This window comes from Magnetospirillum sp. SS-4, assembly GCF_902729425.1.
Taxonomy (GTDB): Bacteria; Pseudomonadota; Alphaproteobacteria; order Rhodospirillales; family Magnetospirillaceae; genus Phaeospirillum.
In genome coordinates, this window is sequence record NZ_CACVCH010000002.1 from 111551 (window position 1) to 169221 (window position 57671).

Annotated in this window: 49 protein-coding genes (1 of these 49 cut by a window edge); 22 read left to right on the forward strand and 27 right to left on the reverse strand. The window is 66.2% G+C overall.

The genetic code is table 11. The features are described from left to right. Positions 1–164 carry the final stretch of an SDR family NAD(P)-dependent oxidoreductase gene (locus MTBSS4_RS02660; protein WP_173981842.1) on the forward strand. It extends 589 nt beyond the left edge of the window, so only the last 164 of its 753 coding nucleotides appear in the window; its start codon lies beyond the left edge, outside the window; the stop codon is at positions 162–164. Positions 165–220: 56 nt separating this feature from the next. Here the strand turns inward: MTBSS4_RS02660 and MTBSS4_RS02665 are convergent, their stop codons facing one another. From MTBSS4_RS02665 to uvrA, 6 genes are all read right to left on the reverse strand, one after another. Then, the gene (locus MTBSS4_RS02665) at positions 221–988 is read right to left on the reverse strand and encodes an SDR family NAD(P)-dependent oxidoreductase (RefSeq protein ID WP_173981843.1); all 768 of its coding nucleotides are present in this window, start codon (positions 986–988) and stop codon (positions 221–223) included. Between the two features lies 1 nt (position 989). Beyond that, on the reverse strand, positions 990–1640 hold the full coding sequence (locus MTBSS4_RS02670; RefSeq protein WP_173981844.1) for a hypothetical protein: 651 nt from the start codon (positions 1638–1640) through the stop codon (positions 990–992). Beyond that, positions 1627–2448 (reverse strand): nucleoside triphosphate pyrophosphohydrolase, encoded by an 822-nt coding sequence (gene mazG / locus MTBSS4_RS02675; protein ID WP_173981845.1) that lies wholly within the window; start codon positions 2446–2448, stop codon positions 1627–1629. Before mazG ends, MTBSS4_RS02670 begins: the two co-directional genes overlap by 14 nt. Further along, on the reverse strand, positions 2445–3119 hold the full coding sequence (locus tag MTBSS4_RS02680) for a transglutaminase family protein (RefSeq protein WP_305792021.1): 675 nt from the start codon (positions 3117–3119) through the stop codon (positions 2445–2447). The genes mazG and MTBSS4_RS02680 overlap by 4 nt, the downstream gene beginning before the upstream one ends. Before the next feature lie 117 nt (positions 3120–3236). Next, on the reverse strand, positions 3237–4112 hold the full coding sequence (locus MTBSS4_RS02685) for an OmpA family protein (protein WP_173981846.1): 876 nt from the start codon (positions 4110–4112) through the stop codon (positions 3237–3239). A 181-nt stretch (positions 4113–4293) separates the two neighbouring features. Then, the gene (uvrA, locus tag MTBSS4_RS02690) at positions 4294–7137 is read right to left on the reverse strand and encodes an excinuclease ABC subunit UvrA (protein WP_173981847.1); all 2844 of its coding nucleotides are present in this window, start codon (positions 7135–7137) and stop codon (positions 4294–4296) included. 122 nt (positions 7138–7259) lie between these two features. Between uvrA and MTBSS4_RS02695 the strand changes: the two genes are divergently transcribed. Further along, positions 7260–7838 carry a TMEM165/GDT1 family protein gene (locus MTBSS4_RS02695; protein WP_173981848.1) on the forward strand — a complete coding sequence of 193 codons (579 nt, stop codon included), beginning with the start codon at positions 7260–7262 and terminating at the stop codon, positions 7836–7838. Between the two features lie 6 nt (positions 7839–7844). On the opposite strand, the gene MTBSS4_RS02700 is transcribed toward MTBSS4_RS02695, so the two are convergent. Then, complete coding sequence (locus MTBSS4_RS02700) at positions 7845–10169, reverse strand: tetratricopeptide repeat protein (protein WP_173981849.1); 2325 nt, start codon at positions 10167–10169, stop codon at positions 7845–7847. Between the two features lie 38 nt (positions 10170–10207). Beyond that, positions 10208–11320 (reverse strand): hypothetical protein, encoded by a 1113-nt coding sequence (locus MTBSS4_RS02705; RefSeq protein WP_173981850.1) that lies wholly within the window; start codon positions 11318–11320, stop codon positions 10208–10210. A gap of 233 nt (positions 11321–11553) precedes the next feature. Here MTBSS4_RS02705 and MTBSS4_RS02710 point away from each other — a divergent pair, with 233 nt between their 5' ends. Together MTBSS4_RS02710 and MTBSS4_RS02715 are read left to right on the forward strand one after the other, a co-directional pair. Continuing rightward, positions 11554–12576 (forward strand): M23 family metallopeptidase, encoded by a 1023-nt coding sequence (locus MTBSS4_RS02710; protein WP_173981851.1) that lies wholly within the window; start codon positions 11554–11556, stop codon positions 12574–12576. Positions 12577–12673: 97 nt separating this feature from the next. Beyond that, positions 12674–14818, forward strand: a complete 2145-nt coding sequence (locus tag MTBSS4_RS02715; RefSeq protein ID WP_173981852.1) for a globin-coupled sensor protein — start codon at positions 12674–12676, stop codon at positions 14816–14818. Here MTBSS4_RS02715 and MTBSS4_RS02720 read toward each other — a convergent pair whose 3' ends face one another. Next, the gene (locus MTBSS4_RS02720; RefSeq protein WP_173981853.1) at positions 14819–15673 is read right to left on the reverse strand and encodes an ATP-binding protein; all 855 of its coding nucleotides are present in this window, start codon (positions 15671–15673) and stop codon (positions 14819–14821) included. 168 nt (positions 15674–15841) lie between these two features. Here MTBSS4_RS02720 and yajC point away from each other — a divergent pair, with 168 nt between their 5' ends. The 5 genes from yajC (at position 15842) to MTBSS4_RS02745 (ending at position 19461) form a co-directional block, all read left to right on the forward strand. Beyond that, a complete protein-coding gene (gene yajC, locus MTBSS4_RS02725) occupies positions 15842–16252 on the forward strand; it encodes a preprotein translocase subunit YajC (protein WP_173981854.1) in 411 nt (136 codons plus the stop codon). Between the two features lie 40 nt (positions 16253–16292). Then, entirely contained in the window at positions 16293–17861 is a 1569-nt protein-coding gene (gene secD / locus MTBSS4_RS02730; RefSeq protein ID WP_173981855.1) for a protein translocase subunit SecD, read from the forward strand. A gap of 10 nt (positions 17862–17871) precedes the next feature. Further along, positions 17872–18828, forward strand: a complete 957-nt coding sequence (secF, locus tag MTBSS4_RS02735) for a protein translocase subunit SecF (RefSeq protein WP_173981856.1) — start codon at positions 17872–17874, stop codon at positions 18826–18828. Positions 18829–18833: 5 nt separating this feature from the next. Beyond that, positions 18834–19202 (forward strand): Mth938-like domain-containing protein, encoded by a 369-nt coding sequence (locus MTBSS4_RS02740; protein WP_173981857.1) that lies wholly within the window; start codon positions 18834–18836, stop codon positions 19200–19202. A gap of 85 nt (positions 19203–19287) precedes the next feature. After that, on the forward strand, positions 19288–19461 hold the full coding sequence (locus MTBSS4_RS02745; RefSeq protein ID WP_173981858.1) for a hypothetical protein: 174 nt from the start codon (positions 19288–19290) through the stop codon (positions 19459–19461). Positions 19462–19521: 60 nt separating this feature from the next. On the opposite strand, the gene MTBSS4_RS02750 is transcribed toward MTBSS4_RS02745, so the two are convergent. The 8 genes from MTBSS4_RS02750 to MTBSS4_RS02785 all read right to left on the reverse strand — a co-directional run bounded on the left by MTBSS4_RS02750 (position 19522) and on the right by MTBSS4_RS02785 (position 28801). Further along, positions 19522–19752: a TraR/DksA C4-type zinc finger protein gene (locus MTBSS4_RS02750; RefSeq protein ID WP_173981859.1), complete on the reverse strand. Its 231-nt coding sequence runs from the start codon at positions 19750–19752 to the stop codon at positions 19522–19524. 103 nt (positions 19753–19855) lie between these two features. Next, positions 19856–20344, reverse strand: coding sequence for a hypothetical protein (locus tag MTBSS4_RS02755; RefSeq protein WP_254432349.1), 489 nt, complete (start codon positions 20342–20344; stop codon positions 19856–19858). Between the two features lie 64 nt (positions 20345–20408). Beyond that, positions 20409–21185 carry an ABC transporter ATP-binding protein gene (locus MTBSS4_RS02760; RefSeq protein WP_173981860.1) on the reverse strand — a complete coding sequence of 259 codons (777 nt, stop codon included), beginning with the start codon at positions 21183–21185 and terminating at the stop codon, positions 20409–20411. A 2-nt stretch (positions 21186–21187) separates the two neighbouring features. After that, complete coding sequence (locus tag MTBSS4_RS02765) at positions 21188–21964, reverse strand: ABC transporter permease (protein WP_173981861.1); 777 nt, start codon at positions 21962–21964, stop codon at positions 21188–21190. Beyond that, positions 21961–23082 (reverse strand): alanine racemase, encoded by a 1122-nt coding sequence (gene alr, locus MTBSS4_RS02770; RefSeq protein ID WP_173981862.1) that lies wholly within the window; start codon positions 23080–23082, stop codon positions 21961–21963. Before alr ends, MTBSS4_RS02765 begins: the two co-directional genes overlap by 4 nt. A gap of 63 nt (positions 23083–23145) precedes the next feature. Beyond that, positions 23146–23814 carry a response regulator transcription factor gene (locus MTBSS4_RS02775; protein ID WP_173981863.1) on the reverse strand — a complete coding sequence of 223 codons (669 nt, stop codon included), beginning with the start codon at positions 23812–23814 and terminating at the stop codon, positions 23146–23148. Positions 23815–23922: 108 nt separating this feature from the next. Beyond that, on the reverse strand, positions 23923–26001 hold the full coding sequence (locus MTBSS4_RS02780) for an ATP-binding protein (RefSeq protein WP_173981864.1): 2079 nt from the start codon (positions 25999–26001) through the stop codon (positions 23923–23925). 85 nt (positions 26002–26086) lie between these two features. Further along, positions 26087–28801 carry a bifunctional acetate--CoA ligase family protein/GNAT family N-acetyltransferase gene (locus MTBSS4_RS02785; protein WP_173981865.1) on the reverse strand — a complete coding sequence of 905 codons (2715 nt, stop codon included), beginning with the start codon at positions 28799–28801 and terminating at the stop codon, positions 26087–26089. 192 nt (positions 28802–28993) lie between these two features. On the opposite strand from MTBSS4_RS02785, the gene MTBSS4_RS02790 reads away from it, so the two are divergent. Next, the gene (locus MTBSS4_RS02790) at positions 28994–30388 is read left to right on the forward strand and encodes a bifunctional enoyl-CoA hydratase/phosphate acetyltransferase (protein WP_173981866.1); all 1395 of its coding nucleotides are present in this window, start codon (positions 28994–28996) and stop codon (positions 30386–30388) included. Positions 30389–30404: 16 nt separating this feature from the next. Continuing rightward, positions 30405–31598, forward strand: a complete 1194-nt coding sequence (locus tag MTBSS4_RS02795) for an acetate/propionate family kinase (RefSeq protein ID WP_173981867.1) — start codon at positions 30405–30407, stop codon at positions 31596–31598. Here the strand turns inward: MTBSS4_RS02795 and MTBSS4_RS02800 are convergent, their stop codons facing one another. After that, positions 31599–33092, reverse strand: coding sequence for a carboxypeptidase M32 (locus MTBSS4_RS02800; protein WP_173981868.1), 1494 nt, complete (start codon positions 33090–33092; stop codon positions 31599–31601). Positions 33093–33200: 108 nt separating this feature from the next. Between MTBSS4_RS02800 and elbB the strand changes: the two genes are divergently transcribed. After that, a complete protein-coding gene (elbB, locus tag MTBSS4_RS02805) occupies positions 33201–33860 on the forward strand; it encodes an isoprenoid biosynthesis glyoxalase ElbB (RefSeq protein WP_173981907.1) in 660 nt (219 codons plus the stop codon). A 7-nt stretch (positions 33861–33867) separates the two neighbouring features. Here the strand turns inward: elbB and recG are convergent, their stop codons facing one another. Then, positions 33868–35949 carry an ATP-dependent DNA helicase RecG gene (gene recG, locus MTBSS4_RS02810; protein ID WP_173981869.1) on the reverse strand — a complete coding sequence of 694 codons (2082 nt, stop codon included), beginning with the start codon at positions 35947–35949 and terminating at the stop codon, positions 33868–33870. Positions 35950–36020: 71 nt separating this feature from the next. Between recG and MTBSS4_RS02815 the strand changes: the two genes are divergently transcribed. From MTBSS4_RS02815 to MTBSS4_RS02840, 6 genes are all read left to right on the forward strand, one after another. Further along, entirely contained in the window at positions 36021–36287 is a 267-nt protein-coding gene (locus MTBSS4_RS02815; protein WP_173981870.1) for a succinate dehydrogenase assembly factor 2, read from the forward strand. Beyond that, a complete protein-coding gene (mfd, locus tag MTBSS4_RS02820; RefSeq protein WP_173981871.1) occupies positions 36284–39763 on the forward strand; it encodes a transcription-repair coupling factor in 3480 nt (1159 codons plus the stop codon). The genes MTBSS4_RS02815 and mfd overlap by 4 nt, the downstream gene beginning before the upstream one ends. Positions 39764–39805: 42 nt before the next feature. Continuing rightward, positions 39806–41002 carry an alanine--glyoxylate aminotransferase family protein gene (locus MTBSS4_RS02825; protein ID WP_173981872.1) on the forward strand — a complete coding sequence of 399 codons (1197 nt, stop codon included), beginning with the start codon at positions 39806–39808 and terminating at the stop codon, positions 41000–41002. Positions 41003–41092: 90 nt separating this feature from the next. Beyond that, positions 41093–41503 (forward strand): pentapeptide repeat-containing protein, encoded by a 411-nt coding sequence (locus MTBSS4_RS02830; protein WP_173981873.1) that lies wholly within the window; start codon positions 41093–41095, stop codon positions 41501–41503. Between the two features lie 13 nt (positions 41504–41516). Then, positions 41517–43202, forward strand: a complete 1686-nt coding sequence (locus MTBSS4_RS02835) for an exo-beta-1,3-glucanase (RefSeq protein ID WP_173981874.1) — start codon at positions 41517–41519, stop codon at positions 43200–43202. A 1-nt stretch (position 43203) separates the two neighbouring features. Further along, the gene (locus MTBSS4_RS02840; RefSeq protein WP_173981875.1) at positions 43204–44013 is read left to right on the forward strand and encodes an FkbM family methyltransferase; all 810 of its coding nucleotides are present in this window, start codon (positions 43204–43206) and stop codon (positions 44011–44013) included. A gap of 63 nt (positions 44014–44076) precedes the next feature. On the opposite strand, the gene MTBSS4_RS02845 is transcribed toward MTBSS4_RS02840, so the two are convergent. From MTBSS4_RS02845 to hpnC, 3 genes are all read right to left on the reverse strand, one after another. Continuing rightward, positions 44077–44673 (reverse strand): superoxide dismutase, encoded by a 597-nt coding sequence (locus MTBSS4_RS02845; RefSeq protein WP_173981876.1) that lies wholly within the window; start codon positions 44671–44673, stop codon positions 44077–44079. Between the two features lie 97 nt (positions 44674–44770). Then, a complete protein-coding gene (locus MTBSS4_RS02850) occupies positions 44771–45985 on the reverse strand; it encodes an FAD-dependent oxidoreductase (protein WP_173981877.1) in 1215 nt (404 codons plus the stop codon). A gap of 8 nt (positions 45986–45993) precedes the next feature. After that, positions 45994–46839, reverse strand: coding sequence for a squalene synthase HpnC (gene hpnC, locus MTBSS4_RS02855; RefSeq protein ID WP_254432350.1), 846 nt, complete (start codon positions 46837–46839; stop codon positions 45994–45996). 78 nt (positions 46840–46917) lie between these two features. On the opposite strand from hpnC, the gene MTBSS4_RS02860 reads away from it, so the two are divergent. Then, the gene (locus tag MTBSS4_RS02860; RefSeq protein ID WP_173981908.1) at positions 46918–47760 is read left to right on the forward strand and encodes a phytoene/squalene synthase family protein; all 843 of its coding nucleotides are present in this window, start codon (positions 46918–46920) and stop codon (positions 47758–47760) included. Between the two features lie 236 nt (positions 47761–47996). Next, positions 47997–49793: a methyl-accepting chemotaxis protein gene (locus MTBSS4_RS02865; protein ID WP_173981879.1), complete on the forward strand. Its 1797-nt coding sequence runs from the start codon at positions 47997–47999 to the stop codon at positions 49791–49793. Here the strand turns inward: MTBSS4_RS02865 and MTBSS4_RS02870 are convergent. Genes MTBSS4_RS02870 through MTBSS4_RS02880 form a run of 3 tightly spaced genes read right to left on the reverse strand, consistent with a single transcriptional unit; the run spans position 49781 to position 53506 of the window. Continuing rightward, entirely contained in the window at positions 49781–52780 is a 3000-nt protein-coding gene (locus tag MTBSS4_RS02870) for an L-glutamate gamma-semialdehyde dehydrogenase (protein WP_173981880.1), read from the reverse strand. The genes MTBSS4_RS02865 and MTBSS4_RS02870 overlap by 13 nt on opposite strands. 19 nt (positions 52781–52799) lie before the next feature. After that, complete coding sequence (locus MTBSS4_RS02875) at positions 52800–52985, reverse strand: DUF2892 domain-containing protein (protein ID WP_173981881.1); 186 nt, start codon at positions 52983–52985, stop codon at positions 52800–52802. Between the two features lie 8 nt (positions 52986–52993). Then, on the reverse strand, positions 52994–53506 hold the full coding sequence (locus tag MTBSS4_RS02880) for a glycine cleavage system protein R (RefSeq protein ID WP_173981882.1): 513 nt from the start codon (positions 53504–53506) through the stop codon (positions 52994–52996). 108 nt (positions 53507–53614) lie between these two features. On the opposite strand from MTBSS4_RS02880, the gene MTBSS4_RS02885 reads away from it, so the two are divergent. Both MTBSS4_RS02885 and MTBSS4_RS02890 read left to right on the forward strand, forming a co-directional pair. Further along, positions 53615–54052: a cytochrome c gene (locus MTBSS4_RS02885; RefSeq protein WP_254432351.1), complete on the forward strand. Its 438-nt coding sequence runs from the start codon at positions 53615–53617 to the stop codon at positions 54050–54052. Positions 54053–54069: 17 nt separating this feature from the next. Continuing rightward, a complete protein-coding gene (locus tag MTBSS4_RS02890) occupies positions 54070–54891 on the forward strand; it encodes a class I SAM-dependent methyltransferase (RefSeq protein ID WP_173981884.1) in 822 nt (273 codons plus the stop codon). On the opposite strand, the gene MTBSS4_RS02895 is transcribed toward MTBSS4_RS02890, so the two are convergent. Both MTBSS4_RS02895 and MTBSS4_RS02900 read right to left on the reverse strand, forming a co-directional pair. Further along, positions 54888–56882 (reverse strand): tetratricopeptide repeat protein, encoded by a 1995-nt coding sequence (locus tag MTBSS4_RS02895; RefSeq protein ID WP_254432352.1) that lies wholly within the window; start codon positions 56880–56882, stop codon positions 54888–54890. The two genes, MTBSS4_RS02890 and MTBSS4_RS02895, sit on opposite strands and share 4 nt — an antisense overlap. 84 nt (positions 56883–56966) lie before the next feature. Next, positions 56967–57425: an Hsp20 family protein gene (locus tag MTBSS4_RS02900; protein WP_173981885.1), complete on the reverse strand. Its 459-nt coding sequence runs from the start codon at positions 57423–57425 to the stop codon at positions 56967–56969. Positions 57426–57671 lie beyond the last annotated feature (246 nt).

Sequence of the window (57671 nt, forward strand, 5' to 3'; positions counted from 1 at the left end):
ACGTCTTGCAGGCGGTGGCCACCCAGGTTACCGCTCGCCTGATGCCGGGCGCCTTCGGCGAGCCGGGCGACATCGCCGCCACCGCCGCTTTCCTGTGCTCGGATGCCGCCAAGAATATCTGGGGTCAGGAAATCGTGGTTGACGGCGGCTACACCATCGGCTGATTGCGTTCCGTGTCCCGGCGAGGCTTTCCCGTCGGGACACGTTCGCCGGCCTGTGGTTATTCCAGGCCTTCCCGATGGATGGCGAAGCCCGCCGGGGCCTGGCAGACCGGCATCATCTCGATGCGGTTGATGTTGACATGGGCCGGCAACGAGGCCGCCCAGAACACCGACTCGGCGATATCCTCGGACGTCAGTGGGGTCGTGCCTTCGTAGACCTTGGCGGCCTTGGCGGCATCGCCGTGAAAGCGGACCACCGAGAATTCGCTGCCGCCGCACAGGCCGGGTTCTATATTGGTGACGCGAACGCGGGTCTTGCCCAGATCGGCGATCAGGTTCAGCGAGAATTGCGCCACCGCCGCCTTGGTGGCGCCGTACATGTTGCCGCCGCCATAGGGATAGGTCCCGGCCACCGAGCCGATATTGACCACATGCCCGGCATTGCGCAGCACCATGCCGGGCAGCACGGCGCGAGTCATGTACATCAATCCCTTCAGATTGGTGTCGATCATGGCTTCCCAGTCGTCGAGGTCGGCGGCCTGGGCCGGTTCCAGCCCCAGGGCGAGGCCGGCGTTGTTGACCAGCACGTCGATGTCGCGGAAACCGTCCGGCAGGTCACGGACGAAGGCGGCGACGGCGTCGCGGTCGCGCACGTCGAGGGGGGCGGCATGGACCGGTCCGGCCAGTTCGGCCTTCAGCGCGTGGAGACGTTCGGCGCGGCGGCCGCAGACGACCAGCCGCGCTCCGGCGGCGGCGAAGCGCCGCGCGATGGCGGCTCCAAAGCCGGCGGTGGCGCCGGTCACCAGGACGGTTCGATCGGTCCACATGCTACGGGGCCTCCGAGGCGCGGGGAGGAAGGGGGCGGTTGGGGTCGTTGTCGCGGATCATCACCAGATGGGGCGTGGGCGACAGCGCGTTCTCGATCTTCCAGATATAGACCCTGGCGGTACCGAACGGACGGACCTCGGTGGCGTTGTGCTCGACCACGTTGCCGTCGGTGGTGATGCGGAATTCGCCCTCCATGCCCAGGCCCATTTCGGCCAGGGTCTGGGCGTCCGACGGCTTCAGGGAATTGGCGTGGATGACGATGGCGTTGTTTTCGGACGAGCGCATGGCCAGCAGGCGCGCGTCGCGTCGCAGCAGCGAGACCAGCTGGACTTGACCCAGGCGGCCGGTTCGCTCGTATTCGACGGCGAAACGACCCTTGCCCTTGGACACCGCCGTCCTGACGGCGATGTCGCGCACCAGGTCCCTATGGATGTTCTCGATCTTCTCGGCCTCGTTCTCGGGCGTCACCCGGCCCTTGCGGTAGGCGTCCAGGATCGGCGCCCACATCAGGTCCCCCTTGAAGGTCAGGGAGTAGTCGCCATAGCGCGACAACCGCAGCTCGCTCTTGAACTTGTCGGGGATATAGCACGACGACAGCACCAGCAGGGCCGCCAGGACGCCGAATCGCTTGAGCCATTCACCGATCACCATCGCCTCCCGACTTCTCCAGCGTCTTGGCAGCCTGCCACAGCGCCTCCATTTCGTCGAGGGACGCGGAATCTGGCGAGCGTCCCCTGGCCCGCAATTCGGTCTCGATGTGGCGAAACCGGCGCTCGAACTTGGCATTGGCGCGCTTCAAGGCTCGTTCCGGGTCCACATCGAGCTTGCGGGCCAGATTGACGCAGACGAACAGCAGGTCGCCCATCTCGTCCTCCAGCCTGTCGGCCGGAGCGTCGATGGCGATCTCGTGGGCGATCTCGCGGGCTTCCTCGTCCAGCTTGTCCAGGATGTCCTTGGGGGCGGTCCAATCGAAGCCGACGCGGGCGGCGCGCCTTTGCAGCTTCAGCGCCCGCGTCATCGGGGGCAGCGCACGGGCGACGCCGTCCAGCACGCCGGGCTCGGCGACGGCCTTGGCGGCGCGTTCCCTGGCCTTGGTGACTTCCCACGCCTCGGTCTGGCCGGCGGCGTCGCGCCCGTCGGCGGCGACGAAGACGTGGGGATGGCGGCGGACCATCTTGTCGGCGATGGCGCCGGCGATGGCGTCGAAGTCGAAATCACCCCGTTCCTTGCCCATCTGGGCGTAGAACACCACCTGGAATAGCAGATCGCCCAATTCGTCCTTCAACTGGACCATGTCGCCGTGATCGATGGCGTCGGCGACCTCGTAGGCCTCCTCGATGGTGTAGGGCGCGATGGTGGCGAAGCTCTGTTCAAGGTCCCAGGGGCAGCCGCCATTGGGATCGCGCAGCCGCGCCATGATATCGAGCAGGCGACCGATGGGAGAGGACGGCGGGGTCATGCCTCCGGCTGGGCCTCGGCCGCGAAGTCCGAACCGGTGCCCCAGGGATCGTCCACCATCAGCTTGGGGCTGAGTTGGCGGTAGGTGGCGGTGATCTGCTCGAACGGCACGTCGGTGAAGCTGCCGCGCTGATTGACGTATTCCATGTGGCGGCGATTCCGGGCGTCGTAGGGGTGGAAGATCGAATCGGTGCGGCCGTCCCAGTCCAGCGGCAGCACGCCGAAACGCTGGCACAGCGACAGGTTGAAGGCGGGAGTGGCCTTGATCCATGCCTCGTCCAGCCAGACCTCGGTGAAGGCGTGCCAGCACATCAGGTCGCCGCCATTGGCTTCCATCAGCTTGGGCGTCGTGAGGTGGTTGCGCACATCGGCGAAGCCGAGGCGGGCGGGAATGCCCTCGGCCCGCAGGCAGGCCGCCAGCAGCGCCGCCTTGGGAATGCAGAACCCGTTGCCGGCGGCCAGAACGTCGGCGGCGGAATAGGTCTCGGGGGCGTTGAAGCGGACATAGGGGTTGTAGAGCACCTTGTCGCGTACCGCGTAATACAGCCGCAGGGCCTTGTCGCGGATATCGGTGGCGCCTTCGGCGGCCTCGCGGGCGAAGGCGACGACATTGGGGGCGTCGGACTGGATGAAGCGGGCGGGGGCAAGGGTCGCGGAGTCAGGGGTCATCATGGCGCCGGTTGTTTGTTGAAGCAGCAAGAATCCCAGGATAGGACCTGGAGCGCTTCCGCCAAAGCAAAAGGTTCGGCCGGTCAACCCGATGGCTGTTGGATTCGAGATGGAGCCGGGCTACCGCCGGCTTTCCCACGTCACCTCGGCCCGGCGGTTGCGGGGGCCCTTGACGTTGGGCTTGGTGGGCACCGCCGGCCTGTCGAGGCCGAAGCCGGTGATTTCCACCGTCATGCCGGTGACGCCCAGCTTGGCGAGCTGATCGGCGACGGCCTTGGCGCGGCGTTCGGACAGGGCCTTGTTGGCCTTGGGGCTGCCGACGCTGTCGGTGAATCCGTGAACGCGGATGGTGGCCGGCTTGGCGGCCTTGAGGGCCGAAGCGGCCTCGTGAAGGTTCTGCATGGCCGAGGCCGAGATGTCGGCCCTGCCGAAGGCGAACGTCACCACCAGCGGTTGGGCCGGCGATGGCGGCGGAGCCGGTTCGGCCACCGGAGCCGGTGGCGGCGGGGCCGGCGGCTTCAGCTTGGGTTCGGTGACGGCGAAGACCTGCCGGCAGGCGGGATTGGTCTCGCCCTCGGCCGCTTCCTCGATCCAGCAATCCAGCGAGACCTGGGCCTTGGCGGATTCGGCCGGCAGACGTTGGCGGGCACCGAGGGCAAAGTCCTCGGTCAGCGCCTGATGAGCGGCGGCGAGATCAGGCTTCAGCGGGGCGGGAATGTCCCAGTCGGCGGGATTTTCCGGGGGCGGTTCCTCGCCCGTGGCGGCCTTCGCGGCCTTGACCGCGAAGCCGTGGGCGTGGCGCCACTCGTACTCGTCCAACGCCTCGTGGCGGGTGGCCTCCTTGTACTCGTCGAACAGCGCCTTGGAGAAGGGCGTGCCGACGGTTGGAGACGGCGCGTCGAGCACATCCCTGACCTCCGCCACCTGGAACGGGGTGGCGCAGGCGGAAACGGCGATCATGGCCGCCAGGGAGAACAGGATGCGGGCGAGTTTCATCACGGCTTTCTGAAGCGGTTCGAGAACGACCAATCTCGCAAGTCGAGAATCAATTGTCCAGGACTTTTGCTTGCGGTGATCAAGTCAAGCCATGGAACAGAGTCAGGAAAGGTTTGGCTTAGTTCATTCTCCGTCTTAAGATAAAGCTGCCTCTCTTGAAAAACGTGGCAATTGCAACGATCTAGCGGCTATTGTTCCGCTGTCTCTCCAGGATGGGGGCGAGGTAACGTCCGGTATAGCTTTCGGTGCAGCGGGCCACATCCTCCGGCGTTCCCGCCGCCACCACGCGGCCGCCGCCGTCGCCGCCCTCCGGCCCCAGGTCGATGATCCAGTCGGCGGTCTTGATCACCTCCAGATTATGCTCGATCACCAGCACGGTATTGCCGGCCTCAACCAGGGCCTGGATGACCTCCAGCAGCTTGCGCACATCCTCGAAATGCAGGCCGGTGGTGGGTTCGTCCAGGATGTACAGCGTCCGGCCGGTGGCGCGGCGCGACAATTCCTTGGCCAGCTTGACCCGCTGGGCCTCGCCGCCCGACAGCGTCGTGGCCTGCTGCCCGAGATGGATGTAGTCGAGGCCCACCCGTTGCAGGGTGATCATCTTGTCGCGGATGGCGGGAACCGCCTTGAAGAAGTCGGCGGCCTCTTCCACCGTCATGTCGAGAACGTCGGCTATGGTCTTGCCCCGAAACATTATTTCAAGGGTTTCGCGGTTGTAGCGCTTGCCCTTGCAGACGTCGCACTGGACATAGACGTCGGGCAGGAAGTGCATTTCGATCTTGATGACGCCGTCGCCCTGGCAGGCCTCGCAGCGCCCGCCCTTGACGTTGAACGAAAACCGGCCGGGCTTGTAGCCCCTGACCTTGGCTTCCGGCAGTTCGGTGAACCAGTCGCGGATCGGGGTGAAGGCGCCGGTATAGGTGGCGGGGTTCGAGCGCGGCGTGCGGCCGATCGGGCTCTGGTCGATGTCGATGATCTTGTCCAGGTGCTCGATGCCGTCGATGCCGTCGAACGGGGCCGGCTGCTCGCGCGAGCCCATCAGGCGTCGCGACAGCGCCTTGTACAGGGTCTCGATCACCAGGGTGGATTTACCGCCGCCGGACACTCCGGTGACGCAGGTCAGGGTGCCGAGTGGAATGGCGGCGGTGACGTCCTTGAGATTGTTGCCCCTGGCGCCGGACAGGGTCAGCCTGGCGCCGCTGCCGGGGCGGCGGCGGGGCGGCACCTCGATCTGGTCGAGGCCGGTGAGGTAGCGGCCGGTGGCGCTGGCCGGATTGGCCATCACCTCGGCGGGAGTGCCGGCGGCCACCACTTCGCCGCCGTGGATGCCGGCGCCCGGCCCCATGTCGATCAGGTGGTCGGCGGCGCGGATGGCGTCCTCGTCGTGTTCGACCACGATGACGGTGTTGCCGATGTCGCGCAGCCGCTTCAAGGTGGCCAGCAGGCGGTCGTTGTCGCGCTGGTGCAGGCCGATGGAGGGCTCGTCCAGCACGTAGAGCACCCCGGTCAGGCCGGAACCGATCTGGCTGGCCAGCCGGATGCGCTGGCTTTCGCCGCCCGACAGCGAGCCTGACCCCCGCGACAGGGTCAGGTAGTCGAGCCCCACATCAACCAGGAAACCCAGGCGGTCGTTGATCTCGCGCAGAATCCGCCGCGCGATCTCCTGATCCTTGGGCCGCAGGTGCTGGTTCAGTTCGGCGAACCAGTCCCTGGCCTTCAGGATGGAGACGGCGGCGGCCTCGGTGATGTGCAGGCCGCGAATCTTGACCGCCAAGGATTCGGGCTTCAGGCGGGCGCCGCCGCAGGCCTCGCAGGGTTGGGTGCCCTGGAAGCGGGCGAGGTCCTCCCTGACCCACGACGAATCGGTCTCGCGGAAGCGGCGCGCCATGTTGGGTATCACGCCCTCGAACGATTTTTCAGTGTGATAACCCTTGAATCCGTCCTCGTAAGCGATGCGGATTTCCTCGTTGCCCGAACCGTGCAGGATCACCTGGCGCGCCCGCTCCGGCAGGGTGTTCCAGGGCTTTTCCAGGCTGAAGCGGTAATGCTCGGCCAGTCCCTGGAGGGTCTGGAGGTAGTATTGCGAGGTGGAGTTCGCCCACGGCGCGATGGCGCCGTCACGCAAGGAAAGCTCGGGGTTCGGGATGACCAGTTCGGGATCGAAATAAAGCCTCACGCCCAATCCGTCGCAGGATGGGCAGGCGCCGAACGGGTTGTTGAATGAGAACAGCCGGGGCTCGATCTCCTCGATGGTGAAGCCCGACACCGGGCAGGCGAACTTGGCGGAGAACACCGTGCGCTCGCCCGTATCGGCGTTTTCGGCGATGCACAGGCCGTCGGCGAGGGTCAGGGCGGTCTCGATGGAATCGGCGAGGCGGCTGCCCAGGCCGGGCTTGACCACCAGCCGGTCCACCACCACCTCGATGTCGTGCTTCTTCTTCTTGTCGAGCTGGGGGACCTCGTCGATCTCGTACAGGCTGCCGTCGACCTTGACCCGCTGGAATCCCTTCTTCTGCAATTCCAGCAGGTCCTTGCGGTACTCGCCCTTGCGGCCGCGCACATAGGGCGCCAGCAGATAGAGGCGGGTTCCCTCGGCCATCATCTCGACCCGGTCCACCATCTGGCTGACGGTCTGGCTTTCGATCGGCAGGCCGGTGGCCGGCGAATGGGGGATTCCGACCCTGGCCCACAGCAGGCGCATGTAGTCGTAGATTTCGGTGACGGTGCCGACGGTGGAACGCGGGTTCTTCGAGGTGGTCTTCTGTTCGATGGAAATGGCGGGGCTGAGTCCCTCGATGCTTTCCACGTCGGGCTTTTGCATCAGCTCCAGGAACTGCCGCGCATAGGCCGACAGCGATTCCACGTAGCGGCGCTGACCCTCGGCATAGATGGTGTCGAAGGCCAGCGACGACTTGCCCGAGCCGGACAGGCCGGTGATCACCACCAGCCTGTCGCGGGGAATGTCGACGTCGATGTTCTTCAGATTATGTTCGCGGGCGCCGCGCACCCGGATCTCGCCGCTCATGGATCATCCTCGTCACCGCATCAGGGGGCGGATGTTAGAGAGATTCGAGCAAGGGATAAAGCATCCTTGCCAGTCGGCTCGCGCATGGCTATCAACGCCACGCCCCCATTGACGGGAATTCCATGGAAGCCCTGCTGATTTCCCTCGCCGTGGTCGCCACCGCCGAGATCGGCGACAAGACCCAGCTGCTGGCCCTGCTGCTGGCCGCCAAGTACCGCAAGCCGGTGCCGGTGGTGGCCGGCATCTTGGTCGCCACCATCCTCAATCACGGCATTGCCGCCGGCGTGGGCGTGGCGGTGGCGGACTGGCTGGGGCCGGAGCGGCTGCGCTGGATCATCGGACTGTCGTTCATCGGCATGGCGGCGTGGACCCTGATCCCCGACAAGATGGATGACGAGCCGAAAATGTGGGAAAAGGCCGGCCCCTTCGTCGCCACCCTGGTCACCTTCTTCCTGGTGGAAATCGGCGATAAGACCCAGGTGGCGACGGTGGCGCTGGGCGCCCGGTTCGGCGACCTGGTCAGCGTCACCATGGGGACCACGCTGGGCATGCTGATCGCCGACGTGCCGGCGGTGTTCGTCGGCGGCGCCATGGCTGGGCGGCTGCCGTTGGGATTGGTGCGCGCCGTGGCGGCCGGCCTGTTCGCCATTCTTGGGGTGTTGGCGCTGACCGATGCCGGGGCCGGCATGCTGGGCGACTGAGGCTTCTTATTCCGGAATGACAACGTTGCCCGGCTGATGCGGCTTTTGAAGCCAGAACTGATACATGCCGAGGAAGGTGTCGGGATTGTCGCGTTCGAACTCCTGCCATTGGCCGAGATCGGTTGCGGCCCGGTCATGGGGGAAACGTCGGCGATAGGCGTGCAAGATGCGCCGGTCGATCCTGAATCCCAGGAAGATCAGATCGTTCCGCCTCAGGAAGGCGTCGATGACGTCCAGGGTCATCAGGTGCTCGCGGCAGTGGAACAGCAGGTCGCGACAGGCGCTGGTGCTGAAGAAGTCGTCCAGGCCGAGGATGGAGCCCAGGTCCGGCCGCCCGATCATATCCTGGCGGCAGCGGCGGATATCCTCCGGAACCGGTCCGTACCCCCGTTCGGCGATGTAGGCCCGGCCGCGTTCGATATCGCGGCGGGCGGCGGCGCTGTACAGCCCCAGATTCATCAGGCCGCCGGGCCGCAGCAGATCAAGCAGCACCCGCCATCCCGCCAGGGGATCGGCCAGATGATGCAGCACTCCAACACTCTCGATGATGTGGAAGCTGCGGCCGAGGGTGTCCAGTCTCATGATGTCGGCCTGGGCGTATTCGATGGCGTCCAGACCTTGCTCCACCGATTTGTGGCGGGCATAGCGGAGGCTGGCGCGGCTGAGATCGATGGCCAGCACCCGGGCTCCGGGATGGCGCCGGGCGGTTTCGGTGGAATGCTGGCCGGTGCCGCAGCCGGCGATCAGAATCTCGGGATTGGCCGAGCCGGGGGGAGGGCAGGGGGGATGGAATGGAAACGACGCCCTCATGAACGCCTCGATGGACAGGGGCGTGTCGGCCGGCGCCGGCTTCATCCATCGTGGATAGGGGTTTTCCTCGTATTGCCGGCGCACGTCTCCGGAATCCTCGTCATTGATCGGCGTCAGGCAGGCGATGGCGGTCTCCTGCCGCGATATCGCCTCGATCTCCCGAATCTGCTGGTCGAGGACGTCGGCAACGGCCGGGGGCCAGGGCCGGTCCAGCAACCGCCGGTGTCCAGGCAGGGCATGCAGGGGAAAATAGCTCGCCACCGCCACCAGCCGGTCCGGTGGAATCGAGGAACCGGCATCCAGGGCGCCGGTCAGCCAGTCCCGCAATCGCCGGGCCTCCTCCTCTTCCGGTCCGGTCCAGGAGAACACGTATTCATTGATGAAGCACTGCCGCGCCAGGGCGGCGTGGAGGGACAGCAGGTCCGGTTCCGCCTCGGCCAGCAACGCGGACCGCAGCGAGGTCAGCAGGTGCTCCAGATCAACGTCGCAGACCGGCGCCGACACCAGCAGGGCGTTCAGCAACGGGTCGTCGGACAGGACGACGATGGCTTCCGAGGACAGCAGGCTCCGCGGCGGCAACCGTTCGGGCCAGCGTCCCGCCACCCGATGGATGGATTCGGCGACCGCCGGCTGGCCCTTGACCATGGCGCCGGCCGCCCGCATCAGATCGTTCGGACGGCACCAGGGCTCGGACAGGGCGCGGGTCATGGCGCGGCGCAGCGCGGCATCGGGCGCCGCGATGCGCAAGCGCCTGACGCAACTGGTGAACAGCGATCTCGACGGCCACGAATCGTCAAGGGCGAGGGCGCGCAGGGAGCAGGCCATCGCCTCGTCGAGGCGGCCGAGGTCATAGAGGATGTTGCCGAGATTGAGGTGGGCTGCGGCATGGTCCGGCATCAGTTCCGCGGCGCGCCGCGACCACGCCTCCGCCTCGTCGAGCCGTCCCAGGGTATGCAAAGTGCCGCCAAGATGATTCATCGAGTCGGCATGGTCCGGCGACGCCTCCAGGGCACGGCGAAAGGCGATCTCGGCATGATCGCACCGGGTGAGCCTATGCAGGGCGACGCCCAGATTGTCCCATGCGTCGGCGTTGCCGGGGCTGATTTCGGCCACACGCAGGAAGCATGCCGCCGCTTCTTCCATCCGTTCGCGTCCGGCCAGGGCCATGCCGAGATCGAAACAGGCCCCGGCATGGTCGGGATTGGCCCCGACGGCACGGTGAAAGCAGGTTTCCGCCTCCTCCATCCGGTCGAGGTCCCGCAGGACGATTCCGAGATTGTGGTGGGCGTCGGCGTAATCGGGCCGGGCCTCGGCGGCACGGTGGAAGCAATCCGCCGCTTCGTCCTGGCGGCCCTGGGCGCGCAGCAGGCAGCCTAGATTGTTCAGGCATTCGGCGTCATGGGGATTGTGCGCCAGCAGTCGCCGATACATCTCCATGGCCTGTTCCGCCTGTCCATCCAGGTGATGGGAGACGGCAGCCGCGAACAAGGCGTCCAGGAAGGCGGGGTCGGCGACGGTCATGACTCGGTCTCGCCGTTCCCGGGCTGGTTACGCGACGCTCACGCGAACAGCGACACGATGGCGCCGACGTCGAGCGAGGATGCCTGGGTGTTGCTGGGGGCGTTGTACTTGATCAGGCTTTGGGCGTTGACCTCCTTGGCGACGATGGCTCCGGTGCTGTCGACGTCGAGGAAGTAGGGTTTTCCCGCCTTGATCAGTTCGGCGACGCTTTCCATGAGCGGCGTGTCGTCGCCCACATCGGCATAGGGAGGGGTCTTGAGAAAGGCCGGGGTGATGGTGTCGGCCTTGACCTCCTTGGCGGAGATGACGTTGGTATAGGGATCGATCTCCAGGAAGTAGGGAATCTTGTTGTTGGCGAAGCTGGTGGCCTGAAGCTCCCACTCATACAGGGCGGTGCCGTTCTGAATGGTCTCGGCGATGCCGCTGATGGCTTCGCGCAGCAGCCTTTGCTGGTTGTAGGGCAGGTTGTTGATTTCGGGATCGAAGGCCTGATCCACCACCTTGAGATCGCCCTTGGTGTCCAGGGCCACCTTCATGGGTTGCTTGTTGTTGAGGAGAAGAACTCCCTCCTGCTCCCAGTTGTTGGGAGTGGTCGCCTGCGGCGGGATGACGTAGCTGGCGACCAGGGTGATGTTGGTGGCGGCGCCGGCCAGCTTCTTGACCCATTCGTCATTGGTGGCGTTGGCCTGGATCTTGTGGGCCATCACCGCGATTTCATCCATGGACTCGAACAGCTTGCGCAATTGCTGCGGATTGAACTTGCTGAGATCGGACTCGGCCTGCAACTGCACCTGGGGCAGGCCGTCGGCGTCGATGAATCCGACCATGGGACGGCCGGTCTTCATGGCGTAGCCGGCGATCTTTTCCCAGTCCGAGCTGGGGGTGAGCTTGTCTTGCTGGATATACTCGATCCGCTGCGCCATGTTGACGTAGATGCCGTTCTTGGTCGAGGTGATCTTCTGTTCCTGCAAGATGCCGTTGATGCTCTGCCGGCCGGACTTGCCGCCCAGGGCCTGGAACAGGGCGTCGCCGGCGGCGGCGGCGTTGGTTCCGGCAAGGTTGTTGAACAGATCGCCCGAATCGGAATTATTGGAGCGCAGCAGATTCATCGCCCCGGAAGCGGCGATATTGGATGAAATCGAATTGACCATGGCGCGAACCTCTTTCTGATGGTTCAGGGTAACAACGGCTTCTGTTGTTTCGTCCACGGGACGCCGCCGGAACGGCGTCGGGGCGACCACGTCGCCGGGCAATGGCCGATGAAGCCACGCCCACTTAGGCAAACACTAGCACTTCGGCGGGATTATTGCAAAGACGATCGCCGGTGAGTCCGCCAATTCCCCACCGTTGCTCCTGGTTGCCGAGGACGGCTATAGTGGCGGTCATGCGTGCGACGACACATCATCTAGCCTTGCTTCGGATATCGCGGCTGCTGCCGGTCTTGCTGGGCGTCCTCGGGCTGGCCGCGTGCGCCCCGACCTGGGGATCGCGCGTGCCGGTGACGCGCGACCAGTCGGGACCGTTGCAGGTTCAGCGGCCGGCGACGGTCACCGTTTATGCCGGCGACACCGTCTACGGCATCGCGCGGCGCTACAGCCTGTCGGTGCGTGACCTGATCGAGGCCAATGGCCTGCAACCGCCCTACCAGCTCAGTCCGGGCATGATCCTGCGCATTCCCGGCGGTGGGTCGGATTACGTGGTGCAGCGGGGCGATACCCTTTCGGTGCTGGCGCGGCGGCTGAAGGTGGATTTCAACTCGCTGGCCGCCATCAACAACAAGAAGCCGCCCTATGTCCTGTACGTGGGCGAGCGGCTGCGGCTGCCATCGGCGGCGAGGGACGCCGCCGCCGCCGTCGCCGATGCCCGGCCGGCCGGGGGGGAATCCGGACCGATCGTCGCGGTTTCGCCCAATGCCGCGCCGCGCCCCCCGTCGCCGCCTCTGGACGGAGCCGAGGTACCGTCGCCGCCGCCCCGCGCCGGCACCGCCTTTCTGTGGCCGGTCAGGGGCGAGATCATCGCCGAGTTCGGCCCGCTGCCCAACCGGGGGCAGCACAACGACGGCATTAACATCGCCGCGCCCAAGGGGACGCCGGTCAAGGCGGCTGACAACGGCTCGGTCGCCTATGTGGGCAACGAGTTGAAGGGATTCGGCAACCTGCTTCTGGTCAAGCATGCCGATGGCTGGATGACCGCCTATGCCCATGCCGAGACGCTGCTGGTCAAGCGTGGAGAAATGGTGCGCCGCGGCCAGATCATCGCCACGGTCGGAATGTCGGGCAACGCCACCCAACCACAGCTTCATTTTGAAATTCGCAGGGGAACCGAAGCGGTGAATCCCTCCGAATATTTGCGCGATAGTTTGGCTCTGGCCGCTTCGACGGGGGAGGTGTCGGCAAACCCTTATTGACCGGAAGGCATGAACGCGACACCCTGTTGAAAATACAAAAACGACCATTCGGCACGAATCGGGTGGTCATCAAGAATCGACAAGGGAGGATGCTATCATGGCGGTCGAGGAGAAGAGCGATTCCCCGAACGGGGATCGCCTCAGGTTCCTGCGCATCGACGACGAATCGATCAAGGCGATGCAGGGGGGCAGGGCGCTGATCGACGGGGTGCTTCCCGCCATCGCCGACGATTTCTACGCCCATCTGCTGAAGTGGCCGGAGCTGTCGGAACTGCTGGGCGGCGGCGCCCGCGTCGGGCACCTGAAGCAACTTCAGCAGGCGCATTGGCGCTCGCTGTTCTCCGGCCGCTTCGACGACGATTATTTCGAGCGCGCCAATCAGGTTGGCGTCGCCCACGAGCGCATCGGTCTCGATCCCAACTGGTATATCGGCGGCTATTGCTTCGTCCTGGAACGCCTGCTCGGCGCGTTGCACGACCGCGGCGACAAGGCTTCGTTCGCCCGTCTGCTGGGGCCGGTGCTGCGAGCCGCCTTCCTCGACATGAATCTGGCGATCGGCAGCTATATCGAACGCGGCGAGGCCGGCAAGCTGAAGCGCGAGATGCTGACCCTGTCCGACGCCATCGACAACGAGGTGTCGGTGACGGTGGGCGATATCGAAACCCAGGTCAAACGCCTGATCGACGGCGCCCACGAACTCAGCGACGTGGCAACGGCGCTCAAGACCATGGCGGAATCGGTGACCGAGGCGGTGTCGGTGACCAGCGACAACGTCCAGTCGATGGCCGGAGCCACCGAGGCGCTGGAGGGAACCTCTCGGCAGATTTCCGCCAAGGTTCACGGCACCTCGCAACTGACCGACGCCGCCCAGCGCAAGATGGAGGAGGCCGCCAGCACCGTCGAGGGACTGAAGGAGGCAACCGGCCGCATCCGCGACGTGGTGCGGCTGATCCAGTCCATCGCCGGACAGACCCGCATGCTGGCGCTCAACGCCACCATCGAGGCGGCCAGGGCTGGTGACATGGGCAAGGGATTCGCCGTGGTCGCCGAGGAGGTCAAGCGACTGGCCCGCCTGACCGACGATGGCATCCGTGGCGTCAACAGCCAGGCCCAGGCCATCGGCCAGGCCACCGACCAGACCGTTTCCATGGTCGAGGAGGTGACGCTGTCGATTCAGGACATCAACACCATCGCCCAGGAGGTCAACCGGGCCAGCGAGCGGCAAATCGCCGCCACCGCCGACATCAAGGGCAACGCCGATCAGGCGGCCGAGCACACCCGGACGGTGTCTGGGCACGCGGAATCCGTGCTGCATCAGGCCGAGCGCACCGGTATCACCGCCCGGCGGGTCAATGAATTGTCGGCGGTGGTGCAACGCGACGTCAGCGACTTGCAACGGCGTCTCAGCATCATCTTGCGCTCGTCGGTGGCCGGCGACCGGCGCTCGGTGCCGCGCGTGGCGGTGGGGGTTCCCTTCTCGGGCAGGATCGGCGGGCAGGACGTCAAGGGCCATACCGGCGACCTGACCGCCAGGGGAACGGTTCTGGCCGGCCTCAACGACCGTTCCCTGGTCGGCGGCGGCTTCACCCTGGACCTGGAAGGCATCGGCCAGGTGTCGTGCGAGGCGGTGGCGGCCAGCGTGCTCGGCCTGCATCTGCGATTCCGCGACGTCACCGCCGCCATCCAGCAGGCGGTCAAGGCCACCCAGGACAAGGCCAGGGCAGAGGAACGCCTTTATATTCAGACGGTCCAGAAGGTGGCGGCCCAGGTCGCCTCCGCCTTCGAGACGGCGATCAAGGATGGACGGATCACCGAGACCGATCTGTTCGACACCCACTATGACCCCATCGCCGATACCGACCCCCAGCAATTCATGGCCAAGCACACCGGCTTGACCGATCAGGTGGTGCACGCCTTTACCGAGCCGGCGCTGGAGAGCGATTCGCGGGCGGTGATCTGCTGCGTCGCCGATCGCAACGGCTATATCGCCACCCACAACAAGAAATATTCCCAGCCGCAGCGTCCGGGCGAAAAGGTGTGGAACACCGCCAATGCCCGCAACCGCCGTATTTTCGACGACCGGGCCGGTTTGGTGGCGGCGCGCAATACCCAACCTTACGTGGTGCAGACCTATCCTCGCGACATGGGCGGCGGCGTCTTCATCCTGCTGAAGGAATTCGACGCCCCCATCGCCGTCCGGGGCCGCCACTGGGGAGCGGTGCGCTTCGCCATCAAGCCGTGATCACAGGGTCTGGCCCAGCCGCCCGGCCAGATCCTGGATGAACTGCCAGGCGACCCGGCCCGAGCGGGAACCGCGAGTCACCGCCCATTCATTGGCCTCGCGCCGCAGATCGTCGGTGGCGATGGGCAGGCGGTAATGCGCGACGTATCCTTCGACGATGGCGAAATAGGTGTCCTGGGCGACATGGTGGAAACCCAGCCACAGGCCGAAGCGATCCGACAGCGACACCTTCTCCTCGACCGCCTCGCCGGGATTGATGGCTGTGGAGCGCTCGTTGTCGATCATGTCGCGGGCCATCAGGTGACGACGGTTCGAGGTGGCGTAGAACACCACGTTGCCGGGACGGCCCTCGATGCCGCCTTCCAGCACCGCCTTCAGCGATTTGTAGGCGTCGTCCTGCTGGTCGAACGACAGGTCGTCGCAGAACAGGATGAAGCGCCGGCCGCTGTCCTTCAGCAGGCGCAGGCAGCGGGGCAGCGAGCAGATATCCTCGCGGTGGATTTCCACCAATCCCAGAGCACCTGGCCGCCCGGCATTGACGCGGGCGTGCACCGCCTTGACCAGCGAGCTCTTGCCGGTTCCCCTGGCCCCCCACAGCAAGGCGTTGTTGGCCGGCAAGCCGCGGGCGAAGCGGCCGGTATTGTCCAGCAGCAGGTCGCGCTGGCGCTCGATGCCGTGCAGCAGGTCGATGTCGACCCGATTGACGTTGGCGATGGGTTCCAGCCAGTCGGGATCGGCATGCCAGACGAAGGCGTCGGCCGAGGCGGGATCGCTGGCGGCGGCGGCCTTCGGGGCGAGGCGCTCCAGCGCTTCGGCGATACGGGTCAGAACGGCGGCTATATCGGGCGATGGCATGGCGTTGTCCGGCGAAAGGGGCGGTTTCGGAACCGCCGAGCCTATCACGCGGCCGGCCGGCGGCAAGGGGGGTGCGACAACGGATTTGGGGAAAAGTCCCACTTGTCGTTTGCATCGTGTCGCGGGACCGCTATATTCCCGCTGCGATCAATCCCCTAGGAGACAGAGATGTTCGTGACGCCCGCCTTCGCCCAGGCCGCCGATGCCACCGCCGGCACCATGGGAGCCCTCGAACAGTTCCTGCCGCTGATCCTGATCTTCGTGGTGTTCTACTTCCTGCTGATCCGCCCGCAGCAGAAGCGGATGAAGCAACACAAGGAGATGCTGAATCAACTGCGCCGCGGCGACCGGGTCGTCACCGCCGGCGGCATCATCGGCACCATCAACAAGCTGGTGAGCGATACCGAGGCGACCGTCGAGATCGCCGAGGGCGTCCGCGTCCGCGTGCTGCGTTCGACCATCACCGAGGTCCTGTCCAAGACCGAGCCGGTCGCCGCGGAAAAGGCCGACAAGGTGGAAAAGGCGGAAAAGGACGACAAGGCCGAGAAGGCCGAGATTCCGTCTGCCGCGGACAAGTGATCGGCATTCCGTTAGAAACTATTCCAGCGCGGTTCGGGACATGAATTATTTCCCTACGTGGAAAATAGCCCTGGTGGCTGCGGTCAGCTTGCTTGGCATCGTCTTCGCGTTTCCCAACCTGTTGACGAGGGAACAGGCGGACCGGATGCCGTCCTGGTTCCAGCCGGTCAGCCTCGGCCTCGACCTTCAGGGTGGTTCGTACCTGCTGCTGGAGGTTGATACCGCCTTCGTGGTGCGCGAGCAGATGACCTCGCTGGTCGAAGCCATCCGGACCACGCTGCGCAAGGAAAAGATCAAGTACGCCGAGCTGGGAACCAGGGGCGATCACGTCAGCGTCCGGGTCATCGAGGCCGATGACCGCGCCAGGGCCCGCGATCTGCTGAAGAAGCTGGACCCTGACGCGGGAGTCGAGGCCAGGGACGACGGCAGCTTCTCCCTGAAATATTCCGAGGAGGCGCTGAGGCTGCGCAAGCAGTCCGCCGTCGAGCAGTCGCTGGAGATCGTGCGCCGCCGCATCGACGAGCTTGGCACCCGCGAACCCTCCATCCAGCGCCAAGGCGAGGACCGAATCGTGGTCCAGTTGCCCGGCGTCAAGGACCCGGACCGCATCAAGGACTTGCTGGGCAAGACCGCCAAGCTGACCTTCCACCTGCTCGACGACAGCACCACCCCGGAGGAGGCCTCCAAGGGCCGGGTTCCCCCCGGCTCCATGCTGCTGCCCTCGGCCGAGAAGGGGGACGGGCTGCCCGAGACCTACGTGGTGCGCAAGCGGGTCGAGGTCGGCGGCGACATGCTGGTGGATTCAAAGGCCACCTACAGCGAAGGCCGCCCGGTGGTCAGCTTCCGCTTCAGCGCCGCCGGCGGCAAGAAATTCGGCGATGCCACCCGCGAGAATGCCGGCAAGTTCCTCGCCATCGTCCTGGACGACAAGGTCATCAGCGCGCCGCGCATCAATGAACCGATCCTGGGTGGTTCCGGCATCATTTCCGGCAGTTTCACCGTCCAGCAGGTGCAGGATCTGTCGCTGCTGTTGCGGGCCGGCGCCTTGCCGGCGCCGTTGCAGGTTCTGGAGGAACGCACGGTCGGCCCCGACCTCGGCGCCGATTCCATCCGGGCCGGCGCCATCGCCTGCGCCATCGGCCTTGCCCTGGTGGTGGTGCTGATGGTCTTCATCTATGGCACCATGGGCATGCTGGCCAACGTGGCGCTGACGCTGAATCTGGTCCTGCTGCTGGCCTGCCTGTCGGTTCTGGGCGCGACCCTGACCCTGCCCGGCATCGCCGGCATCGTGCTGACCATGGGCATGGCGGTCGATGCCAACGTCCTGATCTACGAGCGCATGCGCGAGGAACAGCGCAACGGCCGGTCGATCATGTCGGCCATGCAGGCTGGTTTCGACCGGGCCTTCGGGACCATCTTCGATGCCAATCTCACCACCCTGGCGGCGGCGGCGCTGCTATTCCAGTTCGGTAGCGGCCCGGTCAAGGGCTTCGCGGTGACGCTGACCTTGGGGCTGCTGACCTCCATGTTCACCGCCGTCATGGTGACGCGGATGATGGTGGTGTTGTGGATCAAGGTCCGGCGGCTGAAGTCGCTGCCGCTGTCGTAAGGATACGGACATGAGACTGATTGAACGCATCCTGCCGCGCGCCACCAAGATCGATTTCGTCCGCTACCGCCTGATCGCCATGGCCATCTCCGGTGGCCTGATCCTGGCGATGGTTGCCTCCATGGCCTTCCGGGGGTTCAATTTCGGCATCGACTTCGCCGGCGGCATCCTGGTGGAGGCCCAGGCCACCGGTGGGCCGGCCGATCTGCAATCCATGCGCTCGACCCTGGGCGGGTTGGGCCTCGGCGAGGTCAGTCTCCAGGAATTCGGCGCCACCGGCCGTGACGTCATGATCCGCGTCCAGCGCCAGGAGGGCGACGAAAAGGCGCAGATGGCGGCGCTGTCCAAGATCAAGGAATCCCTGGGTGCGGAATTCACCTATCGCCGGGTCGAGATCGTCGGGCCCAAGGTCGGCGGTGAGCTGGTCCAGGATGGTATCCTGGCGGTGACGCTCTCCGTTCTGGCCATCGCCGTCTATGTCTGGTTCCGCTTCGAGTGGCAGTTCGGTGTCGGCGCATTGGTCGCGCTCGGCCATGACGTCCTCGCCACCTTCGGCCTGTTTTCCATTACCGGCCTGGAGTTCAACCTGAACGCGCTGGCGGCGATCCTGACCATCGCCGGCTATTCCATCAACGATACCGTGGTGATCTTCGACCGCGTGCGCGAGAACTTGCGCAAATACAAGACCATGTCCTTGTACGACCTCATCAACTTGTCCATCAACGAGACCCTGTCACGGACATTCCTCACGGTTCTGACGGTTCTGGTCACCGTGCTGGCGCTGTTTCTGTTCGGCGGCGAGGTCCTGCACGGCTTTTCCATCGCCTTGCTGTGGGGGTTGATTCTCGGAACCTTCTCTACCATCTACGTCGCCATTCCCATGCTGATCTACTTCAATCTGCGCACCGGCCAGCAGCAGGAAGAGGACGAAGCCGCCGCCGCCGAGGCCGGTTCGCGGACTCCGTAAAGCCCATGGATATCACTCCCATCGTCCCGGCCGGCCGCCAGATCATCAAGGGCTACGGCGATGTTGGCTTCACCATCTCCGGGATCAGGTGGGAAGGTTCCGTTCTGGTGTTCGCCGAGCGGACCCTGGCCTGGGCACCCGTCACCCTCGACGAGGTGACCGAGGCCACCCTGGCCCCGGTGGTGGAGGCCCGTCCCGATCTGCTGCTGCTGGGCTGCGGCCGCGCCATGGCGATGGTGGGGCGGCCGTTGCGGACGTGGTTGCGCGCCGAGGGCATCAAGCTGGAGGTCATGGACACCGGCGCGGCCTGCCGCACCTTCAACGTCCTGCTGGCCGAGGACCGCTCGGTGGCGGCGGCGCTGATCGCGGTCTGATTCTTCCCGCGAAACAACCACTATACCTCTGGTCCCGATTTGCTAGACTGTCCAGCGTGTCGCTTCCAGACAGGAGTGAACGACCATGGGCCAGAAGGCTTCTCGCCGCGAGAAATTGGCGGCAATCCGGGAACGGGCCTGCGAGATCATCGCCATGCCCGAAACCCATTCCCTGATGTCCAGGGAACGGGCCCTCGACTCCCTTGGTTACCTGTGGGAGGTCGAGAAGGACAGGGTGGGCTCTCTGCTGGCGTGTTAGCCGAGCCCCCGCGTCGAACCGGCGATGCCGGCCCGATGCGGGGGTGTTCCCGGCCGCGTCTCAGCGCGGGCCGCAACGCCTCGCCAGCTTGGCCTTGGCCTCGGCCTCGTCGGCGCAATCGTGGCATAGCTTGGCGTACGGATTGGCTCTCAGCCGCTCCGGCTCGATGCCTTCGCCACAGGTCCGGCAGGTGCCGTTGGACGGAATCGTTTCCGCCCGTCCCAGAACCGCCTGAATGGCGGCGGTGTTCAGCGCTTCAATCCGTTCAGCCGCAAGATCGATGTCGTCCATACCCTCACTCCAGAGAGCTGAGCCAGGACGATATTGTGGCTTGTTCCATAGAATATATCAATATCTATGATATCGAGTCTGAATAGATGCATTTGGTAAGTATCTATTCCATCTCCTTCGGCGCCCAGGTCAGGGTAGCGGATTCCGTATCCTGATTGCACAGTTCCGACAACTTGGCGGCGGAGACGCGAACGGGGGTGACGCCGTTGATGCTGAGCAATCCCTTGCGCACCAGTTTCCAGCCGACCGAGACGCAGACGGCGGGGGGGACGCCGATGGCGGTGATGACGATCTGGTTGCCCTTGCGTTCGACCCGCATGGGGCCGCCATAGACGGTTCTGTCGAAGGCGGTGCCCCCGGCGGCCCGCTCCATCTGCTCGACGAAGGCTTCCGGTGTTGCCGACGCCTCGGCGGTGGGGCTGGGGCGCAACGCCATGATCGCCACCGAGATTGCCACCGCGACGACGCCGGCGGCGACCAGGACGATGACGAGAAGACGGTTGGAGATTCCCCCGTGCTTGCCCGGCCTTGACGGCCGGCCGTGGGAGGCCGGGGAGGGCTTGCCGGGTGCCGCCGAATGCGTGGCCATCATCGTCCCCTTCAGGGATGGAATCCATCTGATGGTCACATGATGTCACAGGAGGCTTAAGACAACGCTAAGCCCGCAATTCCATGCTGATGGGGCCTTGGGCGCGGCCATGGATGAACTGGTCGACGAATTCGTTGCCGGATCTGTCGATGTCCTTGGCCGGTCCGACCCAGATCAGGCGGCCCTTGTAGAGCATGGCGATGCGGTCGGCGATCTTGCGCGCGCTGGCCATGTCGTGGGTGATGGAGAGCGCGGTGGCACCCAGCTCCTTGCAGCATTTGACGATCAGGTCGTTGATCACGTCGGCCATGATGGGGTCCAGGCCGGTGGTGGGTTCGTCGAAGAAGATGATTTCAGGGCTGGTGGCGATGGCGCGGGCGAGGCTGACGCGCTTTTGCATGCCGCCCGACAGCTCGGCCGGGAACAGATCTCCCGACGAGGCGGCAAGACCGACCTGCGCCAGTTTCTCGATGGCGATGTCGCGAGCCCTGGCGCGCTCCATGCCCTGGCCCTGAATCAGGCCGAAGGCGACGTTCTCCCACACCTTCAGCGAGTCGAACAGGGCGCCGCCCTGGAACAGCATGCCGAACTTGCGCATCACCTGCTCGCGCTCGCGCGACGACAGGCCGACGACTTCTTCGCCATCGACCTGGATGGACCCCGATTCGGGACGCAGCAGCCCCAGGATGCATTTCAGCATCACCGACTTGCCGGTGCCGGACCCGCCGATCACCACCACCGATTCACCCCGCGCCACCGACAGGTCGATACCGTCCAGCACCACCTTCGGACCAAAGGCCTTGTGGACATCGGCAAGCCTGATCTTGGGAGTTGGGGTGGTCATTCTCACTTCCCGAAGAACATGGCGGTGATGATGTAGTTGAACACCAGGATCATGATGGCCGCCGACACCACCGCGTTGGTGGTGGCCGCGCCGACGCCCTGGGCGCCGCCCCTGGAGTAGTAACCGTTGTAGCACCCCATCAGGGTGATGAGAAAGCCGAACACCGCCGCCTTGGTCAGGCCGGAGATGACGTCCAGCGGTTCCAGGAATTCCCAGGTGCGAGAGATATAGGTGGCCGAATTGAAATCCAGCTTGTAGACGCCGACGATATAGCCGCCGAACACGCCGATGATGTCGGCGATCAGCACCAGGAACGGCAGCATCAGGGTTCCGGCCAGGATGCGGGGCGCCACCAGGTACTTGAACGGATTGGTCGACAGCGTGGTCAGGGCGTCGATCTGCTCGGTGACGCGCATGGTGCCGATTTCGGCGGCCATGGAAGCTCCGATGCGCCCCGCCACCATCAGGCCGGCGAGAACCGGTCCCAACTCGCGGGTCATGGACAGCACCACCACGGTGGCGACGGCGCCCTCGGCCGAGAAGCGGGCGAAGCCGGTATAGCTTTGCAGCGCCAGAACCATGCCCGAGAAGATGGCGGTCAGTCCCACCACCGGCAGCGAGAAATAGCCGATCTCGATCATCTGGCGCAGGATCAGGCGGGGATAGAAGGGGGGGCGCACCACATGCGACACCGCCGTGGCGGTAAAGGCCGACAGGCGCCCGGTGTGGGTCAGGAATCCGAGAAAGATGCGGCCGATGGCGGCAAGCAGATCGGTCAAGCCGGCTTTCCTTCCCTGGGACTGCTTAGCCAGACCCGATGATGGCGGCGGCCCAGCGCGGTCAGAATCTCGTAGCCGATGGTGCCGGCCTCGGCGGCGACGTCATCCACCGGACGATTGGGACCGATCAGTTCGATCATGGCGCCGGGATAGACCGCGCTCTCGGGGACGTCGCTGACGTCGAAGGCGGTCAGGTCCATGGAAACGCGACCGACGATCGGCACCTTGTGTCCCCCGATGAAGCCAAAGCCGCTATTGCTCAGCGAGCGCAACCAGCCATCGGCGTAGCCGACGGCCACGGTGGCCAGCCTGCCCTTGCGGGTCACGCGGTGGGTGGCACCATAACCAACGGTCATGGGGCTGTCAACGTCGCGGACTTGCAGGATTTTTCCTTGCAGGCTAAGCACTTGCGCCATTGGATTGGGGCGGCCGGGAATAGGATTGATACCGTAGAGGGCGGCGCCGGGGCGGGTCATGTCGAAACGGTAGGCACGGCCCAGGAAAATTCCGGACGAAGCGGCGAGGCTGAGGGGAAAGCCCGGCAATTGGCCGGACAGGCGGCGGAAGGTCGCCAGTTGCTCGGCATTCTTGGGTGAGGAATCGTCATCGGCGCACGACAGGTGCGACATGGCCAGGACCGGCCGCACCGAGGCCAGGACCGCCGGTTTCGCGACCAGCCGGTTCAGTTCCGGCTCGTCCAGGCCCAGCCGGTTCATGCCGGTGTCGATGTTGATGGCGGTGGCCGGAGCCAGGCTGCCGGCCTTGGCGAAGGTCGACCATCCGGTGATTTGCGACAGGCTGTTCAGCACCGGCACCAGGCCGTGGGCGGCGAATTCGGCCTCGCTGCCGGCGATCGGGCCGGACAGAACGTAGATGACGCCGCCGGGCAGGAACCGCCGCAGGTGAATCCCTTCCTCGACACAGGCGACAAAGAAGCTGCGGCAGCCGGCCGCCAGCAGGGCTGGGGCGATATGGGCCGCGCCCAGGCCATAGCAATCGGCCTTGACCACCGCGGCGGCTTCGGCCGGCGCGACCAGGGCGGCCAGACGGCGCCAGTTGGCGACGACGGCCTCCACATCAACGGTCAGAACGGTGGTGGCGTGGGTAAGGTCGGTCATGACTGTTCCAACTTGATCGTCAGCCGACAGGCCGGAAGAGAAGAGGGGATGCGCCGATGGCGTCTAGTTCACCACGGGCGGCATGATCCAGCCCGATTGCAGGGCGATGCGGACGGCCTGGGCGCGGTTGGCGGCATTGATCTTGCGGTAGACGTTGCGCAGATGCACCTTGATGGTGATTTCCTGGAGGCTGAGGGCCAGGGCGATTTCCTTGTTGGTGCGTCCCTCGACCAACTGGGCGAGAATCTCGCCCTCGCGCCGCGACAGGCGATCGAAAGGGGGCGGCACCCCGACCGGCTTGGCCGGAGCGGACGGCGAATGAAGGCTGCCGGGGTCCTCGAAGAAGGTGTTGGACGGCAGATAGGTCTCGCCCGACAGGACCAGACGCAGCGCGTTGACCAGGGCTGCGCCGCTGACGGTCTTGGGAATGAAGCCGGCGGCGCCGGCCTGGACGGCGGCCACCACATGGTCGCGGGTGGAAAAGCCGGACACGATCACCACCGGAATCCCGGGGATTTTCGCCTTGACCTGCTGCAACCCGGTCAGGCCGTCCATGCCGGGCATCATCAGGTCGAGCAGGACCAAGCCCAGGCCAGGGGTGTTGTCCACCAGTTCCAGGGCTTCGTCCAGGGTGGCGGCATCCAGTATTTCCACGTCGGGTCCCAGTTCCTGGAGGAATGGCCGAAGTCCATCCCGTACAAGCTTGTGGTCGTCGGCCACTAGAATCCGCATGTCGCCCCACTCCCGTTCCGGCGGCGTGTGCCTACCCGATCCTACCTGAAAGTATAAACAACAGCTTTTGACGTGACAATGGCAACAATAGGACTGCCGCCAAAAAAGCTACTCAGCCGGAGGTTGAAGAAACGTGGCAACGAACTCTCCAAGTTGATTGAGGGCCACCGGCTTCTTCAGGACGGCGCAACGGTCGTCCTGAAAGTTTTCCGCCAGCCGCTCGGTGGCGCCCAGATGGCCGGTCACGATGATGATCGGAAGCAGCGGGTCGAAGTCGCGCAGCTTTTCCATCAGTTCCTCGCCACCGCCGGCCGGCATCCGCAGGTCGGTGATCACCACGTCGGCGGGATCGGCTCGGAACAGCTCCCAGGCGCGTTCTCCGGTGCCGGCAATGCTGACGCGGCAGCCCAGCGCCCGCAGATAATGGGCGAGAGCGCCGGCGGCGGCATCCTCGTCGTCCACCACCATGACATGGGCATTTCCGAAGGCACCGGGCGACGGGGCGCAGGTGGGAACCGGCTGCGACGGAGAGCCATCCTTGTCCAGCGGCAGATGGATCACGAAACAGGCTCCGGCCGCCGAATTCTCCACCTCCAGCCGTCCCCCCATGGCGGCGATCAGGCCGAAGCTGACCGACAGTCCCAGTCCGGTTCCGCGGCCAGCCTCCTTGGTGGTGAAGAACGGTTCGAAGATGCGCGAACGGATGGCTTCGGGAATGCCGGGGCCGTTGTCGGCGATGACGATGCGCAGTTGCCGGTCGTCACGCTCGGCCCGGATCGATATATGCCCATGCCAGCCGCGGGGAGTGGCGTGCTTGATGTCGCGCAGGGCGTGGTGGGAGTTATTGAGCAGATTCATCACCACCTGCTCCAGCTGGACCCGGCGGCCGCGAACCGGGGTGCTGTCGGACGGCAGGGCGAGGTCGAGGGTGATTCCATCCGGGCTCAACTGTCCCGCCAGCACGTCGGCGGCGGCGCGGACGGCCTGGCTGGCGTCGAACACCTGCACCGGACTGGTGTCGCGGCGGCTGAAGATGCGGATGTCGTCGATGATCTCGGCGGCACGCTCGGATTGCTCGGCGATCATGTTGAACTGCTGCGCCTGCCATTCCGGCGAGGCCTTGCCGCGTTCGATCAGCATCAGCGCCCCCTCGGCGGTCAGGCGGATGATATTGAGGGGCTGCGACAGTTCGTGGACCAGGCCGGCGGCCATTTCGCCCAGGGTGGCCAGCTTGGAGGCCTGGAGCAGTTGCTCCTGGATCTGGTTGCGCTCGGTGATGTCGCGAATCGCCAGCAGGCGGGCGGGAAGGCCGCGAAAGGTGATGGAACAGGCCGAGACCTCGGCCTCGAAGGACTGGCCGTCCAGGCGAAGAAGCCGGTAATGGCCGAGATAGCGTCCCGGCGGCGGCTCGGCGATGCGCGACACCGCCATGGAACGGGAATCCTCGTGCACCATGTCGAGCAGCGGCCGCCCGACCAGCGAAACCTCCGGGCCGGCCCCCAGCACCCGCGCGGTGGCCGGATTGGCGAACAGGATGGTGCCCTGGCTGTGAACCACCACCGGATCCGGGCTCATCTCGATCAGCAAGCGATAGCGTTCCTCGCTTTCGGCCAGTTCCCTGATCGTGCGGTCGTGGGCCGCCTTCATGCGCAACGCGGCGATGCCGTGGGCCAGATTGCCGGCCAGACCGGTCAGCAGCCTGACCGCCATGGCGTCGAAGGCTCCCGGCTGATCGGCGTAGAACATCAGGGCGCCGACCCTGTCGTCACCCTGGCCGATCGGCAGGGCGATGGTCGAGCGGAAACCGTGACGCCGCGCCGCCTCACGCCAGGGGGCGAAGATTGGGTCGGTCTCGGTGTCGGCGACGATGCAGGGGCGGCCGGTGCGAATGGCGATGCCGGTCGGACCCCGGCCAATATCCTCGTCGGCCCACGACACCCTGACGTTGTCCAGATAGCTCCTGGCGACGCCGGCCATGGCCACGGGCACCACCATCCGGGACGGCGCCGGACGGGCGTAGCCGATCCAGACCAGCCGGTAGCCGACCACCTCGGCGCCGATCAGGCAGATTTCCTCCAGCAATTCGTATTCGTCGGTGGCGCGAACCAGCGCTTCGGTGGCGCGGGCCAGGACCGTCACCGCCCGTTCGGGCGGAAGATCGGGATCGAAGGCGGAGGACCCGGGCATGAAGGCTCTTTCGGCGGAGGCGATCGCCCCCGATGATATGCGGGAACGCCACCGCGCCAAAGGCTTTCCTAAGGATTACGCCGTCCTATGGATTCGGATCAGGAGCGGTGACCGGTGCGCGATGAAGGTCCAGTTCCACCTCGACGATATCGCCGTCGATGGTGCGCACCGGCAGGAAACCTAGATGCTGGACGAAGGACAGCATGCGGGTATTGTCGCGCAGCACTTGGCCTGCGATCACCCCGGTTCCGCGCTGGCGGCAATATTCGATCATCTTGACCAGCAGCCGCTTGCCCAGTCCCGATCCCTTGAGGTCCGAGCGGACCACGATGGCGAATTCGGCCTTTTCATTGTCGGGATCGGTGATGGTGCGAACCACGCCCAGGGTTTCCTTGCCGCCATCCTCGGCATCGATCTCGGCGATGAAGGCCATTTCGCGGTCGTAATCGATCTGGGTCATGCGCGCCATCTCGGAATGGGGCAATTCATGCACCAGTCCGAAGAAGCGGAACCGGATGTCCTCCGGCGTCAGCCTGGAAACGAAGACATGATGATTGGGTTCGTCCTCGGGCCTGATGGGGCGCAGCAAGGTGGCGCGCCCGTCGGTCATGGTGAAGACTTCCTCCAGTTCCTTGGGATAGGGGCGGATGGCGAGGTGATCGGTGCCGGGCCGGGCCCTGGTGACCGAGATGCGGGCGTCGAGCGCCAGCACGCCGACGGAATCGGCGAACAGCGGATTGATGTCCAGCTCGACGATCTCGGGGAAATCGATCACCAGTTGCGACAACTGCACCAGGATCAGTTCCACCGCCTGCTTGTTGACCGGCGGCCGGCCGCGATAGCCCTCCATCAGGCGGGCGACGCGGGTGCGGGAAATCACTTCATTGGCCAGATTCATGTTGAGCGGCGGCAACGCCATGGCGCGGTCGGCGATGATTTCCACCGCGATTCCCCCCTGGCCGAACATCAAAACCGGACCGAACACCGGATCGGTGGCGATGCCGGCGATCAGTTCCAGGGCGCCGGGCCGCCGGGCCATGCTCTGGACGGTGAAGCCATCGATGCGGGCTTCCGGATAGACGGTCCTGACCCGGTCCAGCATGGCATAGGCGGTCTTTTCCACCTCGAAGGCGCCTTGCAGGTTGAGCATCACCCCGCCGACGTCCGACTTGTGGACGATGTCGGGTGACAGGATCTTCAGCGCCACCGGTTCCTTCATGGCCTCGGCGATGCGGCCGGCGGCGGCGGGGTTGCCGGCCACATTGGTTTCCACCGTCGGGATGCCGTAGGCCTCCAGCACCGCCTTGGCCTCGGGCTCGTTCAAGGTGCCGCCGCCCTTGGCCAGGGCGGCATCGATCAGCCGCCGCGCCCGCGCCGTATCGGGCACGAAGTCGGTGGGGGCCGAGGCGGGCACCTCCATCAGCAATTCCTGGTTCCGGCGGTATTCGGTCAGGTGGGTGAAGGCCTGGATCGCCGCCTTGGGCGTTTCATAGGTGGGAATGCCGGCGCCGCTGAACATGTGCCGCGCGTGGCGCACCGCCTCGGCCCCGACCCAGCAGGTCATGATATTGGCGCGGGGACGGTCCTTGCAGGCCCTGATCACCGCCACCGCCACGTCCGACGGGTCCGAGACTGCGGTGGGGGCGTGCATCACCAGCACCGCGTCCACCGCCTTGCATTCGGTCAGGATGTTGAGCGCCTTGACATAGCGTTCGCCGTCGGCGTCGCCGGCGATATCCAAGGGATTGCCGTGCGACCAGTTGGCCGGCAGCACCGCGTCCAGCTTGCCCACGACCTCGTCCGGCAATTGGGCCAGTTCACCCCCCAGTTCCGCCAGATCGTCGGCGGCGATGACGCCGATGCCGCCGCCGTTGGTGATGATGGCGAGGCGCTTGCCCTTCATGGGGCGCGCCCGGGCCAGGGTCTCGACCGCGCCGAAGATTTCCTCGATATCATGGACGCGCAGCATGCCGGCCCGGCGCAGCGCGGCGTCGAACACCGCGTCCGATCCGGCCAGCGCGCCGGTATGGGAGGCGGCGGCGCGGGCGCCTTCCCGTGACCGTCCGGCCTTGATCGCCAGGACCGGCTTGTTGCGGGCGGCGGCGCGGGCGGCCGACATGAAATTGCGGCGCTCGTGGATGGTCTCGATATAGAGCAGGATCGCCCGCGTCATGGGATCGCTGCCCAGATAATCCAGCACATCGCCGAAATCCACGCCTTCGGTGTCGCCGAGATGGATGAAGTGGGAGAACCCGATTCCCTTGTCCCTGGCCCAGTCCAGCACGGCGGTGCACAGGGCGCCGGATTGCGACACGAAGGCCAGCTTGCCCGGCAGGGCGCTTTCATGGGCGTAGCTGGCGTTGAGGCCGATGCCGGGCACCAGGATGCCCATGCTGTTGGGGCCGAGCAGGCGCATGTCGTGGATCTTGGCGGCGGCCAGCGTCTGTTCCATCAGCGTGCTGCCGTCCTCGGCCATGATCTGGTGCAGGCCCGAATTCATGACGCAGGCGGCCCGCGTGCCGCGCTCGCCCAGGGTTCGCAGGATGCCGGGAATGGTGGCGGGGCGCTGGGTGCAGATCAGGGCGAGATCGGGGGCCTGGGGCAGGCAGGCCACGTCGGGATAGGCCAGCACGCCGGCCACCGAGGGATGATCCGGCGTCACCGGCATCACCGGCCCGGCGAATTCCGCCCGCAGCAGATTGCGCATGACCACGGCGCCGATGCTGCGCGCCGTGGTCGAGGCGCCGACCACGGCGATGGATTGGGGACGGAACAGGGCCTTCAGGTTGCGGGTGCTCATGGGGATTCCCGTTCGGTGGCCTTTGAGTGACTCTAATCAGGCGGAGGATATGCTCCTCTCTTGTGCGCCGCAACATGTTCAAGCCGTGATCCTTGATCAACGTCATGAACCCGTCATTGTGCGTTGCCGAACGGGCGAGTATATATTGCGTTGGTGATACATTCCATCCACACGGGATCGAGGGAGCCGGTCATGGTCGAAATGATGCGCAATCGGACGTTCTCCGAGATAATGATCGGAGACGCGGCCGTACTGACGCGCACTTGCAGCATGAAGGACGTCGAATTGTTCGGCGTCGCCACCGGCGATCTCAATCCGACCCACTACAGCGCCGAGAGCGCCGAGCGCTTTGCCGGCAACCGCCGGGTCGTCGCCCATTCCATGTGGGGCGGTTCGCTGCTGTCGGCGCTGCTGGGCAACGAACTGCCCGGGCCGGGCACCGTCTATCGCCGGCAAGACCTGGATTTCATCACGCCGATCGGGGTGGGCGACACCGTCACCGTCAGCATTGCCGTGATCGAGAAAACCGCCCCCGACGAGGTGACGTTCGACTGCCTGGCGGTCAACCAGAAGGGCGAGACGGTGTTCACCGGCAAGGCCCGGGTGGCGGCGCCGCTGGAAAGCGTCGAGCAGCCCCGCATGGAATTGCAGGAAGTGGCGCTGCGCCGTCGGCATCACGTCTTCGAGGACATCATCGCCCGCTGCTCCGAATTGGTGCCGATCTCGGTGGCGGTCTGCCACCCCTGTGATCAGGTATCGCTGGAAGGTCCGGTCGACGCCGCCCGCCAGGGGCTGATCGATCCCATCCTGATCGGGCCGGAATCGAAGATCCGTTCGGTCGCGAAGGAATTCGGCATCGATCTGGCCGGTCTTCGCATCGTCGATACCCAGCACAGCCATGAATCGGCCGAGCGGGCGGTGGCCATGTGCCGTTCGGGCGAGGCCGAGGCGCTGATGAAGGGCTCGCTGCATACCGACGAGATGATGCACGAGGTGGCGTCGCGCGATAAGGGCCTGCGGACGGCGCGCAGGATCAGCCACGTCTTCGTCATGGACGTGCCGACCTATCCGCGCACCCTGCTGATCACCGACGCCGCCATCAACATCTATCCGACCCTGGAAGACAAGGCGGACATCCTCCAGAACGCCATCGAACTGGCGCATGTGCTGGGGGTTGAACTGCCCAAGGTGGCGATCTTGTCGGCGGTGGAAACCGTCTATCCCAAGATCAACTCCACCATCGAGGCCGCCGCCTTGTGCAAGATGGCCGATCGCGGCCAGATCACCGGGGCGCTGCTGGACGGGCCGCTGGCCTTCGACAACGCCATCAGCGAGGAAGCGGCCAAGATCAAGAAGATCAACTCGCCGGTGGCCGGTCGCGCCGACATCTTGCTGGTTCCCGACCTGGAGGCCGGCAACATGCTGGCCAAGCAGCTCTCCTATCTGGCCGACGCCGATGCCGCCGGCATCGTGCTGGGGGCGCGGGTTCCCATCGTGTTGACCAGCCGCGCCGACAGCGCCAAGGCGCGCCTTGCGTCCTGCGCCGTGGCGGTGCTGTTCGCCCACGCCCGCCGCGCCAAGGCCTGAGGAGAGGATTCGATCCATGCGTGACGGTATTCTGGTCATCAACGCCGGTTCCTCCAGCATCAAGTTCTCCCTCTATGTCGCCCAGGGCGACGACAGGCCGGAACTGTCCTCGAAGGGGCAGGTGGAAGGCATCAACGTCGCCCCGCACTTCATCGCCAAGTCGCCCATGGGGGCGGTCCTGGCCGAGGAACGCTGGCCCGACCAGCCCAATCTCGGGCATCAGGCGCTGTTCAAGCACATGATCGAGTGGATCGAGGCCCATCTTGGCGATGCCGACCTGAAGGCGGCCGGTCACCGGGTGGTTCACGGTGGCTCGCAGTACTCGCAGCCGCTGGCGGTCACCGACGAACTGATGGAGGAACTGGAGCAACTGGTGCCGCTGGCGCCGCTGCATCAACCCCACAATCTCGCCCCCATCCGGGCGCTGCGCGAGGTGCACCCGGATCTGATCCAGGTGGCGTGCTTCGACACCGCCTTTCACCGCACCAATCCATGGGCGGCGCAAAGCTTCGCCCTGCCGCGCAAGATCACCGGCGAGGGCGTCAAGCGCTACGGCTTCCATGGCCTGTCCTACGAATACATCGCCCGCCAGTTGCACCAGATTGCGCCATCGGTGGCCCGTGGCAAGGTGGTGGTGTGCCATCTTGGTTCCGGCGCCTCCATGTGCGCCATCGATGGCGGCAAGAGCGTGGCCAGCACCATGGGATTCACCGCCCTGGACGGCTTGCCCATGGGAACCCGCACCGGCGCGTTGGACGCCGGCGTGGTCCTCTACCTGATGCAGCAGAAGGGAATGACCGCCAAGGAGATCGAGGACCTGCTGTATAAGCAGTCGGGCCTGATCGGCGTTTCCGGGGTCAGCAACGACATGCGGGTTCTGCTGGAAAGTTCCGAGCCCCACGCCATCGAGGCGGTCGAGCTGTTCGTCTACCGCATCGCCCGCGAACTGGGTTCGCTGGCGGCGGCCATGGGCGGCATCGACGCCCTGGTCTTCACCGCCGGCATCGGCGAGCACTCGTCCCGTATCCGCGCCAAGGTCTGCGCCCATGCCGAGTGGCTGGGGGTGAGCATGGACGACGAGGCCAATGAACGGACCGCCCAGATGATCAGCGCCAAGGACAGTCCGGTCTCGGTCTGGGTCATCCCCACCGACGAGGAAATGATGATCGCCCGGCACACCCGGACGGTCCTGCGATCCATGAGGCAGTGATCACCCGCCGGGGGTGTAGCGCCGCCGCAGATGCGCCTCGAACACTGTCGGGTCCAGCGGGCGGCCGGTGGCGGCGGTCAGTAGGTCGCGGGTGGACAGCAACGATCCCCGGCCATGGACATTGTCGCGCAGCCAGGACAGCAGCGGCTTGAAATCACCCTGGGCGAGGCCGGGCAGGATGGCGGGCTCGGCGCGGGTGGCGGCGTCGAACAACTGGGCGGCGGTCATGGCGCCCAGGGTGTAGGTGGGGAAATAGCCCCAGGCCCCGCCATACCAGTGAATGTCTTGCAAGCAGCCCAGCCGGTCGTCGGGCGGCGTGATCCCCAGCAGGCGGCCATAGGCGGCGGTCCAGGCCTCGGGCAGGTCGTCCAGGTCCATGCGTCCCTCGATCAGCGCCTTTTCCAGGCGATAACGGATGATGACGTGGGCGGGATAGGTGACCTCGTCCGCCTCGACCCGGATGAAGCCGCGCTCGACCCGGATACCCCGGCGGTGAAAGGCGTCGACCTCCCAGCCGGGATCGCTGGCGCCGAACGCCTCGGCCACCACCGGGGCGGCGAAGGCGGCGAAGTGCGGCGACCGGCAGGCCTGCATCTCCATCAGCAGCGATTGCGATTCGTGCATAACCATGCCGCGGGCGCGGCCGATGGGTTGCGACGACCAGCGTCCCTTGGGCAGTCCCAGCTCATACAGGGCATGGCCGGTTTCGTGCAGCACTCCCATCAGGGCCGAGACGAAGTCGTCGGGATTGTAGCGGGTGGTGAGACGCACATCCGAGGCGGTACCGCCACAGAACGGATGGTGCGAGACGTCGAGACGGCCATGACGGAAGTCGAAGCCCAAATTCTCCATCATCCGTAGCCCCAGCGCCTTTTGGGACTCGACCGGAAACGGTCCGGCGGGCGGCGGCGGCGGCGGCCGGCGGAATTGGCTTTCCAGCGCCAGTTCGATGAAGCCGGGCAGGAAGGTCTCCAGGTGATCGAACAGCGGATCGATCTCGGCGGAACGCCCATCCGGCTCGTATTGATCCAGCAGGGCGTCGTAAACGCCGAGCCCCAGGCGCTCGCCCTTGGCGGTTCCCACCTGACGCACCAGCGACAGCACCTCGGCCAGGGCCGGCTTCACCCGTTGGAAATCGGCCGCCGGCCTGGCTTCGCGCCAGATCATCTCGCAGGCGGATTCGGCCCGTGCCAGGGCGTCGACCAGATCGGCCGGCACAGCCACCGCGTGCAGCCAGTCGCGGCGCATCTCGCGCAGATTGGCGGTCTCCCATTCGTCCAACGGCTCGGAGGCGGCCTCTTCCAGCCAGTCGCCCATCCGGGGGGCGGTCAGGGTCTCGTGGATGATGCCCTTCAGGGTGGCGATCTGTTCGGCGCGGGATTCCGCGCCACCGTCCGGCATCATGGTCGCCATGTCCCAGTTCAGGATCGAGAGGGCGTCGCCCAGGGTGGAAATCTTCCGAAAGGCGGCTTCCAGGCGGGAATAGGCGGTCATGACGGGCGGGCCTCGCTGGGGTCGAAGGGGCGGCAACGATAGACCATGGCCGTCATTCAAGGGAATCGCTATTCTGCCGGCTTTCCACGCCAGAACGAGGGCTTCCCCATGATCGCCAAACCGAAATTCGCCGTGGTTCTGTCCGGCTGCGGCGTCTATGACGGCTCCGAGATACACGAGGCCGTGCTGACCCTGCTGGCCATCGATCGTCGGGGCGGAACCTATCAGTGTTTCGCGCCCGACCGCGCCCAGATGCATGTGGTCAACCACCTGACCGGCGACGCCGCCGATGAAAGCCGCAACGTCCTGGTGGAATCGGCCCGCATCGCCCGCGGCCAGATCAAGCCCCTGGACGCCTTCAAGCCGGCGGATTTCGACGCCCTGGTGTTTCCGGGCGGTTTCGGGGCGGCCAAGAACCTGTGCAGCTTCGCGGTCGACGGTCCCGATTGTTCGGTCGATCCGGCCACCGAGACCGCGGTCCGGGCGATGGCGGCGGCGGGCAAGCCCATTGGCGCCCTGTGCATCGCCCCGGCCCTGATGGCGCGCATCCTGGGCGGCGGCGTTGACGTCACCATCGGCGATGACGCCGGCACCGCCCAGGCGGTGGAGACGATGGGCGCCCGCCACAAGATCGCGGGCCATGGACAGGTGGTGGTGGACGAGGCCCGCAAGCTGGCCACCTCGCCCTGCTACATGCTGGATTCGTCCATCTCGCAGATCGCCGATGGCGCCGACAACACCATCGCCGCGTTGCTGCGGCTGATGTAGGGGATCGCTACCCCGAACGCAGGGTTCTGACCGCCGCGTCGCGCTCGAACAGGTAAAGCAGCACCCGCAGGGCCTCGCCGCGCGGTGATCGCAGGTCGGGATCGCGTTCCAGGATCAGGCGGGAATCGTCGCGGGCGGCGGCCAGCAATTCGCCGTGCAGGGTGAGGTCGGCAAGGCGGAATTCCGGCAGGCCGCTCTGGCGGGTGCCCAGCATCTCGCCGCCGCCGCGCAGCCTCAGGTCCTCCTCGGCGATGACGAAGCCGTCCTCGGTGGAGCGCATGATCTCAAGCCGGGCCTTGGCGATCTCGCCCAGGGGATGGCCGTAGAGCAGCAGGCAGCGCGATTCCCTGTCGCCGCGTCCGACCCGCCCGCGCAACTGGTGAAGCTGGGCAAGGCCGAAGCGCTCGGCATGCTCGATCACCATGATGGTGGCCTCGGGCACGTCGACGCCGACCTCGATCACCGTGGTGGCGACCAGGATGTCCAGGTCGCCGGCGGCGAAGCGCTCCATCACCGCATCCTTGGCGGCGGGCTTCATGCGGCCGTGAACCAGCCCGACCCGCTCGCCGAACAGTTCGGACAGGTGACGATGACGGTCCTCGGCGGCGGCGAGGTCGGAGGTCTCGGATTCCTCCACCAGCGGACAGACCCAGTAGACCCGCGCTCCCGAGCCGCTGGCGCGGCCGATTCCCGCCACCACCTCGTCCAGCCGGGCCAGCGGAATCACCCGCGTGTCAACCGGTTGACGGCCGGGAGGCTTCTCGTCGAGCCGCGAGACGTCCATGTCGCCATAGGCAGTCAGCAGCAGGGTGCGGGGAATAGGAGTGGCGGTCATCACCAGCATGTCCACCGCCACGCCCTTGGCCGCCAGTTCCAGGCGCTGATGAACGCCGAAGCGGTGCTGTTCGTCGATCACCGCCAGGGCAAGATCCTTGAAGGCGACGTCTTCCTGGAACAAGGCATGGGTGCCCAGCAGCAGGTCGGTCTCGCCAGCCGCCAGGGCGGCCAGAATCCTGTCCCTCGCCTTGCCCTTGTCGCGGCCGGTCAGCAGGGCGACGGTAATGCCGGCCGCCTCGGCCAGGGGGGCGATGGTGGCGAAATGCTGGCGCGCCAGAATCTCGGTGGGCGCCATCATCGCCGCCTGGGCGCCGGTTTCCACCGCGTTCAGCATGGCCAGCAGCGCCACCACCGTCTTGCCGCTGCCGACATCGCCCTGAAGCAGGCGCAGCATGCGGGTCGGCTCCGCCATGTCCGCCTCGATCTCGGCCAGCGACCGCGCCTGGGCCCCGGTCAGCGAGAAGGGGAGGGCGGCCCTCACCTTGGCGCGCAAGCCGCCATCGCCGGCCAGCACGCGGCCCTTCAGCCGGCGCATCTGGGCGCGGACCATGGCCAGGGCCAGCTGATTGGCCAGCAATTCGTCGAAGGCGAGACGGCGGCGGGCAGGGCTGTCCTGGCCGGCAGCGAATTCGTCGGCGGGATGGTGGACGATCTCCAGCGCCTGACGCCAGTTGGGCCAGTTCTGGCGGCTCAGCCACGCCGCATCCTGCCATTCCGGCAGATCGGGGATTTTGGCCAGGGCCGCCTTGACCGATTTGGTCACCAGCCGCCCCGTCAACCCGGTTGTCAGAGGGTAGACCGGCTCCACCGTCATGATTTCGGCCTTCTGGGCCTCCGGCACAATATGATCGGGATGAGTGATCTGAATCTCGTTGTTGAAATGCTCGACCTGACCGCTGATCACCCGGATCTCGCCCTCGGGCAATTGCTTGCGCAGCCAGTCCTCGCGGCCGTGAAAGAACACCAGATGCAGGAACCCGGTCTCGTCGGCAAGCCGCACCCGATAGGGTCGCTTGGGGCTGGACGAGGGGAAATGGGCATCGACCCGCGCCGTCAGGGTGGCGACCTTGCCGTCCAGGGCCTCGGCCACCTTGGGGGCATGGCGGCGGTCGATGACGCCGCCGGGCAGATGCCAGAGCAGATCGACCACCTTGGCCCCGGCCAGCTTCTCGTAGAGCGGCGCCAGACGCGGCCCCACTCCCGGCAGCGAGGTCACCGGCGCGAACAGGGGAAACAGGCATTGAGGACGCATGGGATGGCTGACAGGACGGGTGCGAGGGGCTATATCCTAACCTTCCGCAACAGCGAAGCAATGCCAGACACATGGACGACCCGCGACTGAAGCGACTGATCTTCCGGGCCCACCACATGGGCTCCAACGAGAACGACCTGCTGTTCGGCGGCTTCGCCGAGCGTTATCTGGCCGGACTGACCGCCGAACAGGTCGACCGGTTCGAGACCCTGCTGGCCGAGAACGACAACGACCTGTTCAACTGGATCACCGGCAAGGAACAGCCGCCGGCCGCCTTCGACCACGACGTCATGGCCCTGATCCGGCGCTACGTCCAGACCGAGGCCTCGCGCTCTTGACCACGCTCGGCCAGTTGATCGCCCGGCCGGGCCGCAGCCTTGTCGCCGGCGCGCCGGAAGGCCGCGACGCCCTGCTGGCGGCCGAACTGGCGCGCACGTCCGGCATCGGCGACATCTTGTTCGTCGCCCGCGATGAAGGCCGCATGGCCCGTCTGGCGGAAATGCTGGACTTCTTCGCTCCCGACCTGCCGATCCTGGAATTTCCGGGCTGGGACTGCGTGCCCTATGACCGGGTGTCGCCCAATGTGGACGTGGTGGCGCGGCGCATCGACACCCTGGCCCGTCTGGCCGAGGGGCCGGGCGACGGCGCACGCCTGATCCTGACCACGGTGTCGGCCTTGTCCCAGCGGGTGCCGCCACGGGAAAGCCTGGCCCAGGCCATGCTGGTCGCCAAGGCCGGCAGCCGGATCGGCATGGAAAAGCTGGTGTCGTTCCTTGAGCGAAACGGATATGTCCGTGCCGATACGGTGATGGAGCCGGGTGAATACGCCGTGCGCGGCGGCATCGTCGATCTGTTTCCGCCGGGTTCGTCCGAACCGATGCGGCTGGATTTCTTCGGCGACGAGATAGAGGCGGTGCGCTCGTTCGATCCCATGAGCCAGCGCACCACCGGTCCGGTGAAGGGATTCGCCTGCCGTCCGGTCAGCGAGGTGGCGCTGGACGAGACCGCCATCGCCCGTTTCCGCGCCGGCTATCGCGAAGCGTTCGGCGCGATCCAAGGCAGCGATCCCCTCTACGAGAGCATCAGCCAGGGTATCAAGTTCATCGGCATGGAGCACTGGCTGCCGCTGTTCCACGACGGTCTCGACACCCTGTTCGCCTATGTGCCCGAGGCGGTGGTGATCCTGGATCATCAGGCCGACGAGGCCTTGGCCGCCCGTCACGCCCTGATCCTGGAATATTACGACGCCCGCGCCTCGTTCGGCGGGCTGGGGCTGGCCGAATCCGGCATGGTCTATCATCCGCTGCCGCCGTCGAAGCTTTACCTGGAACAGGAGGACTGGACCCGCCTGCTGGCGGCGCGGCCGGTTCTCGTCCTGTCGCCGTTCGACGCGGCTCCCGGCGTCAATGCCGTGGTTGACGCCGGGGGGCGGCTGGGACGCGACTTCGCCGACATGCGCTCGCGGCCGGGAATCAACATCTACGACAGCGTCCGAGATCATATCGAATCGGAAATGAAGGCCGGACGGCGGGTGATCGTCGCCGCCTGGACCAATGGCTCGCGCGACCGTCTCAATGGCCTGCTGACGGACCACGGCGTCAAGGGCATCGAGGCGGTGGGCGGTTGGGCCGAGGCCGAGGCGCTGGAGAAGGGGCGGGTCGCCCTGGTGGTGCTGGGGCTGGACCATGGCTTCACCACCCGCAATCTCGCCCTGATCACCGAGCAGGACATCCTGGGCGACCGGCTGGCGCGGCCGGCCCGCAAGAAGAAGAAGGGCGCCCAGTTCATCGCCGAGGCCTCGGCCCTTTCCGAGGGCGATCTGGTGGTTCACGCCGAACATGGCATCGGCCGCTATGACGGTCTGGTGGCGCTGGAGGTGGCCGGCGCTCCCCACGACTGCCTGCGGGTGATCTACGACGGCGGCGACAAGCTGTTCGTGCCGGTCGAGAATATCGACGTGCTGACCCGTTTCGGCTCGGAACAGGCCGGCGTATCGCTGGACAAGCTGGGCGGCACCGCCTGGCAATCGCGCAAGGCAAAGCTGAAGAAGCGCATCCGCGACATCGCCGACCAGCTGATCGGCATCGCCGCCCAGCGCCAGTTGCGACAGGGCGAGACCCTGATTCCGGCGGAAGGCCTCTATGACGAGTTCTGCGCCCGTTTCCCCTGGGCCGAGACCGACGACCAGTTGCGCGCCATCGAGGACACCATCGCCGATCTGGCGTCCGGCAAGCCCATGGACCGGCTGATCTGCGGCGATGTCGGCTTCGGCAAGACCGAGGTGGCGTTGCGCACCGCCTTCGTCGCCGCCATGCAGGGCTTGCAGGTGGCGGTGGTGGTCCCGACCACCTTGCTGGCGCGCCAGCATTTCCGGACCTTCTCCGAGCGCTTCAGGGGACTGCCGGTGCGGGTCGAGCAATTGTCGCGGCTGGTCACTGCCAAGACCGCCTCGGCGGTCAAGGCCGGGCTGGCCGACGGCTCGGTGGACATCGTGGTCGGAACCCACGCCGTGCTGGCCAAATCCATCGGCTTCAAGCGCCTGGGCCTGCTGATCATCGACGAGGAGCAGCATTTCGGCGTCTCACACAAGGAACGGCTGAAGCAGCTCAAATCCGACGTCCACGTCCTGACGCTGACCGCCACTCCGATTCCACGCACGCTTCAGATGGCCCTGTCGGGGGTCAAGGAGATGAGCGTCATCGCCACCCCGCCGGTGGACCGGCTGGCGGTGCGCACCTTCGTGCTGCCCTACGATCCGGTGGTGCTGCGCGAAGCCATCCTGCGCGAACGCTATCGCGGCGGCCAGGTGTTCTACGTCTGCCCGCGCCTCGCCGATATCGACAAGGTGGCCGAGCGGCTGGCCAAGCTGGTGCCCGAGGTCAAGACCGCCGTCGCCCACGGCCGTCTCGCCCCCGCCGATCTGGAAGAAGTGATGGTGGCGTTCGGCGACAAGCAATACGACGTGCTGCTGTCCACCAACATCATCGAATCCGGCCTGGACATGCCCAGCGTCAACACCTTGATCATCCATCGGGCCGACATGTTCGGCCTGGGCCAGCTCTACCAGCTGCGCGGCCGGGTCGGGCGCGGCAAGGTGCGCGGCTATGCCTATTTCACCCTGCCCAACGACAAGTTGCTGTCCAAGGCGGCGGAAAAGCGTCTTCAGGTCATGCAGGCGCTGGACACGCTGGGGGCCGGCTTCCAGCTGGCCAGCCACGATCTCGACATAAGGGGCGCCGGCAATCTGCTGGGCGAGGAGCAGTCCGGCCATATCCGCGAGGTCGGCATCGAGCTTTATCAGCAATTGCTGGAAGAGGCGGTGGCGGCCGCCAAAGGCGGCGGCGGAGCCGAAGCCGTCGAGGAGTGGTCGCCCCAGATCACCCTGGGCACGCCGGTGCTGATCCCCGAGACCTATGTGGCCGATCTGTCGGTCCGCCTGGGACTTTACCGCCGCATCGCCGCCCTGGACAACCAGCCGGAGATCGAGGCGCTGGCCGCCGAACTGATCGACCGCTTCGGCAAGCTGCCGCCCGAGGTCGAAAACCTGCTGGAAGTGGTCGCCATCAAAGCGCTGTGCAAGCTGGCCGGCATCGAGAAGGTGGATTCCGGCCCCAAGGGCGCAGTGCTGACGCTGCGCGGCAACGTCTTCGCCAATCCGGCCGGACTGGTTCAGTATATCAGCCGCTCGGGCGGGGCCTGCAAGCTGCGCCCCGACCACAAGCTGGTGTTCCTGCGCGCCTGGGAAGATGCCCGTCAGCGCATGGCAGGGCTGCGCGCCATCGTTTCCAAGATGGCGGAATTGGCTTTGGGATGAGAAATATAGTATAGCCGCAAGCGTCAGGTTTTAGGATCGAGCATGAAATACCCCACGCCCCCCACCGTCGTCTCCCTCGACGAAATTCTTCCCGAAGAGCCCCTGCTGATGATGGGAGCCGGTCCGGTGCCGATTCCCCACAAGGTCGCCTACGCCAATTCCCTGGTCATCAATCACCTCGGCGATACCATGAACCGGGTGATCGAGCAGGTGAAGACCATGGCCCGCTATGTCTTCCAGACCGGCTCGGGGCATGTCATGGGGGTGGCCGGTCCCGCCTCGGCCGCCATGGAGATGGCCATCGCCAATCTGGTGGAGCCGGGCACCAGGGTGCTGTCCATCTGCAACGGCCTGTTCAGCAAGCGTCTGGCCGAGATGGCCGAGCGGGTGGGCGGCGACGTGACCCGCTACGACGCGCCCGAAAAGCAGGGCGCCGAACCCGAAATCATCGAGGGGCTGCTGAAGACCGGCAAGTTCCGGGTCATCACCGTGGTGCAGGGCGAAACCTCCAGCACGGTGTGGAATCGCCGTCTGGTCGATATCTGCCGGCTGGGCAAGCGCTATGGCTGCCTCATGGTGGTCGATGCCGTCTGCACGTTGTCCACCATGGAAATGGAAATGGACGAGTGGGGCGTCGACGCCATCATCACCGGCGGCCAGAAGGGGCTGTCCTCGATTCCCGGCGTGTCGCTGATCGCCTTTTCCGAGGATGCCTGGCGACATATCGAGAAGCGCAACTCGCCCATGGCCCATTGGTGCCTGGACGCCCGGCTGGCCGATAATTTCTGGAACAAGCACGCCTACCACTACACCGCCCCGGTCTCGGGCATTTTGGCGCTGCACGAGGCGCTGCGGCTGATCGGCGAGGAAACCCTGCCCGGCCGGTTCCGCCGCCATGCCATCTGTTCGGCGGCGCTTCAGGGCGGCATCGAGGCCATGGGGCTGGAATTGCTGATCGCCCCCGAATGGCGCCTCGCCTCGGTGGTGGGCATCACGGTGCCCGACGGCGTTTCCGCCGACGAGGTGCGCCACGTCATGAATTCGGTGCACAAGGTCGAAATCGCCGGCGCCTTCGGCCTCAACATCCTGCGCATCGGCCAGATGGGCGAGCAGAGCCGCACCCACAACATCTTCCGCACCCTGCACGCGCTCGGCACCGCCATGCGGGTTCGGGGCGGCAAGGTCGATCTGCCCGCCGGCATGGCCGAACTGGAGCGGGTTCTGGCCTCGGGAGGGTAGGGGGAAGACCGGGACGAGCCTGACGTCCCCCCTTTGGCGACGTGGTGGTTTGTGTCAGGATGCCAGGGCATTGGAGGGGGAGTCGCGACCATGCAGAGCATCCCGAATCTGGAACAGGTTCTTGCCGGCCATGCCCGGTGGCTTGGTGGCGACGGAAGTGGCGTTCGGGCCAAGCTCGATCATGCCGATCTGGTCGGTGCCGACCTGCGCGGCCGCGACCTGCGCTCGATCTCGTTCCGCGAGGCCGATCTCAGGAATGCCGATCTTGCCGGAGCCAATCTCCAGGACTGTAATCTCAGCGGCGCCGACCTGCGTGGCGCCAATCTCGACCGGGCCGTGCTTAACGAGGCCGACCTGTCCCACGCCGACCTGCGCGGCGCCCATCTGGAGGGCGCCGATCTCGACGGGGCCGACATCTGGCGCGCCAATCTCTATGGGGCGGTGATCAGCCCGGAGAAACTGCACCGCGTGCTGGGCTGCGCCATGCCCGCAACCAACTGAGTCCGCATTCCCCATGACCCGATTTCGCGCGTTGCTGTTCATCACCCTGCTGGGCGTGGCCAATGTCGCCGGTTGGTGGTGGTTCAACCGGCCGATTCCGGTGGAACTATCGTTCGACGAACCGTTTCCATCGGTATCGTTTGCGCCCTTCCGTCGCGGCCAAAGCCCCATCACCAAGGTGTTCCCGCCGCCGGAACAGATCGTCGAGGATATGGAAAGCCTGGTGGGCGTCACCCGCGGCGTTCGCACCTATACCAGCCAGGAAGGCATGGACGTGGTGCCGGCGGTGGCCGGACGGCTGGGGCTGGAGGTCACCCATTCCGCATGGCTGGGACGCAAGGCCGAGAACAACGACCTTGAGGTCGAGGCGCTGATCCGGGCCGCCAACCGCCATCCCGACAGCATCCGCCGGGTCATCGTCGGCAACGAGGTGCTGCTGCGCCAGGATCTGACCGCCGACCAACTGGCCGCCCATATCCGCCGGGTCAAGGCGGCGGTAAAGCAGCCGGTGTCCTATGCCGATGTCTGGGCTTTCTGGTTGAAGAACCCCCAACTGGCCCAGGAGGTGGATTTCATCACCATCCACATCCTGCCCTATTGGGAGGACGAGCCGGTGGGCGTCGACGGCGCCGCCGAATATCTGGTGAAGATCTACCGTCGCGTGGCCGAGGCCTTTCCCGGCAAGCCGATCCTGATCGGCGAGGCCGGCTGGCCGACCCGTGGCCGTTCGCGCGGGCCGGCGGTGGCCAGCATGGAGAACGGCGCCCGCTTCGTCCGCACCCTGGCGCGCGTTTCCAGGGAAAACGGATTTGACTATAACGTGGTCGAGGCTTTCGACCAGCCATGGAAGGCCCAGCTGGAAGGAACCGTCGGCGCCTATTGGGGGGTGGTCGACGCCCAGCGCCGGGTCAAGTTCGCCATGTCCGGCCCGGTTCACCCCAATCCGTCCTGGGCCTGGCACGGCGCCATCGCCACCATTCTCGGCGCCGGCGCCGCCCTGGTCTTCCTGCGCCGGCCGGAACGCTATGCCGCCGCCGCCGGACTGGCCGTCACCATTCTGGCCCAGCTGGCCGCCACCTTGGTGGTGTGGCAGGCGATCCATGCCCAGGCGCTGGCCTACGATACCCCAGGCGATGTCTGGGCCTGGGTCCGTATCGCGTTGCATGCCACCCTGGCGGTGGTGGTGGTCCGGGCCGCCGGCCGGAGTTTCCGCACCGATGCCGCCCCAGTCATGGCCGGCTGGAGCGAGCGGCTGATGCCGCTCTACGCCTTCTCGGCCATCTGCGTCACGGCGCTGCTGCTGTTCAACGGCCGCTACCGCGATATTCCACCGGCCGATTTCCTGATGCCCTGCGTCGGCGTCACCGCCTTTGCCCTGGCCCGCATGGCGGTGCTCTCCCTGTCGTGGCGCGACGCCTTCGCGGTTGGACGCCTGTTCGGCCAGCCCGGCCCCGGCGGCGTGGCTCCCATTCCAGGGCTTGCCGTCGGATTGATGCTTTCGGTGGTCGCGGCGCCGATGTCGGAAGCGTGGGCGCTGGCCCGCGGCGAGGATTTCATCCAGTTCCACCCCGCTTTTTCCGACCAGTTTCCCCTGCTGGTCCGGGCCTTGTGGGAGAATGCCGAGATGGTGACCTGGACGGTCATGCTGGCGGTGATGGCGATACCGTTCCTGGCGGAATGGCGGCGGTCGGAACGATGACATGACCTCGATTCAGGCGATGTTGCCCGATTGCCTGGGATTCTGCCAAAGCCGCCACGGCCCCATGGTGTTCCCCACCGGCGACGCCTATGTCGGCCGCTCGCTGGCCGAGTATCACGAATATTCCCAGGGCGAGGTTGATCTGTTCCGCCTGCTGCTGCGGCCGGGAGACGGCGTGGTGGAGGCCGGCGCCAATATCGGGGCGCTGACCTTGCCGCTGGCGCGTCTGGTGGGACCACGGGGCCAGGTCCTGGCGTTCGAGCCGCAGCGAAGCGTTCATGCCGTCCTGACCACCAACCTCACCCTCAACGGACAGGAGCAGGTCCGGGCCGAGCGGGTCGCCCTGGCGGCCGCGCCGGGCGAGATCACGGTGCCTGTCCTGCCCCTGGCCGCCATCGCCAATTTCGGCGGAGTCTCGGTGGGCGGCGAAGGGGGAGAGGCCTGTCCGGTCCGGACCCTGGATTCCTATGGCCTTGCCTCGCTTCGTCTGATCAAGATGGACGTGGAGGGGGCGGAGGGCGAGGTCATCGCCGGCGCCGTCGAAACCATCCGCCGGCTGCGTCCGGTTCTCTATGTCGAGAACGACCGGATGGACAAGTCGGCGGCGTTGATCGCCGCCATCCTTGGCCTGGGCTACCGGCTGTGGTGGCATGTGGTGCCGCTGTTCAATCCCGGAAATTTCCGCGGCAATGCCGACAACGTGTTCGGCATCCTGGCGTCGAAGAACATGCTGTGCCTTCCCGCCGAATGGGAAGGCGATGTGCCGAGAGCGGGGGAAATCCTGTCACCCGGCGCGCCGCATCCGTTCTGATCGAGGGGGATCGGGCGGCCTTCTCGCGAAAGCCGCCCCCCATGCGTCGCCCGTTGGGCGTCCTCAGCCGAGATTGGCCTCGACGAAATCCCAGTTCACCAGATTGTCCAGGAAGCACTGGACGAAATCGGGGCGGCGGTTCTGCCAGTCCAAGTAATAGGCGTGCTCCCACACGTCGACGGTCAGCAGCGCCTTCTGCCCATGGGCCATGGGCAGATCGGCGTTGGCGGTCTTGGTGATCTTCAGCTTGCCGTTTTCTTCCACCAGCCAGGCCCAGCCCGAGCCGAACTGGGTCACGGCGGCGTTCTTGAAATCGTCCTTGAACTTATCGAAGCCGCCAAGGTCGGAGTCGATACGGGCCAGCAGCTTGGCGCCGGGCTTGCCGCCGCCGCCCTTCTTCAGGCAGTTCCAGAAGAAGGTATGGTTCCACACCTGGGCGGCGTTGTTGAAGACGCCCTGCTTGGCGGGCAGGTCGGCGGCGGCGGCCTTGATCACCTCTTCCAGCGACCTGGACGCCAGATCGGTGTCCTTGGTGAGGTTGTTGAGGTTGGTGACGTAGGCGGCATGATGCTTGCCGTGATGAAACTCGAAGGTGCGGGCCGAGATGTGCGGCTCCAGCGCGTCGATGGCGAAGGGAAGGGCAGGAAGCTCGAAAGCCATGGTCTCACCTCTCATTGGCCGGGATAATCCCGAGTTAATTGGAACATATCTAAAATGATACGGGGAAGATAGGCATTCGCGGACCGGATGTGAAGTCCTATCGAGCGAATGCCAGCGTCTTGCGGCCCAGCGCCAGCCGGGCGGCGCCGAGTCCGCTGGAAATCGCCGCCTCGATGGTACAGGGCCAGGGCGACGCGATCCAGTCTCCGGCCAGGGTGATGGCGGGATAGGGAGTCGACGGCCCCGGCCGGCGGGCGATGGTGAGCGCGTCATGGGCCAGGGTGGCGCGGCGTTCCTTCATGATGCGAAACGGCGGCACGGCGGCGGCCGGCTGGCCGATGGCGCGGGAAGCCTCGGCCCACAGCAGGGCCGCGATGTCGTCGTTGGCACATTCCGCCAGACGTCCCGCCGCCGACACCGTCACCGACAGCACATCGCCGCGGGTGAACAGCCAGTGGCCGGCGGCATTGGCCAGTCCGAGGAAATGCGATTCGCCCGGCAGAACCGCCGGCCGGTCCAGCCGGAAATGGGCGTTGACGATGGGGCGGGTCGGCATGTCGCGGCCAAGGCCGGGCAGAATGCCCTCCAGATTCCAGGGCGGCAGGGCCAGGATGACGCGGTCTTCCGGTGCCAGGGACACGGTCGCGTCGTCGAAGCCCAGGCTGTCTTGCGACACCGTCAGCAGCCGGCGGCGGAAGTTGATCTCGGCGCCGAACATGCCCAGCGTCGCCAGGGCCGGCGCCACCAGAGCCGCCGACAATCCCAGGGGAAAGGTCCAGGGAATCAGGGCGGCGCTGCCCCCCAGCAGGGCTCGGCGCATGGTCCAGGCGAACATGCGGGCGGAGGCCTCGTCGGGCGAGGTGTTGAGGATGGCCTCGCACAGCGGCAGCCACAGCCGGGCGAAGGAAGGAGATCGTCCCAGCCGTCCGGCCACGGTCTGGTGGCGCGATACCCACGGCATCCCCAGGGCCGAGACGATCTCGCCGATTCCGGCCGGCAGCCGGTCGGGCGTTACCATCCAGCGGGCGCCGCTGGCCATGTCCATGAATGGAAAGCAGGGCGGGGCCGCCTGCATGGCTTCCAACCCGCCGGTGGCGGCGGCGTAGGCCAGGGTGACGCGATTGGCGCCCAGCACCAGATGGCTGCCGTTGTCGATCACCCGTTCCAGCCGGTCGTCACGAAAGGAGCGGCAGCGTCCGCCGGCATGGCCGGCCGCCTCGTGCATCACCACTCGGCTTCCCGCCCTGGCGGCGGCAACCGCCGCGGCGAGACCGGCCAGTCCGGCGCCGACGATGTGAAGGGTTCCGGTCATGGACGACCTCACGCCGTCAGGCCGCGAATAATGCCGGAAACCAGGATGTTCGCCTTGTCCATGCGGCCAAGCGCCACCCGTCCGGCCAGGGGATCGCCCTTGCGCAACAGCCGCGACAGCCGCTCCGCCACCCGCAAGGTGATGGCGGTCTGAAGTTTGAGGCGGGTATCCCTGATCAGGCCGGGCAGGGGGGTGGCCAGCCGGATCAGCCCGTCCGTGGCGTCCAGCGTGCGGGCGATGACGGCGCGCAATTGCGGAGTCGAAGCCTCGCGCTCCAGCATGTCGAGGCTCATTCCCGCGGCCTGCATCCAATCCCGGGGAAGGTAGACCCGCTTCAGTTCCAGATAGTCCTTGCCGCAATCCTGAAGGTGGTTGAGCACCTGAAGCGCGGCGCACAGCGCGTCGGCGGGCGGGAAGGTGTCGTGGGATTCCCCGTGCAGATCCAGGAGGAAACGCCCCACCGGCGCCGCCGAATGATCGCAATAGGCCATCAGGTCGGCCCAGTCGGCGCAATGGTCGCGGACCGAATCGCGGCGAAACGCCGGCAGCAGGCGCGAAGCATGCCCGATCAGGGCGGGGTCGCCGCCGACCGCTCGGCGGTAGCGAACGGCCAAGGCCACTTCCGGCGTGTCCTCGCCCCCCATCAGGGCCGCATCCAGCCGGTCGAGCCGCGCCACCTTGTCCTCGGGCGCGAGATCGGTGGAATCAGCGATGTCGTCGGCGTGCCGGGCGAAATGGTAATAGGCCATGATGGTGGCGCGCTTGGAGGCGGCCAGCAGCAGCGAGGCGACCGGAAAGTTCTCCTGCCCGGCGGTCTTGCTGGCGGCGCGCGGCGCGGCGGCGGCGCTGGACACGGCAACTCCCTGCTGTTGGAGGATTGATCGGGAAGGGCCTATATATGCCATGTCCTCCCCCGGAGAAACAGGACCTTGATGCCCCATTCCCCCGACCTGACCGATGCCGCCCGCCTAGTGCGGGATTTCGACCGGGACCGTTTCGTCACCGCATTGTTCGCCCCCCCGGACCGGCGGGAGGAACTGATGCTGCTCTATGCCTTCAATGTGGAGATCGCCCGGGTGAGGGAAAGCGTGCGCGAGCCCATGGCCGGCATGATCCGCCTCCAGTGGTGGCGCGACACCCTGGCCGCCGCCGTTGGGGATGGCGGCCACCACCACTCGGTGGCCGCACCCTTGACGGCGCTGATCCGCCGTCTCGACCTGCCGCCGGGGGAGTTCGAGCGTTTGCTGCTGGCGCGCGAGCGCGACCTCGACGCCGAGGGACCGCCCGACATGGACGCCGTCCTGTCCTATGCCGAGGAGTCTTCGTCCGTGCTGACCGGGCTGGCGCTGAGAGTGCTGGGCGCCAACGCCGAGGCGGACCACGTCGCCGGGCGGCATGTGGGCATCGCCTGGGCATTGGTCGGACAGCTCCGTGCCCTGGGCTTTCACCTGTCAATCGGAAGATTGACGCTGCCGGAAACCATCCTGCGCGAGACTGGAACCGACGGACAGGCGGTGCGGGATGGCCGCGCATCCCCCCAGGCGCTGGCTAGGACGGCCCGGGTCATGGCCGCCGTCGCACGCGACCACCTGGACAAGGCCAGGTCGGTCGCGCTATCCAGGACGGCGTTGCCGGCCCTGCTGCCGGCAATTCTGGCCGATGGCTATCTCGATGCCCTGGCCGGGGTGGATTGCAACCCGTTTCATCCCGCGTTCCAGCGGGTGCGCACCCGCCCCCTGGCCCTGGCCTGGGCCAATCTGCGGGGGCGAATCTGATATCATGCCGCATTCGTAACAATAACGTTCCGCATTGGTAACATTATCTGGCCGGGGTGTCGCCCTGGAACCGGTCTCTCTGATCGCAGGTTGATCTTCATCCACAGTATTATTGACAACACGCCCCAATTACGTAATTTGGTACCATAATATTGTTTTTAGGAACTCGACGCTTCGGCCGCTTCCCGGGGGGAGGCTGGCGCGGCTTTGGGGAATCCTGGCAGGCGGGGGGCACCATGGCGGATCAGGACCAGTCGGAAATATTGCAACGCTTCGCCAACGAGGCCGGCGGTCTTGGCATCCAGGTGGTGGAGGTCATCGGCAGGGTCGAGGACGTCACCCGCCATGTCGGCCACCAATCCTCGCTGATGGCGACCATTCAAGACCGCATGACCGCCCTGAAAACCGAGACCGCCAGCATTGCCGAGACGGCGGGGCGCAGCCACAGTCTGGCCGTGGACGCCGCCGCCGCCATGGGGGTGTCCAAGGAGGAGATCGTGCGCTCCATCGACGACATCACCCAGCTCACCGACATGGTGGTGGCGGGGATGGAGCGCATCGGCACCCTTCAGGAGGCGCTGCACCGGGTCGGACGGGTGGCCGCGTCCATCGAGGCCATCGCGCGGTCCACCAACATGCTGGCGCTGAACGCCACCATCGAGGCGGTGCGTGCCGGGGAATCCGGCCGGGGGTTCGCCGTGGTCGCCAGCGAGGTCAAGGAACTGGCGCGCCAGACCGCCACCAGCACCGCGGAAATCCGCCAGACCCTGGACACCCTCCAGGCCATCGCCTCCAGCCTGGCCCAGGACACCGAGGCCAGCGCCAGCCGCGCCCGCGTCGTCAATTCCAGTACCGCCACCATCGGAGCCCGTGTCGACGACATCCGTGACTTGGTGGAGCGCATCACCCACGACATGCGCGAGGTGACCTCCGAGGCGGAGGCCATCAATGTCGACGGCGCCAATCTGATGAACGCGGTCGAGGAGGCGACCACCGGCATCGCCGTATCGGCTTCCAATCTGGATACCGCCCGCTCACGGCTGGATACCATGCGTCAGGCCGGCGAGCGCCTGATCGCCATCACTTTCGATTCCGGATGTGAAACGAACGACACGCCTTTCGCCAGGGAGGTGGTCCGCATCGCCGAGAGCATCGGCGCCATTTTCGACAGGGCGGTCGACGACGGCGCCATTTCCATGGCCGACCTGTTCGACGAGAATTATCAGGAGATTGAGGGCAGCAATCCGCCCCAGTACATGACCCGTTTCTCCACCTTCTGCGACCGCGCCACCCAGGCCATCCTTGATGGCGCCCTCGGTTTCAACCCCCGCGTGGTGTTCTGCGTCCTCAACGACCGCAACGCCTATGCGCCGACCCACAACACCAAGTTTTCCCACCCCCAGGGCAACGATCCGGTCTGGAACGCCGCCAATTGCCGCAACCGCCGCATCTTCAGCGATGCCACCGGCATGGCGGCGGCGCGCAACATGGAAAAGATCTGGCCGCAGGTCTATCGCCGCGATATGGGCGGCGGAAATGTCATGGTCATGATGGACGTTTCCTCGCCGGTCTATTGCAAGGGACGGCACTGGGGAGCCATCCGCCTGGGCTACACCACCGATTCGAGTTCCTATCTCAGCGCCGACCGCGGCAGCCGCGAGGAGGCTATCGCCATGGTCGAGCGGGCCGCCGCCTTCTATCGCAAGGAAGGCAGGGAGCGGCTGATCAGCGCCGTGGCCGACAAGAACGGAGCGTTTCTGGAAAAGGACCTCTATGTGGTGATCCAGGATCTGGCCGGCAGGGTCATCGGCCATGGCCGCAATCCCGGACTGGTCGGCGCCGACGGCACCACCTTGAAGGATGCCAACGGCAAGCTGTTCTCGAAAGAGATGATCGATACCGCCCGCCGCGACGGCTCCGGCTGGGTTGATTACGTCTGGGCCAACCCGGCCACCAAGGTGCTGGAAAACAAGTCCAGCTATGTCAAGCAGGTTGACGATATCGTTCTGTGCGTTGGAATCTACAGCGCCTGACCCAGCAGCCGGGCATCGCCGCCCACGGCGGCGGTGTTAACGCTGCGGCAGAATTCGGCGGCGTAGCGGACCAGGGTATGGGGGCCGCCGGCCTTGGGACCGGTACCCGACAGGCCCAGGCCGCCGAACGGCTGCGATCCCACCACCGCGCCGATCATCGAACGGTTGACGTAGATATTGCCGACCCGCAACCGGCCGGCGACGGCGCGTATGGTCGATTCGATCCGGCTATGAACGCCGAGGGTCAGGCCGGTGCCGGTGGCGGCAATGGCGTCCAGCATCTGGTCAAGGCCGGACGCCTCCCATGGCAGGATATGGAGTATGGGGCCGAACACCTCGCGGTCCAGCGGTGTCATGTCGGCGATCTCGTAGGCGCGGGGGGCGAACAGACGCGGTAGCGTTTCCCGCGCCGGCGGCGCTACCGCCACCAGCCGGGCGCACGTTTCCAGTCTGGCGGCGTGGGCCTCCAGCATGGCGAGGGCGTCGTTGTCGATCACCGGCCCGATATCGGTGGCGAGCAGGGCGGGATTTCCGAGCCGAAGTTCGGCCATGGCGCCGGCCAGCATGGGTTCCAGCCGTGTCCAGGCCTCGCGCTGGACGAACAGCGCCCTGAGCGCCGAACAGCGCTGTCCGGCGCTGCGGAAGGCGCTTTCCATCACGTCGGCCACCACCTGCTCGACCAGGGCGGAGGAATCGACGATCATGGCGTTGATGCCGCCGGTCTCGGCGATCAGCGGCACGATTGGGCCATCCTTGGCCGCCAGGGTCCGGTGAATGGCCCGCGCCGTCTGGATGGAGCCTGTGAAGGCCACTCCGGCGATGGCCGGATGGGCGACCAGTCGCCGGCCAAGCTCCGGACCGCCGGCCGCCAGATGTAGCACCTCCTCGGGAATGCCGGCCCGATGCAGCAGGCTCACCGCCTCGGCGGCCATGCCGGGGGTCTGTTCGGCCGGCTTGGCGACGACGGCATTGCCGGCGGCCAGGGCGGCGGCCACCTGTCCGGTAAAGATGGCCAGGGGAAAGTTCCACGGTGAAATGCACGCGAACACGCCGCGTCCGCCCAGCCAAAGCTCGTTGCTTTCCCCCGCCGGTCCGGGCAGGACGGTGGGCGGGCCGAACCGGCCTCGGGCCTCGACCGCGTAGAACCGCAGGAAATCCACAGCCTCCCGCACCTCGGCCAGGGCGTCGGGAACGGTCTTGCCGGCCTCGATGACGGCAAGCCGCATCAGGTTCGGACGGGCCGACTCGAACAGATCGGCGGCCCGTTCCAAGACAGCGGCCCGATGCTCGCCGCCCAATCGGTCCCAACCCGAGAAGGCCCGGCCGGCTTGGTCGATCATTCCGGCCAACGCGGCCGGGGTGGTCGCCACGACGACGGGGGGCGACCGGGAGGCGGCGGCCTCCAGGTCGCGGTCAAGCCCGGCGATGACCACCGGATCGGACAGGTCCAATCCGGTGGAATTACGTCGGGCGGGGGCGAACAGATCGGCTGGCAACGATATGGCCGACGGCCGGTTCTGCGGTGTCGCCAGCGGATCGGTCACCACCTCGTCCGCCGCCAGGGTTTCGTCAGCCATCCGGTTGACGAACGACGAATTGGCGCCGTTCTCCAACAGGCGCCGCACCAGATAGGGCAGCAGGGTTTCGTGCCGCCCCACCGGGGCGTAGGTCCTGCACGGATACTCGGCGACGATGGGATGATAGAGGGCCTCGCCCATGCCGTGCAGGCGCTGATATTCCCAATCGGTCCGCTCGCCGGCCAGTTCACGCACCGCCGCCATGGTGTGGGCGTTGTGGGTGGCGAACTGAGGGTGGAAGATGCCTCCCTCCGCCAGCAGGTCGGCGGCACAGGCCAGATAGGAGATGTCGGTGGCGGATTTGCGGGTGAACACCGGAAAACTGGCCAGTCCGCGTTCCTGCGCCCGCTTGATCTCGCTGTCCCAATAGGCCCCCTTGACCAGACGGACCATCAACCGGCGGCCGGCGGTCCGCGTCCGCTCCGCCAGCCAGCCGATCAGAGGCCGGGCGCGCTTCTGGTAGGCCTGCACCGCCAGTCCGAACCCGTCCCATCCCGCCAGTCCGGCGTCGTCCAGAACGGTTCCGATTACGTCCAGCGACAGGTCCAGCCGTTCGGCCTCCTCGGCGTCCACCGTCAACCCAATATTGACGGATCTGGCAAGGCGGCACAGATCCAGCAGGCGCGGCGTCAGTTCGGCGCCGACCCGTTCGCGCTGGGCCATCTCGTAGCGTGGATGCAGCGCCGACAGCTTCACCGAAATGCCCGGACCATCCACCGGTCCACGCCCGGCCGAGGCTTTCCCCACCGCGACGATGGCGGCGGCATAGGAATCCAGGTAATCGGCGGCGGCGCGGGCGGTGCGGGCGGCCTCGCCCAGCATGTCGAAGGAATGGCGATACCCCTTGGCTTCCCATGCGCGGGAATGATCCAGCGCCTCGGCGATGGTGCGGCCCATGACGAAGTGCCGGCCCATGATGGACATGGCGGCGGACAGGGCCTGACGCAGGACGGTTTCGCCCAGCCGGTTCAGGACGCCATGGGCCTCGGCATCGTGCAGCATCCGCCCGCCCAGCATCAGCGCCCAGGTGGAGGCATTGACCAGCGCCGACGGACTGTGGCCCAGATGCTCCTCCCAATGGCCCGAGCCGATCCTGTCGCGGATCAGCAGGTCGACGGTCGCCCGGTCGGGAATGCGCAGCAGCGCTTCGGCCAATCCCATCAGAACCACCCCCTCATGGGTGGCGAGCCGGTACTCGGCCAGGAAACCTTCCAGTTCGACCAGATGATGGCGTCGCTGCCGGGCGCCGTCCACCAGCGCCGTCGCCGCCGCCATGATCCGCCCCCGCTGAGCGGAGGACAGCGGCACGCGGGCGCTCAGCTCGGCGATCAACGCCTCTTCCGGAGCCAGGGCGAGGTCGTGCAGGAGATCGCGGGAGGAATCGTGAGGCGGAATCGACGCAAGGATCATGATGCCTCCCGTTCCGGGGTCACCGGGGCCGCGTCGATAGTCCCAACATCATGTAGCCGGGACACCAGCCCAGAATGGCGGAAATCACCGGCACCAGTCCCAGCCATCCCCAACGCTGGATCAGGCCGGCCATGGCCAGTCCGATCAGGATGATGCCGACCAGGATGCGTAGAACGCGGTCAAGTCGTCCAATATTGCAGGCCATGTCCGGTCTCAGGCCTCCTCGATGTGACAAGACAGGTTCAACTCGCCGGCGGTATTGGCGACGGTGGCCAGGCAGGCATCGGCCCGCGCCGAAATCGCCACCGAAAAGCGGGTGATGTAGATCCCCTGTTCGGGGATGCGCTGGGCATCCATCCGGACGATATTGGCCTGAAACTGGCCGAACACCTCGGACAGCCGGGCGATCAGGCCGGGACGGTCGCCGCCCGACACCACCACCCGGTGGGTGATGCGCCCCAGCGGGCCATGGGCGGCATCCATCTCGAACGGTCGAACCGCGATGCGGGCGTTCGACAATCCGGGCAGGGTGGCTAGATCGCGCTCGATTTCTGTCACGGTGACCTCGGCGGGCAGGTCGCAGACCGACGAGAACTCGGCGCCGCCGCCCAGCATGGCGAAGCTGGTATCACCCAGATTGGCGCCGACCTCGAACAGGCGTCCGGTGATGTCGGCCACCAGACCGGGACGGTCGGGGCAGAACACGGAAATCAGCACGGTGGTCATGGGACGCCTCGCCTTGAAACTGTCTGCGCCCCATCATGCGGCAGGCGCGGCCATTTGTTAACCCCGAGACATGCGGTTATACTCCACGCCATGAAACGAGGATGGAAGATGACCCTGGCGCTGGTGGTGGCGGTGACCGTCACCATTGGCGGCTGGCTGGCGTGGCGGGGACAGGGATCGGCCGTTCCCGTCGACGATCCTGTCAGGGTGGCGGCGGGCAGGACGCTTTATGCCAGCCATTGCGCCGCCTGCCACGGCGCCGACCTGGAGGGCGAGCAGCCCGACTGGCAGATCCGCAAGCCCAGCGGCGAATTGCCGGCGCCCCCCCATGACGCCAGCGGCCACACCTGGCATCATCCCGACGAACAATTGTTTGCCATCACCAAGCACGGCATGGCACGGTTCGCCCCGCCGGGCTACAAGACGGCGATGCCGTCCTTCGTCGGCATCCTGACCGATGCCGAGATCCGTTCGGTTCTGGCCTTCATCCAGGCCTCCTGGCCGGCGGAGATTCGCGAACGCCGCGCCACCATGTTCAAGAAATGAAGCAGGAAGCATAAGCCTTGGCGACCCAGATCAAGATCGGCAATTACGGATACACCTGCCAGCCGCGCTGGGGTTTCGGGTCTCCCGTCCATCCCCGTCTGGCCGACATCATCGGCCGCCACAAGTCCGATTACCTCCGACTGATCGAACGCTTCGTCGATCTGCGCGATCTGTTCGCCGCCATTCCGAGGGAGGCGGCCGAGGATGCGGCGACGCCGCGCTGGATGAATCCGTGGTTCACCGGGCTGGACGCCATCGCGCTAACCGGGATGCTGGTCCGCCACGACCCCAGGCTGCTGGTCGAGATCGGTTCGGGCAATTCCACCAAGTTCGCCCGTCACGCCATCGCCGCCAGGGGATTGCGGACCCGCATCGTCTCCATCGACCCGCAGCCCCGCGCCGAGGTCGACGGCCTGTGCGACGAGGTGATCCGGACTCCGGCCGAATTCGTCGACCAGGGCGTGTTCTCGCGGCTCAAACCCGGCGACATCCTGTTCATCGACAGTTCGCACCGCTCGCTGCCCAATTCCGACGTCACTGCCCTGTTCCTCGAAATCCTGCCCGACCTGCCGCCGGGAGTGTTCGTCCACATCCACGACGTCTACCTGCCCTATGACTATCCCCCTCACGCCGAGGGGCTGATGTATAACGAGCAATATCTGCTGGCGGCGCTGCTGCTGGGCGAAGCCAAATGGCTGGAACCGGTGTTTCCCGCCTATCTTGCCGCCCAGGACCCTCAACTCTCGGCGAGGTTCGCTCCCATCTGGCAGGCCTTGGGAACCAACGCCTTTCCGGCGCCATCCAATTCCTTCTGGCTTAACATCAAAAGACGCCGCTAATCACTTGCCAGGACAGTGATATCCGCCGGCGGCTTTCCGGCGGCGTGGCGCTGCCAGACCTGTTCGAACGCTGTCTCCAGATGGCGGGTGAAGCGCGCCGGAGCAAAGGCCGGGGCATTGGGCAGCAGGCCTTGCAGGCGGTTTCTCAGCTCCGACCGCCGGACCGGGTCGCGCCCCAATGCCACCGCCAGCTCCACCATCGCCTCGGAATCGGGGACCGACAGATCGGGTAGCCCCACCGCGTGCAGCAGGGAACTCGCCACTCGCGAAGCCAGCCTTGGCCCGGCGACGCTGACCAGCGGCACCCCCATGCGCAGGGCATCGGCGGCGGTGGTGTGGGCGCCGCAGACCAGGGCATCCAGGAACAGGTCGGCGGCGGGAATGCGAGCCAGGTGATCCGGCCTGGGCAGGACCGGCGCCCAGATCAGGCGGGACGGATCGATGCCGGCATCCCTGGCCGCCCGCTCCAGCCGCAGCCGGGCGGGTTCGGGCGGAGCCAGTTGCCACAGCACCGCCCCCGGCACCATGGACAGCACCCGCAGCCATAGACCGAAGCTGGCGCGATCCAGCTTGCGATGGCCGTTGAAGGAACAGAACACTGTGGCGTTTTCGGGCAATCCCAGTTCGCTCCGGCCGGGCGGCGAGGCGGGGCAGGGGGTCCAGGCCTGATTGGCCTGGTAGGTGTCGGGCAGATGGATCAGCCGTTCCGAGAAGTGGGCGCGATGTTCCGGCGGCGCCAGCACCTTGTCGACGATGGCGTAATCCAGCCATTGCGCCCCGGAACTGGCGGCCAGCCCCAGCCACGCCGCCTGGATCGGCGCCGGCCGCAAGGCGGCGATGCCGGGGCGGGCATGGCGGGTGAACACCGACATGTCGACCAGCAGGTGAACGCCATCGGCGGCGATCCGTTCGGCGGCGGCGCGATCGCCCAGTCCGGACAGGTCGACAAAGGCATCGGCCTCCCGCGCCACCTTGTCGCGCCATGGCGATCCGTCGTCGGGTCCGACCGAATAGGCGATCGGCCGCACCCTGCCGCGGTCGTGGTTGAGAAACACATCGCCGGCCAGATGCATGGTGGCGTGCTCGCGATAGTCGGGCGAGAGATATCCCACCACCAGTGGTGCCGGAGCCTTGGGCCGGGGGCGGATTACCGGCCGGGGCCGCCCCGCCACCCGGAAATCGGCCTCGATGCCGGCGATGCGCAGGATTTCCGCTCCGGTGAACGGATGGAAGATGGCTTCCTGGGTGGCCACCGCCAGCTGGCGCCGTGCGGCCGCCGTGTCCAGTCCGGCGCGGATATCCTGGAACAGGGTTTCCTCCCGATCCCAGTCGGCGGTCTCGCGGTACAGCCGCAACAGGTGTCCCTTGGCCGGAGCCAGGGTCGGATCGATGGTCAGGGCCCGCCCAAGATGGGCGGCGGCCTCGTCGAGACGGCGAAGCCGCAACAGCACCTGCCCCAGCATGGCCTGCAACTCGGCGATGCCGGGATGATGCCGGACGGCGTTTTCGAGCGCGGGCAGCGCGACGTCGGGATCACCGCCCACCAGCAGCAGTCCCAGATTGACGTGGCCGCCGGGATGAGCGGGCGCCACCTCGGCTAGACGGCGATAGACCGCGACGGCGTCGGCGACGCGCTGAAGCTGGCGCAGCGCGTTGCCCAGCGCCAGCAGGCTTTCCGGATCATCGGTGGCGGCAAGGTGGTGGAGGATCGGCAAGGCCTCCTCGACCCGGTCCAGCGCCATCAGCCCCTTGGCCTTGCTGAACAACGAGGGCGGATGGCCGGGATGGGCCGCCAGAATGCGGTCGAGATGAGGCAGCGCCTGGGCATGCCGTCCCGCCATCAGCAGGAACAGCGCCAGATTGTAGCGCACCGGCACCGAGGCCGGCGCCAGACCCGCCAGCTTTTCCAGAATGGCGACCGCCGGCTTCAGCTTGCCCGATTGGGCGAGCCTGACCGCCTTGGCCATTTCCTGATCCACATTCAGCATCATGCGCCGGTTGTGGCCGAGCCGGGACGAATTGGCAAGGCCCAAAGGAACCCGGGGACGGGGGGCCGCCCCCGGGAATGGCCGCGATCAGGCGGCGTGGGATTCGATCAACCGGGCATCCGGCTGCGTTTCGATCTTGATGGTGCGGGGCTTCATGGCCTCGGGAATCTCGCGCACCAGGTCGACATGCAGCAGGCCGTTGCTCAGCGACGCCTTGTCGACGCGGATATGGTCGGCCAGTTCAAAGCGGCGCTCGAACGACCGGCCGGCGATTCCGCGATGGAGATATTCCGCCTTGGGCTCTTCCTTGCGGACCTTGCCGGAAATCGTCAGCCCCTGGCCCTTGGAGGTGATGTCGAGATCACTCTCCTTGAAACCGGCGACCGCCATGGTGATGCGGTAGTGATCGTCGCTCAGCTTCTCGATGTTGTAGGGCGGATAGGACAGGGCCGACTCGTCGAGTCGGGGGGCCGATTCCAGCAGATGGTTGAGGTGGTCGAACCCGACGGTGGACCGGAACAGCGGGGACAGATCGAAAGTACGCATAGCCAGCTCTCCTTTGCGAAGCAACCAGACAGGGCGGCGGCGGAAGCGCCGCGCGCCCTTGAGACCCCATAAGCGGCGGCCTCGTGCAATCGAGATAGGGTGGGGTCGGCGGCTGTCAAGTCCGGCACCATGGAACCGAAATGATTCCAAGGTATGGCTGGAATACCCCTTTGCTCATTTTACATGGGCATGATGTATGTTTAATGTCACATTCAGGTTAGGGGATATTCCTTGGGGGGAAGACCT

Bases quoted from the DNA above. Each gene is read 5' to 3' on its own strand.
- MTBSS4_RS02865 (WP_173981879.1), top strand. From the start codon at position 47,997: ATGGCGGATCAGGACCAGTCGGAAATATTGCAACGCTTCGCCAACGAG.
- MTBSS4_RS02685 (WP_173981846.1), bottom strand. From the start codon at position 4,112: ATGAAACTCGCCCGCATCCTGTTCTCCCTGGCGGCCATGATCGCCGTT.
- MTBSS4_RS02700 (WP_173981849.1), bottom strand. From the start codon at position 10,169: ATGACCGTCGCCGACCCCGCCTTCCTGGACGCCTTGTTCGCGGCTGCC.
- MTBSS4_RS02850 (WP_173981877.1), bottom strand. From the start codon at position 45,985: ATGACCGGAACCCTTCACATCGTCGGCGCCGGACTGGCCGGTCTCGCC.
- MTBSS4_RS02845 (WP_173981876.1), bottom strand. From the start codon at position 44,673: ATGGCTTTCGAGCTTCCTGCCCTTCCCTTCGCCATCGACGCGCTGGAG.
- MTBSS4_RS02760 (WP_173981860.1), bottom strand. From the start codon at position 21,185: ATGACCACCCCAACTCCCAAGATCAGGCTTGCCGATGTCCACAAGGCC.
- yajC (WP_173981854.1), top strand. From the start codon at position 15,842: ATGTTCGTGACGCCCGCCTTCGCCCAGGCCGCCGATGCCACCGCCGGC.
- MTBSS4_RS02745 (WP_173981858.1), top strand. From the start codon at position 19,288: ATGGGCCAGAAGGCTTCTCGCCGCGAGAAATTGGCGGCAATCCGGGAA.
- MTBSS4_RS02785 (WP_173981865.1), bottom strand. From the start codon at position 28,801: ATGAGCACCCGCAACCTGAAGGCCCTGTTCCGTCCCCAATCCATCGCC.
- MTBSS4_RS02755 (WP_254432349.1), bottom strand. From the start codon at position 20,344: ATGATGGCCACGCATTCGGCGGCACCCGGCAAGCCCTCCCCGGCCTCC.
- MTBSS4_RS02825 (WP_173981872.1), top strand. From the start codon at position 39,806: ATGAAATACCCCACGCCCCCCACCGTCGTCTCCCTCGACGAAATTCTT.
- MTBSS4_RS02860 (WP_173981908.1), top strand. From the start codon at position 46,918: ATGCCCCATTCCCCCGACCTGACCGATGCCGCCCGCCTAGTGCGGGAT.
- alr (WP_173981862.1), bottom strand. From the start codon at position 23,082: ATGACCGACCTTACCCACGCCACCACCGTTCTGACCGTTGATGTGGAG.
- MTBSS4_RS02705 (WP_173981850.1), bottom strand. From the start codon at position 11,320: ATGGTCAATTCGATTTCATCCAATATCGCCGCTTCCGGGGCGATGAAT.
- MTBSS4_RS02870 (WP_173981880.1), bottom strand. From the start codon at position 52,780: ATGATCCTTGCGTCGATTCCGCCTCACGATTCCTCCCGCGATCTCCTG.
- uvrA (WP_173981847.1), bottom strand. From the start codon at position 7,137: ATGAGCGGCGAGATCCGGGTGCGCGGCGCCCGCGAACATAATCTGAAG.
- MTBSS4_RS02695 (WP_173981848.1), top strand. From the start codon at position 7,260: ATGGAAGCCCTGCTGATTTCCCTCGCCGTGGTCGCCACCGCCGAGATC.
- MTBSS4_RS02790 (WP_173981866.1), top strand. From the start codon at position 28,994: ATGGTCGAAATGATGCGCAATCGGACGTTCTCCGAGATAATGATCGGA.
- secF (WP_173981856.1), top strand. From the start codon at position 17,872: ATGAGACTGATTGAACGCATCCTGCCGCGCGCCACCAAGATCGATTTC.
- MTBSS4_RS02775 (WP_173981863.1), bottom strand. From the start codon at position 23,814: ATGCGGATTCTAGTGGCCGACGACCACAAGCTTGTACGGGATGGACTT.
- mazG (WP_173981845.1), bottom strand. From the start codon at position 2,448: ATGACCCCGCCGTCCTCTCCCATCGGTCGCCTGCTCGATATCATGGCG.
- MTBSS4_RS02875 (WP_173981881.1), bottom strand. From the start codon at position 52,985: ATGGCCTGCAATATTGGACGACTTGACCGCGTTCTACGCATCCTGGTC.
- MTBSS4_RS02750 (WP_173981859.1), bottom strand. From the start codon at position 19,752: ATGGACGACATCGATCTTGCGGCTGAACGGATTGAAGCGCTGAACACC.
- MTBSS4_RS02715 (WP_173981852.1), top strand. From the start codon at position 12,674: ATGGCGGTCGAGGAGAAGAGCGATTCCCCGAACGGGGATCGCCTCAGG.
- MTBSS4_RS02815 (WP_173981870.1), top strand. From the start codon at position 36,021: ATGGACGACCCGCGACTGAAGCGACTGATCTTCCGGGCCCACCACATG.
- MTBSS4_RS02830 (WP_173981873.1), top strand. From the start codon at position 41,093: ATGCAGAGCATCCCGAATCTGGAACAGGTTCTTGCCGGCCATGCCCGG.
- MTBSS4_RS02665 (WP_173981843.1), bottom strand. From the start codon at position 988: ATGTGGACCGATCGAACCGTCCTGGTGACCGGCGCCACCGCCGGCTTT.
- elbB (WP_173981907.1), top strand. From the start codon at position 33,201: ATGATCGCCAAACCGAAATTCGCCGTGGTTCTGTCCGGCTGCGGCGTC.
- MTBSS4_RS02840 (WP_173981875.1), top strand. From the start codon at position 43,204: ATGACCTCGATTCAGGCGATGTTGCCCGATTGCCTGGGATTCTGCCAA.
- MTBSS4_RS02795 (WP_173981867.1), top strand. From the start codon at position 30,405: ATGCGTGACGGTATTCTGGTCATCAACGCCGGTTCCTCCAGCATCAAG.
- MTBSS4_RS02680 (WP_305792021.1), bottom strand. From the start codon at position 3,119: ATGATGACCCCTGACTCCGCGACCCTTGCCCCCGCCCGCTTCATCCAG.
- MTBSS4_RS02885 (WP_254432351.1), top strand. From the start codon at position 53,615: ATGACCCTGGCGCTGGTGGTGGCGGTGACCGTCACCATTGGCGGCTGG.
- MTBSS4_RS02710 (WP_173981851.1), top strand. From the start codon at position 11,554: ATGCGTGCGACGACACATCATCTAGCCTTGCTTCGGATATCGCGGCTG.
- MTBSS4_RS02895 (WP_254432352.1), bottom strand. From the start codon at position 56,882: ATGATGCTGAATGTGGATCAGGAAATGGCCAAGGCGGTCAGGCTCGCC.
- MTBSS4_RS02880 (WP_173981882.1), bottom strand. From the start codon at position 53,506: ATGACCACCGTGCTGATTTCCGTGTTCTGCCCCGACCGTCCCGGTCTG.
- MTBSS4_RS02740 (WP_173981857.1), top strand. From the start codon at position 18,834: ATGGATATCACTCCCATCGTCCCGGCCGGCCGCCAGATCATCAAGGGC.
- recG (WP_173981869.1), bottom strand. From the start codon at position 35,949: ATGCGTCCTCAATGCCTGTTTCCCCTGTTCGCGCCGGTGACCTCGCTG.
- MTBSS4_RS02720 (WP_173981853.1), bottom strand. From the start codon at position 15,673: ATGCCATCGCCCGATATAGCCGCCGTTCTGACCCGTATCGCCGAAGCG.
- MTBSS4_RS02670 (WP_173981844.1), bottom strand. From the start codon at position 1,640: ATGGTGATCGGTGAATGGCTCAAGCGATTCGGCGTCCTGGCGGCCCTG.
- MTBSS4_RS02800 (WP_173981868.1), bottom strand. From the start codon at position 33,092: ATGACCGCCTATTCCCGCCTGGAAGCCGCCTTTCGGAAGATTTCCACC.
- secD (WP_173981855.1), top strand. From the start codon at position 16,293: ATGAATTATTTCCCTACGTGGAAAATAGCCCTGGTGGCTGCGGTCAGC.
- MTBSS4_RS02835 (WP_173981874.1), top strand. From the start codon at position 41,517: ATGACCCGATTTCGCGCGTTGCTGTTCATCACCCTGCTGGGCGTGGCC.
- MTBSS4_RS02780 (WP_173981864.1), bottom strand. From the start codon at position 26,001: ATGCCCGGGTCCTCCGCCTTCGATCCCGATCTTCCGCCCGAACGGGCG.
- MTBSS4_RS02900 (WP_173981885.1), bottom strand. From the start codon at position 57,425: ATGCGTACTTTCGATCTGTCCCCGCTGTTCCGGTCCACCGTCGGGTTC.